Genomic DNA, 57,671 nt, shown 5'->3' on the forward strand with positions numbered 1-57,671 from the left:
TCATCATTTTAACAGAAAGCAGAAGGGTGTTGCTTTGCTTAAGCATTGAATCCCACCCGCATAGCGGGCGGTTTTTTGTTCTCCTGGCTAAAACCATGCCAGGAGAACTTACTGAAGTATAATAAATGAATAAGACGCCTAATGGCGTCTCAATAAAGAAAGTCAATTTGGTCTGGCGGCAGTAATGATGTCAACTATTATTTTTCTTCTGCAGACACAAATCATTGGTATTATCCGGACCGATACTTACAATGTTTTCTAAATTAATCTTTACGGTGTCTCCGACTTCATAAAACGGCAAGAAGGCCGCGGGCCCGGCGTTACCCGGTATCAGAAAAAGGGGTTCTGTGAGAGTCAGAAGGATAAATGGGTTGCAATCTACTTTTACTTCATTTCTAAGGATACTGCCTGTCAGAACCAGGTTATCTGACGTTATTACCGTCACGTTGCCAATACAGATTTTATTTAAATCAGACATGTTAATCATAATTTCTAACTCCTTCATATTTATTATAGTTTTACAGATTTCATTTTCAAAAAGAATCGAGTGGTTAAGGATTAGCCAGCGTTGTTAAATACATGAGACGGACCGATAGTTTCAATATTGTTCACACCTATTTTCACTGTATCCCCTGGAACATAAAACGGTTGAATCTGAGCCGGGTCACCGCTGCCGGGTTGCGCCAGCAGGGGAGCAGTGAGTGTAAGAGTGAGAAAATCTATTTCGTCTTTACGTTTAGAGCAGTCGTCAGTGTCTGCATCATTTACAAGGCGCCCTGTGAATACAAGGTTATTATTCGTAATAATCGTTACATTGCCAACACAGAAAAAATGCTTCTTCCAGTCTTTAAACCCGTCCTTCTTGTCATCTTTGTCATGATCTTTGCCGTGGTCCTTATCATTTTTTTTGTCGTCATCTTTGTCGTGGTCTTTGTCGAATTCTTTGTCGAGTTTCTTTTCGATATCCTTAATCTCCTTTTTAATCTCCTTAAGCCCGAATTTAGGGTCATCCAGTATGTCTTCAATTGCTTTGATATCACTCTTAATATCTCTGAGCGTATCTAAAATATTTTTTTCTTGATACATAAATAACATCCTCCCTGATTAAACAATATATTACTTCTCAAAATTACTATATGTTGGAAATTTATTTTTGCTACTCCTTGTAAATAAAAATGGTACGGACAAAAGTAAAACTATCCACAACCACACCTTGGTACCCATGCGGTTTGCATCAGAGGCAACGGGTTGCCAGGCCGGTTTGGATAGCCATGCCCACACCATTATCATAACAAGCCAGGGCTGCAATGGTTCCACATATAAATATAAATAGCGGATAAGCTAATAAAAAAATACAGTCGGAGGAAGTATTTGATGGACCAAACATATAACGAACTGGTAAAAACTGCTCCACCGGTGACCCACAACGCCCCACTAACATCTTCTGAGATCGGCAACCTGTCACGGACCTACGTGAACTACAGCATGCTGGGCTTGATAATGAAATTTTTCCTGCAGCATGTCCAGGATGTGGATATCCGAAGTGTAATAGAAGACACATTGAGCCTTTCTGAAGACCGGGTAAGGATATCGGCTGATTTCCTAAGCCGGGACGGGCGTCCGGTTCCATATGGTTTTACGGAACAGGATGTTGACTTAAAGGCCCCTGCCTTATTTGCTGATGTTTTTTACCTGCATTATGTAGGCAATATGATAAAGCTCGGTCTAAACATAAGCAGCATGGCTTTGACCATGGCCGCCAGGCTTGATGTCATAGACATTTACCATAAGGCAATAGACACAACAATGGATCTGTGGGAGAAAGCTGTCAGAATTATGCTTGAGAAAGGGGTCTACACAAGGCCGCCTTTCATTACTACGACCGATCAAGTTGAGTTTGTTAAAAGTAAGGATTTTTTGGCCGGTCACCGACCACTTTTGGCCATTGAAATAGAGCAGCTGTACTTTGGCATTATCACCAATGAGGTAGGCCGGACATTATTGACTGGCTTTCACCAGGTTGTCAGGTCGAAGGAAGCCCGTAAATACATAAAAAAAGGGTTGGACTTCTCTAGCCGTATTATAGATGAATTCAGTACGATTATGCGGTCTAACGGAATTACATCACCCATGCACTGGGATGCTTATTCCACGGTTACCAATTCCACCACCCCGCCTTTTTCCGACAAGATGATGATGTTCCATGTTTTAATGATGAATGCGGCCGGTATAGCAAACTACGCCATCTCCTTGGCCTCCAGCCCACGGCGGGACCTGGCCTCGGTATACGGCCGGCTGATCGCCAAGACAGCAGATTTTGCTAATGACGGTTTCAAAATCATGATAGAAAACGGCTGGTTGGAGGAGCCGCCCAGTTATATTGATCGCACAGAGTTAAGAAACACGGCAAAACATTAATGAGGGGCCAAATTGTTATATTCCAACCTAAAAAAATAAGCCCCCATGAGGAGGGCACTTAAAAACAAGGAAACGGGGTCAGGCTTGAATTATTCACTTATTAATTGTCTGATTATACAAGTGAACAATCTGTCGCAGGGGGCCTTATATATATGGTAAGGGATAACAGACACCCATGCCGCTAAAACGGTCCATCAAGATATGAAAATTCTTGTTTTCAGGATAAATCAAGATAAAAAATAGCCTGCTTGGAGGGGCTTGGAGTAAGGTATTGCGAATAATAATTCAATAATTCAAGCCTGACCCCCTCTATATTTATTTTTGTATTGGTCCAATTATCGGGCCGGGTTCAAATATAGCTCCGAAACAATGGCCGGGGGAAAAACCCGGTCCAAAGACAGGTCCGAAACATGGTCCTGGCGGAAAGAAACCGGGTCCAAAAAATGGACCGAAACACTGCCCGGGCGGAAAGAAGCCTGGTCCGAAAAATGGCCCGAAACATTGCCCGGGCGGGATGAAAATAGCTCCAAAACATGGGCCAAAACCAGGCCCAAAACCGTGGCCGAAACCTGGTCCAAAACCTGGTCCAAAACCTGGTCCAAAACCTGGTCCAAATACAGGCCGTTGCGGCGCGTTTGCTGAAACCCCTGGAGAGTATCCGGGCATTTCCTGGGAATGAACATTTTCAGTTCTCATCTGTCCCCTAAAAATATCATGTTCTGAAATATATCCGCAATACATTGAAATCACCCTTTTTTACCATTATATGGACTGAGTTATTATATGCTACTATGGCTAGTTATTTTTTCCAGGTTAGCATTGCTCGGGTAGCATTGCTCGGGGTCAGGCTTGAATTATTCACTTATTAATTGTCTGATTATACAAGTGAACAATCTGTCGCAGGGGGCCTTATATATATGGTAAGGGATAACAGACACCCATGCCGCTAAAACGGTCCATCAAGATATGAAAATTCTTGTTTTCAGGATAAATCAAGATAAAAAATAGCCTGCTTGGAGGGGCTTGGAGTAAGGTATTGCGAATAATAATTCAATAATTCAAGCCTGACCCCCTCTATACTGACCGAAGCGAGTTAAGAAACACGGCAAAACATTAAATAAGGGGCCGAATGTTGTCTTCCCACTCAATAAAAATAAGCCCCCCATGAGGAGGGCACTAAAGACAATGGCAAGTTAATTCCAACTGTGGAATACTTGCCATCAAAACTTTTCTGGCGTCCCAGGCAGGATTCGAACCTGCGACCTACGGATTAGAAGTCCGTTGCTCTATCCAGCTGAGCTACTGGGACAAATATGGAGCGGGTGAAGGGAATCGAACCCTCGTAATCGGCTTGGAAGGCCGACGCTCTACCATTGAGCTACACCCGCTTAAAATAATGCCGTCTTTTTTTAAAGCAATTAATATTATAACTAAAAATACGCGCGGCGTCAAAATATTTTAAATCGTCATGTAATCCTTTTTATGCCTTTTTATGCTAGTAGTGCACGATGGAAGGCACTATACCACCTTCGCCGATCTCAAGGATGCCGTAGCTGGGGCGGTCTTGATCCCTAGGCCTGGAAATGCTGCCCGGGTTAAAAAACAGGATTCCGTCCATTTTAACGCTCTGCGGCATGTGGGTATGGCCGAAGATCACAGCCTCGGCCTCATACTCCCTCGCCTTTTTCAGGAGGTTGCCCATGCGGTCGATACCGTTTAAATGGCCGTGGGTCATCAGGACACGGTGGCCGGCCAGGTCGAACAGCTCTTCTTCAGGCCCCCCGGCTTCCCCGTCACAGTTACCCTGGACCGCTTTTACCGGCAGAGAAAACTCATCTGCCAGGGCCAGTGCGTCCCGGTAAAAGTCGCCGGCATGCAGTATTAAATCCACCTGGCCGGCCCCCTTGAGCACCTTGCGGGCATAATCTATCTGGCCGTGGCTGTCGCTGAAAACAATTACCCGCAGGTTGGATCACTCCTCTTCCTCGTCCGCCATCATTATTTTAAGATCTGAAATGATGTCCAGCGCTCCGGTCAGAGCCCGGGCCCGGTGGCTGATTTTATTTTTTATTTCCAGGCCGAGCTCGGCAAAGGTTTTTCCGTACTCCGGCAGATAAAACAGGGGGTCATAGCCAAACCCTTCTTCACCCCGCGGCTTCTCGGCGATAACGCCCTCACAGACGCCTTCGGTAGTATATACAAAGCATTCGGTCGTGGCAACAGCCATAACACATTTAAAGCGGGCTGTGCGCTCCTCCGCCGGCACGCCTTTTAGAAGTTCCAGCAGCTTCTTGTTGTTTTCGCTGTCATTTTTGTCCTCTCCGGCAAAGCGGGCTGAATAAACACCCGGCAGCCCATCCAGGTAATCCACCTCCAGGCCGGAGTCGTCGGCCAGGGCCATCAGCCCGGTAAACATGCAGGCTTCAGAAGCTTTGATTATTGCATTGTCCTTGAATGTCTCCCCGCTCTCTTCAATTTCCGGGAAATCCGGAAATTCATTTAACGAGACAACCTCGATATCGTGCGGCGCCAGAAACTGTGCCACCTCTTTTACTTTGTTCTCATTTTTAGTTGCCAGGACCAATTTCAATTCGGATTACCCCCCAATGGTTGATGCTATATCCCCCAGCGCTTCTTTTTGAAAAGAGATCAGGTCACTTATACCCTGGGCAGCGAGATCAACCATGGAGTTCATTTCCTGCCTGGTAAAAGACGCTTCCTCACCTGTTCCCTGCACTTCCACAAAGCGCCCGGAACCTGTCATAACTATGTTCATATCTACTTCCGCGGCTGAATCCTCTTCGTAACAAAGGTCAAGTATTATCTCCCCGCCAAGCCGCCCCACACTGGTAGCCGCGATAAAATCTTTAATGGGCATGCGGCTTATAGCCCCCTGTTCTTTCAGCTTGTTCAGGGCGTCAGCCAAGGCGACGAAAGCGCCTGTTATTGAAGCGGTGCGGGTCCCGCCATCGGCCTGGATAACATCACAGTCGAGCCAGACGGTGCGCTCACCCAGGGCAGTCAGGTCGACCACCGCCCGCAACGAGCGCCCGATCAGGCGCTGGATCTCAAAAGTGCGGCCGCCGATCTTGCCCCTGGCGGCTTCTCTTTGGGTCCGCACGCCGGTGGCGCGGGGCAGCATCCCGTATTCCGCGGTGACCCAGCCCTTGCCCTCTCCTTTTAAGAACTGTGGCGGCCTGTCTTCCACCGAGGCGGTGCAGATTACCTTGGTATCTCCCACTTCTATTAAAACCGAACCTTCGGCGTGCCTGGTATAATTCCTGGTTATCCGGATTGGCCGCAGGTCAGCCGGCTGTCTCCCGTCCACTCTTTGCATTTGCTGTCTCCTCTCTTAATTTCCTTTAAACCAGGTACGTTTCTCCTTCTCTTGCCAGTTCAACAGTTTTTTTGAAGGCCTGCTCCGCCTGCCTGCCCAGCAAGGCAGGGTCGTATTCCGGCCAGAAATGGGTCAGTAAAAGCCTCTTGACCCCCGCGTCCCTGGCCAGCTCACCGGCCTGCCCGGCAGTCAGGTGGATATCCCGCATGGCCTCGGCGTCACTGTCCAGCCCGCTGGCCTCACAGAGGAAAAGGCCCGCGTTTTGGGCCAGGTATTCGATAGCTCTGGTACGGGTGGTATCGCTGGAAAAAACCAGCCCGCCGGGTTCGCCGGCGGCAACTGAATATCCCGGCAGGGGGTGTTTGATGGGCGCAAAGCGAAAACTCAATCCTCCAATGGTAAGGCTGTAGACCTCAAAACCCTCATCGTGAGGCTCCCGGGGCAGGCTTTCAATGGGCTTTGTAATGAAAGCCTTGTTATACCCGGCCAGGAGGTTGTAATCTACCGCTGGCTCGCCGGGGAGAAAGAGTTTCAAAGGCTCACCGCGGCTGCCGTCGCGCCTGGCTCCTTCTATCGCGTAGCGGAGCACAAAGAGATCCGAGTAATGGTCATGGTGCAGGTGGGTGACGATAACAGCGTCAAGGCTGCGAAAGTCAATAATGTTCATCAGCCTGCTCAGGCTGCCGTTTCCGGCCTCCAGAAGAATATTTAAGCCGGCGTCCTGGAGCAGGTAGCCCGAACATGCTCCTGCCGCCCTGGGATAAGGGGCCCAGCAGCCCAGTACAGTCAGTTTCACAGGTTTTCCTCCCCTTAAGGTTTTAACAGGTTTCCAGCATCAACGCAGCACCCCACCGCGCCGGCATAGTCCGGGTTTTCGGGAACGATCACCGAGGCGCCGGTCTCCTCCCTTATAATCTGCCTCAGGGCCTCATTATATGCCACACCGCCGGTGAAAATAATAGTCTTGCTGCGCAGTTTGGCCAGCATCGGCATAATGCGCCTGAAGATACTGTGGTTGACGCCGGCGGCCAGGTCGGAAACGGAATAACCTTCCGCTATTTTGCCGATCAGCTCGCTTTCACCAAAGACGGCGCAGGTAGAGGTCAGCTCAGCCGGGTTCCGGCAGTAACGGGACAGTTCTTCCAGGCTGATACTCAGGGCGGCGGCCATGTTTTCCAGGTAGCGCCCGGTACTCGCGGCGCACTTGTCATTGGTCAGAAAATCGGCGATCCGCCCCTTCCTGACCAGGGCGACCTTGCTGTCCTGGCCACCCAGGTCCAGCAGGGTAAATTCGGTCAACCCGGTCTGGTATACTGCTCCCAGCACATGCGCTTTGATCTCCGGGATAATTCCGGCCCCTTGCACCGGCACGGCCTGCCGCCCGTAACCGGTTGCTGTCACGGCAGCACCGGCCGGCAGTGCCAGGTTATTAATGTTTATCATAAAACGGCCGTTTTCAATTTTCCCGTATTCACGGTAAAACTTCATCGTGTCGTACTTTTGCAGGTCCAGCGACCGGTCTTCTTTCATAACGGCGATCTTGGTACTGCGGCTTCCGAGGTCGAGTCCTACAAACACCTATCGTCACCTCAACATATCCAGAAAAACATCCAAACGCATCCTGGTGCGGGCGTCCAGCCTGTTGGGCACGTCCCCTTCCAGGGTCAGCACCGGCAATTCAAGCCGGTCCCTAATAATCAGGTCTTCGATCTGCCGAAAGCAAAAACTCTGGGCATAGTGGATGATCCCGTCCAGTTTCCTCCTCGCGATTTCCCGCCGGATGTCCTCCAGGCGAAAAAAAATACCGTAAGGGTAGGTATAAAGGCGGTATTGTTCCACCAGGTCAGCGGTCCTGCAGGGCATGGTAAACTGCCTCTGGGTTTCGTTGAACACCACCCGCGCTCCCCGCTCTTCCAGGTACTGATACAGATCTCCCATAATCGGCGGAACGCCGATGTAACCCAGGCGTATTTCACCTGTCCTGGGCTTGGCCGACCTTGCCTGATCAAGGCATTGTTCTACCTCTTGGGCGAATTTTTCCGGGCTGCCGATAAAATCACTGCAGCTTACCTGGTAGTAATGGTTCTCCCAGCCGCCGACCAGGTCTTCTTCCCAGGTCAGGCGGTCCAGTTCCCACGCCCTGCTCCTGACGCGGTCCAGCCGTTCCTTTTCGGCCAGTACCTGATCCCAGGTTACATCAAAATATCCCATCATTTTTTCCACCTGCAGGCGGAGCAGGTCGTAATCACGGTCGTACGGAAAGGCGAATGGGATGACCTCTAAACCAGCCAGCTGCAGGGTTTCCATCAGGGCGTGGGTATTGCTGCAGTCGCCCTGGGTGACCGCTATAATATGCCGGATCTCGCTATGTTTCAAAGCAGTGCTGTAAATGCCCTTGATCCAGGCGCACAGGTTGCGGGGATAGCCGGCCATTTCAGCCTCTTCCACCAGTGACCGGGGGTTTTCATCTGAAATAAAGACGTTGTTTAAATCCACGGGTACCCAGCCGGCGGCGTAGATGACTTCCACCGGCACGGTGGTAGTAATGCCTGCTTTTGCCAATCCATCATCTCTCCCGGGTCTATTTTACTCCAATATACAAGGTGTCAGACAAGCGCGTTTCTCCTGTTATTATTCCCGCACACTGCGAAAAGTTGCTTGCGGAAACTTTCTACAAATCATGCAACCTGCGCTGAAAGATAACCCTGACATGGTTAACAGCTGATAATGCCTGATCTGGCAATTATTTTTATATTCCCCGGATTGACAAGGGTTCCTGCTTTTTTGCGGCAAAAAAAATCCCGGCTGCCGTGACAGCCGGGACCTGTTTCGATATTATACCTAATTTTACGCATTCCTTTTTTCAGAGAAGTAAATGCCTATACCTTTCACGATAGCTTCAGCGGAACTGTTCTTAAAACCATCTGTATTCATGTACTTTTCTTCAGGGATGTTGGATATGAATGCCAACTCGCACAAAACCGCCGGCATGCTGGAAGTCCTCAGCACCACGAAGTCTGCATATTTTACTCCAATATTGCGCAGCCCCAGGACCTTAACCAGCTCGCTCTGGATATACCTGGCCAGCCTGTCGCTTTCCTGCACCCTGGCAGTTTTGGCGCCTGAATGAACGTAAGTGCTGGTGCCGCCCAGCGCGGCATTTTCGTTGGCGTTAATGTGGATGCTGACGAAAAGGTTCGCCTTGGCGGAATTAGCCTTGCTTGTCCTCTGATACAGCCCGACTTCCGATTCGCCGGTCCGGGTCATGATCACTTTTGCGCCTTTGGCCTCCAGGAGCTTGGCCACCCTTTTGGCAATATCCAGGGTGATATCTTTTTCCTTGGTGCCCAGTTTCCCGGTGGCGCCGGGGTCAGGATTTCCGTGACCGGCGTCGATTGCTATGATCTTACCCGCATAAGAACCTTGAATATCAGGAATATAGGTCTCTACAGTCAGGGTTTTACGGTCGCCGGAAACTGAAACGTCATACTGGGCCCCGCCTTTCAGGTCAAAAACAACCCGTGTAACATCGGGGTTCTTTTGAAAATGACCGGTCCGGACCTGGCTTACTGTCTTAGAATTGACATTGGTGGCCGCCGGCAGGTCTCCCGGTACGATTCCTTTCAAGTCAACAACCAGGCGGTCAGGATTCGCTAAAAATGATTGGGTGTAGTCAAACGGTGCGCTTGAAGTTATGACGGTGCTGGTCTTATCACCCGCGCCGCTAGCCTTCAGGGAAAGCCCCCTGGCAGCCTGGCTGCCGGTATTGCCGCTGTTGCCCTGCGTCGCTCCCCCGCTGCCGCCCTGGCCTGACGGCGGGTTTGCCGGGGCTGTCTGCATGCTCAGCAGCCACCCTGCCACCCATCCGCTGCTGCCGTTTGGCAGCGTTACACGGTACCAGTCACCGGACTGCTCCAGGACCGGCAGGCTGTTCCCCTGGAAAACCTGCCCGACCACACTGTTCGTTGTCCCCGGGCCGCCCCTTACGTTGACGATACTGCCTGTGACCACGGCATTTCTGGCGCCCGTTGTGTCTGACCTGCTGGGCGTAGTGGACGGAGAGTTGACGACAGATACAAGCCACCCGGCAATCCATCCCGACCCGCCGGGATTAACGCTGACATTGTACCAGTCACCCGAACTGCCGAGTATGGGGAGGCTGCTGCCGTAACCAACCTGCGTTACGATATTATACCCGGTGCCGGGGCCGCTCCTGATATTCACGGAACTGCCGTTTACCTTGGCGGTCCGGCTAACGTTTTGGGGTGCCTGCGCCTGGGATTTTTCAATGCTAACCAGCCATCCGGCCAACCATCCTTTTTGGCCTGTGGCCAGGCTTACACAATACCAGTCGCCGGATTTCTCCAGGACCGAAAGACGGTCGCCCGCTCCTGCCTGTGTTATTACGCTGTAGCCAGTGCCAGGACCTGCCCGGATATTTAGTATATCTGTTGACACAACTGCAGTGTCTGCAAAAGCACTGTTGGCAGATGACATCAGGACTCCAAGGAACAGGGCCATAGCCAGCATAAGCAAGAAAATGCTGGGTACTCGGTATCTTAAGTGCATTCTCAACCCCCCTCCGTCCTTTGACGGATTAATACTTAAGAAACTTAAGCTTTAATTTTCTACAAGATACCCGACAATTCCTCTTATTTCATTAAAAAGTATCGCAGGAAAAATGTTGAATTGGTTTAAATACCAGGTGTTAATAATCCTGCCAGGTGCAATGTTTGTATTATTTTGTAGAATTGTCCCTTTTTCAGTTAGACGGCCAGTAATGCCAAATGGTTCCCCGTTTTTACCTGCAAAACAATGGTTTTATTGAAAAAAATATGGAGGCTTAGCGATTGGGTTTTACTAAAGGATGGTCTATTATATATATCGGTAATATACCAGGTAAATAAAGAGGCTTTCCGGGGGAAAGGCAATAAAAAAGAGGGCTCTCTTATTTGCCCTCCTCGCTTCCGGCGGCGGCCCGCCCAGGACGCCGCCTGGCGGCCGGCCTGCGGGCTTCGTGTTTCTTTTTGAGGCGGGGCACGGCTGTTTTAACATAAGCCAGTACCACCACAAAACAGCCTGCCATGTACAACAGCGCCGTCAAATCTGACGCCAGGACAGCGACTGCCAGCAGGGTGAAAACAAGGGCGGTTACAACCGGGACCAGGTAGCCGCCCTTGATCAGGTAAGGGCGTTCTTTTTCCGGCTCCCTGCGGCGCAGGCTGATCACAGCCAGCCCTGCCATTGTGTATACTATGGACTCCATGGCGGCGGCCAGCCCCACCAGCACCTGGTAGTTTTCGGTCAAAAGAGTCAGCGCGGCCGCAATCAGACCTATAAAAAAGAGAGTGATGATGGACACCCAAGGGGTAAAATATCGCATGCTGACCTTACTGAAAACAGACGGCAGGACATGCTCCCTGGCAGAGGCGTACATGAATCGGGAAACGCTGATAATGCCGGCGTTAAATGTTTTCATGGATGTGGCCAGGATAACCACTATCATCAGGGAGGCGCCGAAATCACCCAGGACTGTCCGGGCGAATACCAACTGGGGAGCCGGTGTGGCCAGCAGGACTTCCTTTGGCACCACGGCGGTCATGGCCGTGGTAAATATGGCGTAAACCACGCTCAGGATACCCAGCGCGATCATCATGCCCCTGTAGATCTGTTTGACCTGGGTAACCTCTTCCACCAGCGGCGTCACCCACTCAAACCCCACAAAAAGAAACACTCCCAGGGCAACCGCGTTAATTATCCCCGCCGCACCCCCGGGTGACAGGGGAGCGTTTAGTTTAAAGCCCGCCTTATACAGCGCGAAAAGGCCGATGAATATAATCACGGCGATCAGGCCGTAGGTAACCACGTCCTGGAACACCCCGGCCATTTTGAGCCCCCTTAGGTTCATTACGGTCACCAGCAGGAGCATCACCACGATCCAGATGTAGGGCGGTATGGAGGGGATGGCCTCATTCAGTACCCTGGAAATGATATAGCTTTCCACACCCACCACACCGACTACCACGATAAGCATATACAACAGGGACACAACCAGGGATACCTGGTCGTTGAAGGCCCGGCTGAAATAAAGGCGAATACCCGCGGCGGTGGGCAACTGGCCGTTCAGCTCGGAAAAACAGGCCGCCGCCAGAAAGCAGAGCGCCCCCCCGATTAAGATGGCAATCCAGGCGGTGTCACCCAGAACATAATTGGCCACCATCACAGCCGCCACAAAAGACGAACTGGCCAATGTCAGGCCAGCGCTGGTAGCAACAACTGTACGCAGGGTGAGGACCCTTTTAAGCTGCAACTTTATTCACCCCAGATCATCAGGCAGATAAAGTCAAGCCTGGTAATATCGTCTTCCGTGCCGATAATGCGCAGCGTACCGTTATTATACGGCTCTATCGGAGTTACGTCGCCGTAAAAGATATCAGTCAGCGTTTCGCTGTCGGAAATCACGGTTAAATCCGGGTCGGCGGTTAATCCTTCTTTAAGTGTGAGGAAACCGTTTTTTATAGTCCAGGTATGAACTGATTCGGTATCGGTGGCTTTTACGACCACCACCCGGTTCCAGTCTTTGTTCATTAACCTTAAACGGTCGTTTTTATTGAAGTTTTCCGTAAAGTCCTGCAGGCTTTCATTTATCTCGGCATGCGTGGCCATTTTTACCCTCCTTGGCAAGTCCGTCGTATTATATTAATGGGAACCCGTCAGCATAAACATATCCGCTTAAACACTTAGCTTTACAATACGCGGGCGGAAATCCAGCCTGTGCAGAAGATCCAGGTAGTCCTGCGCCGTGATCTGCTCCAGCTTTTTATTGAATATAGCCACCAGGGCGGCCTCCATGACGTTGGTGCCGAAAGATCTCCCCTCGTATTCCGGCGTGGTGGTCACCAGGGTGCCCACCCCCTTTTCTTTCAGGAACTCGACGTCGGCGCTGGTGGTGGTATTGGTTAAAATGGTCTGCCCGCTCATGCCCGCGGGCATAAACCGCCTGATCAGGTGGAAGTCTCCCGCGATAACATCCGCGTCGTGATAGTAGCGGGCGAATTTCTGAACCTTGGCCTCGTCCTGGCTTTCTTGCTTTTTGCCGGTTGGATAGATCATGTGAAAGGGCATTTTTGTTATTTCCGGCAACAGCCGGCCCGCTATTTCTTCAAGTTCGTCCATGGTCTTAATCGCATAGGGGATGCCCGCCGTGAATATAAGGTCGCCAAATGTCATGTCACAGCCTATTTCAGACAGCGCCTCGGCCATGCCGAAGCGGTCCACTGAACTGACCATCATGACGCGTGTGCCCGCTTTGAGCAGGTCTGTTTCCCTTGCCAGGATCTTGACCACTTCCCTCTCAAGGGTGTTTTTCAGTCCGCTGCCGTCCACCACGGGCGTTACTTTGACTGACTCCATCAGCTTCAAGCCGTCCTGGATGGCGTAACGTTTCTGTTTGACAAAAAGATAAACGTCGATGCCTCCCAGCCCGATGGCGTCAACCTTGCCGTCCAGTTCCCCCAGCAGTTCAAGCGCCCGGTTAAAATCGCCGTCTGTGCCCATGCGGGCAATTTCCACTTTTTCACCCAGCAGTTCTGTAATTACCTTATGGTCACGCCTGGAAGAGCCCAGGCTGACGCTGACCACCCTTTTCAAAAAAAAACCTCCACTCCAAGAGCAGCCTTATGCGAAGGCTGCTTCGTTTACCATTGTATCCAGAAAAAGCTAGAATTAAAAGTCCTATACTGCAAGGCCAAACCCTAGCAGATGATCTATTTTGTTCGACACAGTATTGGTATTATCCTCCTGAAGGGTCTGCCCGGAGCAAAAAAACCGCCCTGTCCACCGCTGAACAGGGCGAACCTGGGGTCAGGCTTGAATTGTTGAATTACTCGTTTATTTAGTAATCAAACAATAAAAACAATGCATAAGTAAATATCTCAAGCCTGACCCCTTTTATTTTATTCCTTAATTTCGGGAGAGGCATCCGGGTCAAAAGGATTGGTCCTCACGGCGAGCGAATAAAGATATGGGTAGTCGCTTTTTAAATGGCTCATATAAGACAGCCACTCGGTTAACAGCAGCGTGTAAGCTCTTTTTATGTCATTTGAAATGTGGTTGTAGTCGGCATTATGCAGGCCTGTTAAGCTTTTCCTGTGGGCAAGCTCGTCGTTTAAGTGAAACACCGCCCATAAAAGATCGGTGAATGTCTCATGTTCCAGTAGGTTTGGATTTTCCAGCAGGCGCAGCAGAAAGTCCCTTTTTTCGCCCAGAAATACCTTTAAATCAGTTAGATCTCCCGCCCTGCTTTCAATCTTGTAATCATAGTTTTTGACTATATTAACAGCGTTATCGTATTCACGCCTGGTCCATCCGCTGTTGAAGTCTAAATCCCCGCCGGACTGGAGGCTGTTCGTATTATACGGAGTCAGCAGCTTCAATAAAACGGTGCCGACTTCGCTGTAAAAAACCCCTATTACCATGTTGAGTTTCTTCAGCATTAACCGTTTATCTCTCGCGCTTATTATGCCTTCAATGATAAAAGTAACGATTAAAATATTAATAGGCAGGAAAGCGGCGGACAAAAGAAACCATGTCATAATGCTGTGGACGTCCGTATATATGACATAATAAAGAAGATATAAAAAACCGGAGAGCGTTATTAAGGATACTGACAAAATCAGGCGCCACCTGGAGCTGCTCATAATACCACTTCTCTTAAAGGTAATTTTATGAATTATTATACCTGGAATGCTATTTCTGATACTTGAGTAATATAACCGCTACCTCTTATTAAAGATCACATTTTAAGAATTATAACAAGAACTGCTGGTTTATGAGAATACTTAAAAACGTATATGTGTTATAATTTATTAAAAGCAATGTTTAAAAATGCATGGGGGGTTAGAGTTATGAATGAAACTGTCAATGGGCTGAGCGAAGGGAAAATTGTTTACACTGATAAAGAATTTAATGTGCCGGAGCTTGAATGGAACCCGCATCCAAGTTTCACGGGTGTCTTTTTGAAACACCTGGTAAAGGGGGATTCGTCTGACGGCAAATTTAGCTGCCATTTGATCAGGATCAAAGACGGCTTTGAGATAGGCGAGCACGTTCACGACGGCAGATGGGAATTCATCAATATTGTCGGCGGCACGGGAAAAGGCGAAATAGCCGGCAAAGAGTTCGTCTGTGAGCTCGGCGTTTCCATGGTTGTACCCGAAAATGTGAAACACCGGATTGTAGCCGGCAGCGGAGATGTTTACCTGCTGGCAAAATTCATCCCGGCGCTCATATAAAGCACACACGTTAAGCACACGGTTCTCGTGTGCTTTTTTTATTTCCTTAATTGCCATACCCGGTTTGTGTTTGTATTTCGCCGCCCACAACCGGCGAGGCATTCTCATCGAACGGGTTCACCCTCATGGCGAAGGAGAAAAGATACGGGTAGTTTTTCTTCAAATACTGCATATACCCGAGCCATTGGATAACCAGGTTGCTGTATACTCTGTTGACGTCGCCGGTCAGGTGCCGGATGTCCGACTCGGGCAGGTTTGTAAATTCTTTTCTGCGGCTTAATTCATCTATCAGGTGTGATACAGCGCGCAGCAGTTCTGTAAAGGACCCATGCTCCAATAAAGCCGGGTTTTCTAATAACCTTAATATAAAATCCCTTTTGCTCTGCAGCCAGGCATGCATCATGGCAAAGTCAATTTTACCAGCGTCAGTTTTATAATGATGGGAGTTGAGGATTTCTTTTACAGAATTGAATTTTTCATCGGACCAGTTGTCACCCACCAGGAGGTTGCCTTTAATTTTACTGATGCCGGAGTCGTAATCTGAAAAGTATGTCAGCAGCTGAGTGCCGATCTCACTGAAAAACATACCAATAACCATGTTTATCTTTTCCAGCCTGTCGCGCTGCGCCCTTATAGAAAGCAGCTTATTGATGACCAGGGTGACAAACAGTACGTTAATAGGCAGAAATCCAAGGGCGTTAAACACAAACATATAGGTATTCAGAGCGTCCCCCAGGATTAAATATTTAACCAGATAAATAATCACGGATGATATTACGAGGACTACTCCAAGCTTTGTCTCCCAACTGATGGGTTTCAAAATATTCCACCCCTTATCATATATCAGCCTAAAATTTTTAACTTTTAAGCTTCCACAGCTGACTTCATTATCCTCTTCCTTTCTAATATTTTTTGATAACTTTAATCATGTATTCTTTTTATATTATCAATTTGGTTAATTGATCATTCCAATTATTTTTTGCTATAATGGGAAAAATCATTTAGTGCGCCAGCCGCTGGAAAAGTATAAAGAAAACAGGTATAACTTATGGCAAAAAAATTAAACAAGCTAATCTTAATAATTACTATGTTGCTTTCTTTACTCACATTGATGAGTACTGCCGCTTTCTGTGCTTCTGATAATCCGGTAAAGAATTTTACTGATTCTGTCAAAGATGCTTTTAGCGGCCAGGCGGCCGCCGGCCAGAGCTACCTCGGGCCTTTCATCGCTGTGACCGCGGTCCTGCTGGCAGTGATCGCATTCCTGCTCAGGAACCAGGCCAGGTTAATAAAAAACAAGTCAGTTATATGGCATATAAACTTAAATGAACCTGACGGATCGGGCAGACAGCGGAGAGCATGGTTCAGGCTCCCGGTAAATCAATATTTTTTGTACGCACAGGACAACAGCGACTTTTATGAAAGGACAAAAGCCATAAACATCAGCGGCGGGGGACTTTTATTCGCCACTAATGAAAAACCAAACCTGGATGAAAAATTAAAAATCTATATTAATGTCGCCCCAGGTAAAAAACTTATCCTTAACGGTAAGGTAGCCTGGATTTCGGAAAATCCTGAAGAGAACCAGGGCAACAGGTTTTTAGTGGGAATAGAGTTTATAGATATCAAGGCCGGTGAGCGTGACAGCATCGTTGGCAAAATTCTGGAGAAACAACAAGCGCTTATCGTTGAAAGCAAAAGGAAGGCCAACCATGAATGCCTCACATGCGGACTGCCGCTGCCGGATGATGACCGGCGCGCGGATCAATCTCAGTGTTCCAAATGCGGGGCGCCCGCGGAAAAAATGGAAGTCCATTCAGCCTGATATAACATGAATAGAAGAGGCAGACCAGAAGCTTAAAAAAGCGGTCTGCCTTATTATTTTGCAGAAATGAAACAAAAAAAGCCTTAATTTTTTTCAAGGCTTTTTCAGATACTAGCTGGTGCGCCTGGCAGGAATCGAACCTGCGCACCCGGCTCCGGAGGCCGGCGCTCTATCCCCTGAGCTACAGGCGCGTTTATTTTATTCTGGCAGGGTTACTACTCTATTATATCTAAATCAGTTATTATTGCAAGGGTGTTTATCAGTCAGATTATTGCAATACTACAAAAACGCCTATTATAGATTTAATTCTGCTATTGCAGCTTTTAATATATCTGAAGACCTGCGCAAGGCCTCCTCTTCAACGTTTGACAAAGGCAGTTCCAGCGGCTTTCCCCGTCCTTCCGAGCTGATCACGGAGGGCAGGCTGAGGCAGCAGCCGCTGATCCCGTACTGTCCTTCAATCAGCCCGCTGACACTGAGCAGGCTGTTTTCATCCCTTAAAATGCTTTCACAAATGCGCTTTATGGCCAGGCTGACAGCGTAATAGGACGCTCCCTTCCTGGAAATGATTTCGTATGCCGCGTTTCTGACCTGGCTGTCCACCTCCTGGCGGTTTACCGGTGGAATACCGGCCAGCTCGCAGTAACGGTCAATACCGGTGCCGGCAATATTGGCCAGGCTCCAGAGCAGCACCTCGCTGTCACCGTGCTCCCCTACAACATAAGCGTGGACATTCCTCGGAGCTACTGAGCAATGGTAGCTCAGGCGGTGACGGAAGCGGGAACTGTCCAGAACTGTCCCTGAGCTAAAAACTCTCTCCGGAGGCAGCCCTGATATTTTCAGCGCGGCGTAAGTCAGGACGTCGACCGGGTTGCTCACAATGATAAGGATGCTGTCGGCGCCTCCTAAAAGTTTGGGCAGGCTTTCCTTTAAAATGCCGTAGTTCTTAAGCAGCAGGTCCATCCTTGTCTCACCAGATTTTTGATTTGCCCCTGCTGCAAATATGATGATCGAAGCGTCGCGGCAGTCCTCAAAGTCACCGGCGTAGATCCTGATTGGCTTAATAAAAGCCGCCGCGTGCGCCAGGTCCATGGCCTCACCCTCGGCCTTGGCCTTATTAATATCGACAAGCACCAGCTCGGACGCCAGCCCGCTTACGGCCAGCGCGTAAGCAGTGGAAGCCCCCACCGCTCCCACACCCGCCACCGCTATTTTCCGCTCATCTGTTTTATGCAATTTTTGTATCCCCTTTACAATTCATCAGCCTTCACAAATACAGCACTATTATTCCCCTTTCAGATAATAAAAAGCCCCGGTATGACTAAACCAGGGCAGGCGTTTTAAGGGTTCTGGAATTACAAGGTGACAGAGAAGGTCCCCGTGTGTTAGATGTCTTTACGGGAAAAAATGGATGTGGCCATGGCCAGGAAAAATACTATATAAAAGCCAGTGTACAGCAGCATCCAGACGCTTGGCTCGGAGTAACTGCCGAAGGGGCCAAGCATCAGGTGCGACATAGAGGTGCCCGGCGCTGACAGGAGAGTAAAGACTATTTTCCTGTATATTGAATCGGCCGGCATCATCAGGCTCGAAACGATGCCTATATTGACCAGCATCTGGCTCTGGAGAAGGGTCCCGATCTGCTCGAGCATGCCCCCTACAACCCCTACGGCATAGAGCATAAAGCAGGCGATACCGTTGGCCAGGGTAGATAGGAAGGTGGTGCCAAACATGGTCACTGCCAGGAGGACTACGGGCTGCAGGCAAAAAAGAGCTATCGCCCCGGCTTTCACAGGCGCGTTCAGGCCCGTGTTATAGTGGACGATCAACAGCACGGCCGCGTGAAACAGCGATGCGAAAACAGAAAGCATCAGGCTGTACCCAATAAACTTACCCAGGATAATATCCACGCGCCTCACCGGGCTGGGTACGACAGCGTAAATGATCCCGTTTTCAATTTCACTTGATACAGAGCCGACAGCGGCCATAATGGCCAGAAATGCGATAATAAAACTCCCGAAATACAGCCCCAGGGACAGGAACATCGGCGCTATCAGCGTATTCATAAGGCCGTTGTTGTTGCTATCAGTTATGTCCTTATAGCCGTAATGGACTCCGATACCGTATAACGACAGAAAAATCACGGCCAGGACTATCGTGACCAGGAGGATGCGGCGGCGCACCACCTCCCTGAAGGTTAAAGCGGCTATGGTGAGCATTTACCCGCGCCTCCTTCTTTAACGAGGTCAACAAACAGGTCTTCCAGCGAATTTTGTCTCGTGTTAAGGCTGAACAGCCTGCCGCCGCTGTTCACAACAACTTCGGCTGCAACGGGGATATCCACGGTTTCCCTGAGGCAAAGCCTGATCAGACTGCCTTCAACTTTAACCGGACTGCCCAGGACGGAAAGCCCGTCGACCATTTTCTGTGTTATGCCTTCAACTCGCATATCGACCTCGATAGCTCCCGCCAGCAGATTTCCCATGGCGCCCTCTTTGACAATGCTCCCTTTGTTAATAATAGCTACCCGGTCACAGATCATCTCGACCTCGCTTAAAAGGTGGCTGTTTAAAAAAATGGTCTTACCCTTTTGACGCAGGTCGAGCATTATTTCCCGCACCTCGCGCCTGCCCAGGGGGTCAAGGGCGGAGGTGGGCTCGTCCAGGAAAATCAGGTCGGGATCGGGCAGCAGGGCGCAGGCAAGCCCCACCCGCTGCTGCATGCCCTTGCTGTAGGACCCTACCTTTTGTCTCCCCTTATCACCCAGGCCCACCTGTTCTAGTACCTCCGGAATGCGCCGCGCCTTTTCCTCCCGTCCCATTCCGTATAGGGAACCGTGAAAGGAGAGCAGCTCTATCCCGGTGAGCCATTCCTGATAGCGAAAATTCTCCGGCAGGAAACCTGTTTTACGCCGTACGCTACGGTCGCCCAGCGGTTTCCCCAGGATACGGGCGCTGCCGGCAGTGGGGAAAAGGAGTCCCACCAGGATCTTTACCAGGGTGCTTTTACCGGCTCCGTTGGGACCGAGAAAACCGAAGATCTGCCCTTCACCAACGGTGAGGCAGATCTCCGAGCACCCGACCTTTCTGCCGTACATTTTAGTCAGGCCATCGGTTTCAATTATCATTTGTTACCCCGTATTTTGTCTATTTCATTAAGTTTGCTATATCCAGAGCCTGCCGCTGGGTAAGGTCACCGCTGATCCCGTAAACGACGCCGTCTTTTTGCCAGATCAGGCAGGAGTCACTGCCGGCTTCAGACCCTTGCGGCGGGCTGATGAAGACGCCCTCTGCGCCTGCCACCATGACCTCCTGCGATGAGCCCTCGATATTCGGCACTATGAAGGTGTGCTGCCAGTCATTAATCGACGCCAGCTGGCTGCGCAGGTTTTCCGGCAGGAAGGGTATCGCCAGCAGCGCGTCACGGATGGCCAGCACGTCAGCGCCGGGGGCAATCAGCTCAGGGCTTCTGCCCTGCCCGATAACTATTTCACTGTTAGCCCCAGGGTATTCGGCAGTAATAAGCGCCGGCATTTTAACTGTAAAAGTCTTTCCGTTAAGTTCATCAGGCAGAAGTTTCTCACTGCCCAGTGACTGCAGGAATTTGTTTGTATTGACCGTATCAAGTGTGAAGTTCAGAGTTCCACCGGTTTCCATGTATAATTCCGGTTCGCTGTAACCGGGCAGTCCCGCGGGCAGCTTAATTTGAAAATCAACGGCCTCGCTCGCCTCTTCCATGTTAGTTTTGACTGTCTGTTGTTTGCCGGTAAACTCTAATTTGCCGAAATTATCGATATCTACCTGTCCGGCTCCCTCACGCATCGTTTTTTCAAGGCTCGCCATGTCGGCCGGAGTGATGTTTATAGTCTTCACCTTTTCGACCCTGAATATGGTCAGCAGTTCACTTGCGGCAGTACGCACTGCCCCGAAGCTGAAGCTGACAGCTATGGCTAAGACCAACATCGCGGCGGTCGCGGCGGCCCGGTATCTTGACATCATCTTTAAAACCCCTTTCCACGCAAATGCGCTTTTTTGTTTGCTTTCCTGTCTATGGACGTATTCACCTTTGAACCGGTCCCAGGCCGCTTCGGTATCAAAATTTCCCCTTCCGAGCAGCTGCATGTAGCCGGCCAGCATGCCGTTGGCAAAAGCCTGGTTCTCCTTTATCTCCTCATATTTCTCCCTGCACAGCCTGCAGACGGCAAGGTGCTCCTCTATCTCAGCTTTTTGTCCTGCTGTGACTTCCCCCTCCAGGTACGCCTGCAGGCAGCCGGTGTTATAACACACCATGATCACTTCCCCCGAGCTTTAAATATTCAGACTTGAACCTTGCGCGCGCCCGTGCCAGCAGAGTGCCGACAGAAGACTCCTTAACGCCGATAACCCGCGCTATGGCAGCGTAATCCATCCCGGAATACTTCAACAGCAGACAGGCCCGGTCCCTTTCAGGCAGAAGCTCAAGCACCCGGCGGGTAAAAGCGACCACTTCGCTCCGCAATAACTCCTCGCCCGGCTCGGGCTCCGCTGCCGCCAGGGATCTGCCGGCGTCCGCCTCCCTGCGGCGGCGGCTTTTCTCACTGTAAAGGTGGTTGTAAGCCATATTGGTGGCTACTCTCGTCAGCCACCCGCCAAGGTTGGAGTTCTCCCTGGGCGGTGCTTCGTAGAGCTTGATAAACGCTTCCTGGGCAACGTCCTCCGCGGCGGCGCGGCTGCCCAGCAGTGATGTAAGCCTGCGGCAGACAGACGGATAATGGCTTTCAAAAATCTCTTTAAAACCAGCCAGGCTGTTGTTAAAACTGATGGTAGTTAACGGCACTGCCTTAGGACCTCCATGGACAGTTTCATTTATATAACAGGGTCAAAGCTGTTTTTATGACACTTACAATAAATTATATCATATAAAGAATATAGCCTTATCCGGCAAGCTGTGTTATTATATGTTATATGCAGCATATTACATATATTACCCTTGACAGAAGTGAAGAAATATTCAGGGCGTTGGCGGACCGGACCAGGATCCGCATCATTAAGCTTTTGCTGTACGCTAGCGACGCGACGGTAAGCGAGCTTATGGACGGGCTTCAACTGCCGCAATACAGCATTTCACGGCACCTTTCAATTCTGCGGCACGCAGGCATAGTGGCTGAGAGAAGGGAAGGAACCTGGAAATATTATTACCTGCCGCCGGGATCGCCCGGCTTCTTAGACCAGGTGATGGGATCGATTAAAACCGGGATAAATGACAGCCTCCTGGCAGCTGATATGGATTTATTTATGAAGCGGCTGAAGCTGAGGGTTGACGGTAAGTGCGTGGTGGGCAACGAAAGTGTGTGAATAAAATTTAGAGGTGTTTCTTATGCCGAGAGTTTTAGATAAAAAAATTCGCCAGCTTATCGCCATAGCCGCGAGCACAGCTGCCAACTGCCAGGTATGACTGGAATACCATTACATTAAAGCCCGTGAGGCTGGCGCCGTCGAGGATGAAATAAAGGAAGCCATAGACATAGGGGAAATGGTTAAAGAAACTGCCATTATGAAGAACCGGGAGCTGATTGATTTTCTCTTAAATGAAAACACACCCGCTAAATAGCCTTAACCTCATAAAATAACCCTGAGCATCCCTGCGTTGTACCATCATAAAAACGTGAAAATTTTTACAGCCTTAATGCTTATATGCGCATATATACTTGTGTCAGATTTAAAGGCCCTTACCACGCCTGCAGACGATTAGTTTTTGATTAGAATAAAAAGGAGGCTCTATATTATGGCGGAGGGAATTGTGATTTACGGCAAGGCGGGCTGTCCGTTCACAGACAAGGCGTTGTCGGCCTATGGCAAAAGTGCTGCTTACTTCGACGTCCAGTCTGATGCCGAAAAGCTGCAGGAGATGCTGAAACTCTCAGGCGGCGTGCGCAAAGTCCCGGTGATTGTGGATGGAGGAAAAGTGACAGTTGGTTACGGCGGCACCTGAGGTGTTTAAATTAATCCGATCGTTTGATCGGATATCACGTCGCAAACTTGACAAATAAAAATGCCGGGAGGAGTTAATATGGTAACTGCCCAGCAGAAGGACCGGACCTACCACTACATACTGGAAACTTTTATTAAGAGGGGTTATGCCCCCCACTATACTGAGATTGCCGGAGAGTTCTCCGTACACCCGGAAGAGGGGAAAAAACTTCTCCATGAACTGATGTCCTGCAACCTGCCGGTCTGGTTATACCCCGGCACCGACTTAATCGCCTCGTTCGCGCCGTTCAACAACCAGCCCACCCAATACCGCATTACTGTTGACGGGCAGCAAAAGTGGTTTGCGCAATGAGGTTTTGAAGCCCTGGCGGTCTGCTGGGTCTTCCCCGGAAAGGCGGTCCGGATTGACGCTCCGTGCCTGGACTGCGGTGAGCAGATGCGCATCGTTGTCCGTGACGGAATCATACTGGAAAACAGCCCGGAGGACATAAAAGGCTATGTTGACATCCCAATTAAAAAATGGGCAAAAGACTGGCCCTACACCTGAAGCCGGATCCATCTCTTCCGGTCGGAAGAACATGTGAGAAACTGGTCGGGATTTCTTGCCGGGACGGACGAGGCCATAGTCCCGCTGCCCGATGTTATGAGAATTGTAAGCACGCCCCGCCACAGCGCGCGTCTAAACGGAAAATATGTATCATCCGCGCCCGGTTACGGCCCGCTGTTTTTTGAAAACCTAAAAAAGGTAACCAATAACGCGTCATTCTGGGATCCTAAAGCAATTTAGCCAAGTATACATGTTATATTAACAAACACTCTGACACCGCCTAAAAAGCCGGTGTATTGCTTATATTGCCCTTGACAGGCAAAACAAGGCACGTGATATACTATTCCCAGCTATAATGTATTTTTATCTGCCGGGTTTAATTAGTATTTTAGGGTTTAGCAGGGGGTAAAATGAAGAAACTTGGACTGAAGGGAAGATCATGGTTAAAGGGATTCCATATCTTTTTTGCCTGTGCCTGGGTTGGCACCGGTATTTCGATGATGCTGATGTCACTCATAGACGGGCATATCCAAAGCGGGGATGAAATTTACGCCGTTAATGCTTCAATAAAACTTCTGGATGATTATATTATCATACCGGCGGCTTTAGGCTCACTTATAACAGGTCTATTTATATCCCTGTACACCAACTGGGGTTTCTTCAAGTTCAACTGGGTGATTTTCAAATGGGTAGCCACGCTGGCCCAAATCATATTCGGCACTTTCTGGCTGGGGCCGTGGACAAACAGCGCCACAGCTATCGCAGACCTGGAACGTGGCCTGGCGCTGCAAAACAACACGTATTTATACGACAAGCAGATGGGCGCCATCTTTGGAGGCATCCAGGTGCTGCTCCTTATTGCCCAGGTATTAATATCCGCGTATAAGCCCTGGGGTAAAAGAGGGACTCCGGATTAATCAGGTTAACCCTTCCTATTAAAGCATGTACCTGCCGCCGGGATAGACCTTGAAACCCCGCGCCGGCAGGTTTTCTTTCCACATAATTATGGCGTCCTCATTGGTATCGGAATAGTAGCGCTTCCTGAGCCCTCTTTCAATGAAGCCCAAGCCCTGGTAAAGCTTCCTCGCTGCGTTATTTGACGGGCGGACCTCCAGGGTCATACTGTTGGCGCCCATCATAACAGCCTGCCTGATAATCTCCAGCATTAAGACTTTGCCGATACTCTTCCCGCGCAGGTCAGGCCTCACAGCCACATTGGTGATATGCGCCTCGTCAAGGATTATCCACATGCCGCCGTAACCGATCACCGCACTGTCATAAATTGCCACAATATAGCGGGCGAAATCATTTTGCAATATTTCGCCCTTAAAAGCATCCCGGGACCATGGTGTCGGGAAAGATGCTTTTTCGATCTCCAAAACCTGGTCCAGGTGTTCTAATCTCATTTCTTCAAAGGTAACTGACACTTTTTCAACTCCCGGCATTATTCTTTTTAAGCCAGACCACTTCCGCTTCCGAAGGCCTGATATATTCCGGGCACAGGTCCGCGGGGGCCACTCCCCCTCCCTCCCTGAACGCGGCCAGGCCCAGTTCCGCTACTGCGGCGCCCCGGGGGTAATTTAACATGGAGGGAGCAAATCCGGCCAGATTGCCCAGGCCGGCTTTAAAAAAGTCCATGTACTGGGAAACACCGTCTCCGGCAAAAATAACCGGTCCGCCTAAATCCAACAGGATTTCCACCAGTCTACCGGGGCGAACCGCCATGGGTCCTACCAAGCGGTTCAGCACTTCTTTATTATCAAATACAGATGTATACACTTCGTTTTTACGGGCGTTTAAAACCGGGCAGACATAACAGCCGCGCCCGGCCAGCGGGTAGGCCAGGGATGTCAAGGTGGATATTCCCACTACCTTCAGGCCCAGTACCTGCGCCAGGGATTTGGCTGTGCTCATGCCGATACGCAGGCCGGTAAATGAACCCGGCCCCCCTGATACCGCGATTCCACCCAGGCCTTTCTTCCCCACCCCTGATTCTTCAAGCACGGACTTGATCATTGGGAGCAGGTTAACGGAGTGAGTCCGCTGGTTCAAAACCATACGCTCGGCCAGAATTACCCCGTCGCCGGCAACCGCCACCGCGGCAACCGGTGTTGCAGACTCAATTCCCAGAACGTACAACGGCCATCAGCTCCTTAATCAAAATCCTGTATCTTTCGCCCCTGGGTGATAGGGTAACCTGCCTCAAGTCTTCTCCTTCCGGAGTCCTGTCAATTGAAATATCAAGCCTTTCCTCCGGCAGCAGTTCACCAATCTTTTCAGCCCACTCGACCAGGGTGACGCCGCCGCCATAAAAAAATTCCTCGTAACCCAGGTCATCCATCTCCGCGGCTGAATCCAGGCGGTAGACATCCATATGAAAAAGAGGCAGCCTGCCGTAATGCTCATTAATCAAGGTAAAGGTGGGGCTTGTTACAGCGCCTTCTATACCCAGGCCGCGGGCCACGCCCTGGGCAAAACAAGTTTTACCGGCGCCAAGCCCGCCGTAAAGGCAGATTAAATCGCCCGCGCCCAGTAGTAAGCCCAGTTTTTCACCCAGTATGCCGGTCTCTTCCGCAGATGAAGTTTTAATCACAGTCAAAAAAGCTCACCCCGTGTATATTATAACCCTTAGCCGGTCAGCTGTAACATTTAAGTGTAATATCAGCCTCCCCAAAAGCAATCCTTTAGAGACCCCGGGAACCCACACTTAATTGTATTTACGACTCGGGTAAATTATCAATACAGAATTATTATATCAAAGGCAGGAACCTACGGACATAAAAAAACCCCCTCAAGGGGGTGAAAGTAATCAATTTATAAACAGCCGACTGCCTTTGGTTTCTCATTATCACCGTATTCGTTTACGAACTTGATTAAAAGTTCTTTAATTTCGTTAACATCAAATGGCTTGGCGATATAACACCATGCTCCTTTTTTCAACGCGTCGGAGACTGTCTGCTCTGAACCGTAAGCAGTCATAATGATCACCTGGATTTCCGGGTTTGTCGCCTTGATTTTTCCCAGGGCCTCCAGGCCCCCGATCAAAGGCATGCGCACATCCATAAAAATGAGGTCGGGTTGTATCGAGCGTGCCATTTCAATCGCTTCCAGCCCGTTTTGGGCCATAAAGGTCTCGTGCCCCGACTCCCTTACTACAATTTCCAACAGAAAACGTACTCCGGCCTGGTCATCCACAATCAATACTTTCAGTTTCTCGCGATTCATTCCGACACCTCTCGACAAATTTCAACATAATGGCATATTAGTATATGTTAACCAATATGGTATTCGACCTGTTTTTTTTAATTCCTCTTATTTTTCTAAAATAATATTAAAATAAATATAAAATTTTTCTTTTTTTGGCAAACTTGCTAAATTTACGTCAATGATTTTTCACCGTTAATGAATACCTGTACAACGCGGGAAGAAATATCCAAAGGGTGACGGTCCAGGATAACTATATCAGCGTCTTTACCCGTTTCGATACTGCCGATTTGCTTTTCCAGCCCCAATATTCTGGCCGCGTTTATAGTAATTGCCCTGAGGGCGTGTTCTTCGGGCAGTCCCCCCTTAACAGCGAGGGCGGCTGACGCGGCAAGGTACTGGACAGGGACAACGGGGTGGTCAGTCATAATGGCGAACAGGACTCCGCAATCAGCCAGGACCCTGGCTGTTTCAAGGGTCAGGCCCTGCATTTCCACCTTTGCCCTGTTCGTAATCACAGGCCCTACTACCGCCGGTATCTTCTTCTCAGCCAGACGTCCGGCTATAATGTGTCCCTCGGTGCAGTGTTCAATGACGAGATTTATATCAAACTCCCGGGCAATCCGCACTGCTGTCATGATATCGTCCGCACGGTGGGCGTGCACCCGCAGTGGCACTTCCCTCCTTAACACCCTCCCGAGCGACTCCATCTTTAGATCTCTTTCCGGGGATTCCTTTTTCAGGTATTCGCCGCCCTGGACCAGGGCTTCTCTAATAATTGCCGCTGACGCCATCCGCGTGGCGGGGGACTTTTTATCCCTGCCGTAACTGCGCTTTGGGTTTTCTCCCAGCGCGGCCTTCAGGCCGACAGGAAATTTTAGAATCATATCGTCCACGACCGTTCCACGGGTTTTCATGGCCACCATTTCACCGCCGATGATATTGGCGCTGCCCGGCCCGGTTACCACGGTGGTAACACCTCCCGCCAGCGCGTCACGGAACCCCAGGTCGGCCGGGTTCACGGCGTCTATCGCCCGCAGGTGAGGGGTAACGGGGCCGGTCGTCTCGTTGCTGTCGTCCCCTTCCTCCCGGTAGATCTCCTCCACAATCCCAACATGGCTGTGGCAATCAATCATCCCCGGCATCACTATCATCCCGGCCGCGTCAAATATCTCCGCGCCTGGAGGCGTCAGGACGCCTTCATGCACGCCGACGATTTTGCCCCCGTCCGCAACCACTGTCCCTTTTTCTAAATGGCGCCCCGCCATGGTGATGATTTTTCCGCCTGTAATGGCAAGCATAAAGTCCTTCCTCTCTGATATTATTCAACGCCTGGCGCCGGCGCCGGAAGAGGCCGCCCGGCTGCAATATGTGACATATTCCTTTACTCTCTCTTTGTTGACGATGAATACTCCTCGGCCGCTTCCACCAGCGACTTGAAGATGTTTAAAAATTTCCTGTCCCTTTCCCACATTTCCTCGGGATGAAACTGGACACCGACGGCATAGCTGCTGCCGATTGATTCGATCCCCTCTATCACCCCGTCCGTCGAGTGGGCGGTAACGATAAAGCCGTCGGCCACCCGGTTCACCGCCTGGTGATGAAAACTGTTTACGCGGGTCGCAGCCCCGCCCAGCAAGCCCGACAACAGGCTGCCGGGAAATATCTCCAGCCCGTGGGTGGGATACCACCTGGGCGCCTGCTGGGCATGTTTCAGAGGTGCGTTTGTAACCATGGTGATGTCCTGGCAAATGCTGCCCCCGGCGGCTATGTTGAGGATCTGGATCCCCCGGCATATACCCAGGACGGGGAGGCCGTTAACCAGTGCCAGGCGCGCCAGCCCTATTTCAAAAGCGTCTCTTTCCGGGCTTATATCTCCCGTCCCGGGGAGCGGTTCCTCACCGCAGAAAAAAGGATCGACGTCCCCTCCCCCGGAGAGAAGGACCCCGTCCAGGCCGTTGATTAAATCGGCCTCCAATCCCGGCAGCGCCGGCAGCAGCACCGGCATCCCGCCAGACTCCACGACTGCTGCCGCATACTGTTTATTTAAAATGAACCTGTTGCCGTCTTCCGAACATGTAATACCAATCAGCGGCTTCATGAGGACCTCCCGGTATCCGTCTATTTATTAATAGTTTATGGTGGCGCCGCAGACTTATTTACCAGTAATTTTGCTGAGCAGTATGACCACACTCTGCGGCGCTGCCTCATAAAAACGCCCGGGCAGCGGCGCCGCTTCTTCATCTGCAAGCAGGTCCCGGCCGTATGGCAGGGAAGTGTCCAAAATCCTGCTGAAAACAGCGCCCGGCCTGGTCCTGGGGAGGTTAAAAACCTTTCCTGATTTAAGGGCGTTTAAAACAACCAGGATATCGCATTCCTTTTCCCCGCCAGTTGCCCCGGTTAATTCACTGCCCTGGATCAGGAAGGCCAGAAAACCTTTTTCCGGGCTGCCCCAATCCGGTGAGGCCAGGTCCTCCGAATACCAGTTGATATCTTTCATAGCGTCAAGGTCCAGGTCCCGGCCGGTGAAAAAGCCCTCCTGCCGGAAATGGGGGTGGCGTTTTCTAAACGCGATCATTTTGCGGACATATTCGATCAAGTCCTGGTTGATATCTGCCAGGGACCAGTCAAAATAACTTATCCCGTTGTCCTGGCAGTACGCGTTGTTGTTACCCCTCTGGGTCCTTAAAAATTCGTCCCCGCCCAGGATCATGGGTACCCCCTGGGATATCAGCAGGAGGGCGAAAAAATTTTTAATATTTTTTTTCCTTAGTTCTTTGATCACCTGGTTAAAGGTTTCGCCCTCATGGCCGCAGTTAAAGGAATGGTTTTCGTCGACTCCGTCCTTGTTTCCCTCCAGGTTAACACCGTTATGCTTTTTTTCGTACGAGACCAGGTCGTTCAAGGTAAATCCGTCGTGGCAGGTTACGTAATTAATGCTGTTGAACGGAGACCGCCCGTCATCAGCAAAGAGATCGGAACTGCCGGTCAAACGGTACCCCATTTCCGGTAGCATCCCCGGGACTCCTTTTATAAATTTTCTGACGCAGTCACGGTAACTGCCGTTCCATTCAGCCCAGTCCAGGGGAAAATTCCCCACCTGGTTGGAGTCACAACAGGCGTCCCAGGGCTCGGCTATCAGCTTTACACCCGCTAAAACAGGGTCCTGCCGGACCGCCGCAAAAAACCCCGCATCACGTGAAAAACATCCTTTTTCACGCCCGAGCACCGTCGCCAGGTCAAACCTGAAACCGTCCACGTGCATCTCTTTCACCCAGTAGCGAAGTGAATCCATGACCATCTGCACGACCTGGAATTCATCAAAGTTCAGGGTATTGCCGCAGCCGCTGTAGTCTTTATAGTACCTTTTGTCATCCTGCAGCTTGTAGTACGTGGGGTTGTCGATCCCCCTGAAACAAAGGGTTGGCCCGCGCTCGTCACCTTCGCAGGTATGGTTGTAAACCACGTCCAGGATAATTTCGATACCTTCTTTATGCAGGGATTTGACCATCTGTTTAAACTCCTGCACCTGGCAGCCCGGGAACCAGCCGGTGCTGAACCTGCTGTCAGGGGCGAAGTAGCCCAGGGTATTGTAACCCCAATAATTGGTCAGGCCTCTTTTAACCAGGGCATCTTCCGAGTGACAATGGTGGAGCGGCAGAAACTCAACCGCAGTTATGCCCAGGCTTTTTAAATACGGTATTTTTTCAACGACTCCCAGGTAAGTGCCGGGATACTTCACGCCGGACGAAACATGCGCCGTCAGGCCCTTCAGGTGGACCTCATAAATTACTGTTTCCCTCAGCGGCACCCGCGGCGAGACATCCCCTTCCCAGTCAAACCGGTCATCGATAACAATACATTTCGGCGCCCCGCCGGCATTTCCGCGCTTGTTGAATGAGAAATCGGCCAGCGTTGAAGCAGGGTCATAACCCAGATGGCATACACCCGGGACAAACTTGCCTGTGATGGCCCTGGCGTAGGGGTCAATCAGCAGCCGGTTGGGGTTGAAGCGCAGTCCGTTTTGCGGCTGGTAGGGCCCCCGCACACGGTAAGCGTAAAGCTGCCCGGCGGTAACTCCCTCGACAAAGCAGTGCCAGACAAAACGGGTCCTGTTAATTATTTGGATGATCTCCGCGGGTGATGAATCCTGGGGACGGTCAAAAAGCAAAAGGTCAACACCTTCGGCGTGTCTTGAAAAAAGGGCGAAATTAACCCCGCCTTCAGCCGGCGTCGCCCCCTGCGGAAAACAACTGCCCTCCCTGACGCGCTTTACCATGTCAAACCTTCCTCACTGATAGATCCGATTTAAATACATAAAAAACCTTGCTCGGATAATAACACCGGTTAAGGTTTTTTAAAAGGCGATATTTTTTTGCCCGGGCTTACAGTTCCACCAGGCCCAGGCTTATTTCCGCAGCCTGTTTTACTTTTACCATTGTGTCATGGTCCAGGGAATATATTTTTTCCAAAAGCCTGCTCTTATCGATTGTCCTGATCTGTTCCAGCAGTATTACCGAGCATTTTTCAAGACCGCCCTGAGTCAGCGGCAATGCGACGTGTGTCGGCAGCCTTGGTTTGTCTATCTGCGATGTTATGGCGGCGACTATAGTGGTCGGGCTGTACTGGTTGCCGATATCGTTCTGGATAATAAGCACCGGCCTTGTGCCCCCCTGTTCGGAACCGACAACCGGGCTCAGGTCGGCATAGTAAATATCTCCCCGGTGGATCAGCATATATTATTTAACCTCCGGCACGGGAAGCTCATAAACTTCTTTAACTTCCGATTCCAGGCGATAGTGCTCGACAACCAGGGCCAGGTTTATTTTAGCCATCTCAAGGTAGCCTTTTTTCATCTGCTCTCTCAAAAGCCGCCGTTTGCATTCAGTAATATAAAAATTCATCGCTTTTCTTATAAACTCGCTGCGGTTAAGCTGGTCTGCCGCCGCTATTCCGTCCACTTCAGCTAAAAGTGAATCCGGCAAGCTGATCATTATCCTTTTGACGCTGGACATAAGCGGGCCTCCCCAGGGTAAAGCCGGTCGTATATACTATAATATATATACCATTGATATAATAATGTCAATGATGTCAGCCGTACTATAACAGGTTAAGATTTTCCAGTATGGTCCCGAAGGACAATAATTTTTAAGCGCCTGTTCGCAACCGCCCCTGCCTTATTGTTTAACGGCTATAGGTTTCCTGGATAGAGCGATTTTCCCGGTCCGGACCAGCTCTACAATACCGTAGTCCTCAAGCACGGCGCAGAAAGCGCTGATTTTCCGCTCGTCACCCAGGGTTTCTATGATCATCGTTTCTTTATTCACGTCAATGATATTCGCCCTGAATACCGAAACAAGGTTGACAATATCGGACCTGCGGTTGTTTTCCGCTTTAACTTTGATCAGCGCCAGTTCGCGCTCAACTGATTCCTCCGATTTCAACTCAACAATTTTGATCACTTCCACTAATTTTGAAAGCTGTTTGATCACCTGCTCGAGCGCCTGTTCATCACCCTTCACGTCGAGTGTGATGCGGGTCACGTCCGGCTCCTCGGTATAGCCGGCAGCGATGCTTTCAATGTTTACCACCCTCCGGCTCAGGAGACCGGATATGCGCGCCAGGACTCCAGGCTTATTGACTACCAGTACGGCAAGCGTATTTTTCAAAACCAACCACCCTTCCTTTTTGCACCTAATAAAAATTCTATCACATATTCAATATCTGTCTATCATTTTTGCAATAACCTTTGCTATGCCGGCATGGCTATAATAAATTTTCGGATTTTTCCGTAAAAATTATTTCCACATTACACTTATTTTAAAGGAATTAAATAGCAAAATGACGAAAAGACCTGTAATTATTTCAAACAACCCGGACAGATTTGGAGGCTTATAATAATGCTGGTTATTCAGGTATGTGTCGGCAGCTCTTGTTTTTTGCGCGGGTCCAAAAACGTCATAGCGGAAATTGAAAACCTGATCGAGCATTACCAGCTGGACGATATAGTCACTCTCAAGGGGAACTTCTGCTTCGAGCGCTGCTCCGACGGCGTAACGGTAAAGATAGGTGAAAAGGTTTTTACAAAAGTAACCGGGGAGAGCATTGTCGATCTGTTTGAAAACGAAGTGTTCCCCGCCATTTACGGGGTGAAATAATTTGAAATTAATCAGCACCAACGAGGCCAAGTGCCGCGATTGCTACAAGTGTATCCGCTCATGCCCGGTGAAGTCAATCTGTATCAAGTCGGGCCATTCAAAAGCTCAGCTGTATGCAAAAGTAATTGAAGAAAGCTGCATCCAGGACGGCCTGTGCACCACGGTATGCCCCCAGAAAGCCAAGGTCGTGGTCAACCACGTAGATGACGTAAAACAACTGCTGTTTGAAAACGTTGTACCGGTATTGGCCAGCGTGGCGCCTTCCTTTCCAGCCATGCTGCCGCTGTCCAACCCCGCTGTGTTCCCCTCTCTCCTCAAGCAGCTTGGCTTTTCCCACATCGGGCAGACGTCTGTCGGAGCCGAGCTGATCTGTGATGAGCACCGCCGGGTATCCCCCCGGGGGCCGCTTATATCGAGCGCCTGTCCCGTCGTGGTCAACCTTGTGGAGCGCCATTACCCGCACCTGATCCCTTACCTGTCACCCCTTGTTTCTCCCATGGTCGCCCACGGCCGGCTTCTGAAAAGCCAGTTCCCGGGCAGCGCTGTGGTTTTTATCGGCCCCTGTATAGCCAAAAAAGGGGAAGCGCTGGGCGGAGCTGTCGACTATGTCCTGGGTTTTAAAGAAGTCTGGGAATGGATCGGGCAGGAAAAAATTGACGTGAACAAATTTTCACCGTCGAAATTTGACGGTTACCAGCCCGGCCCGGCCCGCCTTTTCCCCATTGAAGGCGGGCAGCTGCGGGCGACCTCCCTCAGCACTGACCTGACCGACAAAGAAGTCCAAACCGTTACCGGTATCAGTAATTGCATAAAGCTGTTTGAAAACTTTGCCACGGCAGTCCCCAGCCGCAGGCCTTTATTCATGGAGCTGATGGCCTGCAACGGCGGCTGTCTGGGAGGCCCCTACGGGGTTTCGGACAAAGACATATACGCGAAGAAGACAGTACTGCTGGACTATTATTCGCTGCAGGATACAGGGACCCGGGACAGCATGCCGCAGCCCCCTTTACCTGCTGCGGATTTGTACCGCTCCTACCTGGACAGGAAGGCTGTAGTCCCGCAGCCAACGGAGGAACAAATAAAAGCAATACTGGCCCTGACCGATAAGTTTTCACCTGGAGATGAGCTTAACTGCGGGGCCTGCGGCTTCAACTCCTGCCGGGAAAAAGCCGTCGCGGTATTCCAGGGCAACGCCGAGTCGCAGATGTGCATACCGTACATGAGGAAAAGGGCGGAATCAATCTCCAACCTGGTACTCCGCGCTCTCCCGGACGGGGTAATTATCTTTGACGAAGACCTCATTATCCAGGAAATAAATCTCGCGGCCAAAAAGATGTTTGACTGCACCAGGCAAGTAATCGGAGAAAAAATCGACGTCCTGGTAAATCCGTCTGAATTTGCGCGTGTTTTTCAAGAGATGAAAACAATTAAAGTGGACGCCAGTAAACTTTTTAACGGAAAGATAACCCGCCAGATTCTTTTCCCGCTGGAAAACAGCGCGGTGGCGATTTTTACAGACATAACAAACGAATTGAAGCAGCAGGAAGAACTTTTACTGGTAAAGACGGAGACAATTGACCGGGCGCAGGAGGTTATTAAAAAACAAATGACCGTTGCCCAGGTCATTGCCGGGCTTTTGGGTGAAACGACAGCAGAGACCAAAGTGCAGTTGAGCCGGCTGATCAAGCTGATGAAGGATTAGGGAAGGAAGCATGGTATGTCTCTCCACCTTGATATTGGCATATCACAATTGAACAAGAAAGACGAAGAGCTTTGCGGCGACTCTATTGAAGTCCTCCAATCCGCAGACTCCACGGTTATCGTCCTGGCTGACGGCCTGGCCAGCGGGGTTAAGGCCAATATCCTCTCCCGTATTACCGCTAAAACTGCCGCCACCATGTTGGAGATGGGCAGCCATATCGACGAGGTCATTGAGACCATGGCGGAAACTCTGCCTGTCGATAAAGTGAGGAACCTGGCCTACAGCACATTTTCCATATTACAGGTATTCAGGGACGGGCGTTCTTACCTGGTGGAGTTCGATAATCCCCAGTCCTATTTCGGATACGGGGAATCGCTGCGGCGCCTGCAAAGGAACTCCCGGAAAATTGGCGAAAAAAAAATTCAAGAAGCGCACTTTAAACTGCAGGAAGGCAACTGGGTGGTAATGCTGAGCGACGGCGTGCTGCATGCCGGCATCGGCGGCATATGGAACCTCGGCTGGGGAGAACAGCAGGTCGGGCGGTTCATAAGCAGGCTGGCGTCCTCTGATTACGAGGCCGCGGACTGGGCTGGCGAGATAACCGCGCAGTGCAATCTGCTATACGGGGGTCTGCCTGGCGATGACGTGAGCATTGTTGTGGTCAGGGCAAGGAAAGCAAGGAAACTGACAGCTCTGATCGGCCCACCCCGCGATCCGGCCAAAGACACCCCGGCAGTTGAAAAACTTGCCGGCGCTGAAGGGACCAAAGTGGTATGCGGAGGCTCAACCAGCCTGATGGCAAGCCGGATACTGAACAGGGAGGTAGAAGTTGACCTGGGCTCTGACAGTGATACAGTACCGCCTCCCGGCTTGATCGAGGGAATAGACCTGGTCACGGAGGGCGCCATAACCCTATATTATGCGCTGCAGCATTTGAGAGAGGGGCGCCGGCTGAGAAATCTGGAAGGCGCCAGCGACGGCGCCAGCAGGCTCGCCGCGGCGCTCCTCAGGGCGGACGAGGCGCACTTCATGGTCGGGCTGGCCATCAACCAGGCAGACCACTACCCTGGATTTCCTGTATCGTGCGTAATGAAAAACCAGACGGTTAGAGATATTGCCGAGATATTGTCATCATTAGGCAAGAAAATAACCATTGAATATCTCTAAGGAGGGATGATCCAAGTTGTTGGTAATGGACTATATGAAAAGGTCCCTGATCACCGCCAGTAAGGAAACCACCGTTTTCGAAGCGCTGGAAACGCTTAAGAAAAATAAAATCAGGCAATTGCCGGTAGTTACCGGAGACAGGCTGATCGGTCTGGTAACAGAAAAGCAGCTGCTGGCAGTATCCCCCTCGCCGGCAACCTCCCTCGGCACTTTTGAAAAGAAGTTCTTCATGGACAAAATTTTAGTCTCGGACGTGATGGTGAAATTCCCCCTGACTGTTTCTCCGGACACCACTATTGAGGAAGCCGCCCTGTATCTGAGAGAACACAAAGTAGGCAGTGTCCCTGTGGTTGAAGGGGATGTGCTGGTGGGCATCATTACAGTAACCGATATCTTTGACGCTATGACCCGGCTCTTTGGCTACGGCAAGCCGGGCATAAGAATACTGATTGAGTCCGAAGACAGAATCGGCCTGCTCACAGAGGTAACCAGGACGATCAAGGAATTTGATTTCCCGGTAAAGGCGATCATCTACTATGTAAAAGACGACTCAAAGGTTAAGATGAAAATGAGGCTTGACACCATCGACGCCGAACCGGTGGTTAAGGCCATGAAAAACAGGGGCTTGAAGGTTTCGCGAATTATATAACCTTTATTTTGATATATATCAATAATATGTATAAAATTTAAAGCGCACCCTCCTCCCATTCTCAGGCAATATATGATATAATATCTTAATATAAAAAATAGTGCGTGCGAAGGCGCACAGCGGAGCAACGGAGTTCCTCAACAGGTGTCCACCATCTGTTAGGAACTTTTTTGTTTTTAACGATTTTCTCAACTTTTCCCTGTACAGGTGATGGAAGGAGAGAGTATGACATGATAGCCGCGGACCGCGTATCCACCGGCCTGCCCGGACTGGACAGGGTTGTAGACGGACTGCGCATTGGCGATAACGTTGTCTTGCAGGTTGACAGAATAGATGACTACCGTCATTTTGTAAAGCCTTTCGTTACCCGCGCGGCGGCGGAGAACCGGAAGGTCGTTTACCTGCGTTTCGGGCTGCACCCTGCTGTTGTGGAAAAAGGAGAAGGTATCAAAATTTACCATCTCAATCCCAACAGCGGTTTTGAGGCCTTTTCCGGCGAGGTGCATACAATTGCCTCTATGGAAGGAGAGGGAGTTTTTTATGTCTTTGACTGCCTCTCAGACCTGCTTTCGGCCTGGGCTACAGACCTTATGATCGGCAATTTCTTCAAAGTAATCTGCCCTTATCTCTATGAACAGAATACCATAGCCTATTTCGCGGTGCTGAGAAACAGCAATTCTTACCATACAATAGCCAGCATACGGGAAACGACCCAGCTGCTGCTGGATGTCTACCACCATGAAAACAAATACTATATCCACCCCTTAAAAGTCTGGAACCGTTACTCACCCACCATGTTTCTGCCGCATGTGATCTGCGGTGAGGAGTTCGCGCCTGTCACCAGCAGCGCCGATATTGCCCGGCTGTTTTCAAAACTGAACCTCTTTAAACTTGGTGATGCCAGCCGCCGTCTAGACCACTGGGACCGTATATTAATCAAAGCGCAGGAATTAATGGACAGGTTGGACCAGGGAGACCAGGACGCTGTTTCCGGCCAAAGGAAAATGATCGACCAGTTGTGCAGGATGATGATCAGCCGTGACGAGCGCATTTTATTCCTGGCCAGAAATTACTTCTCCCTGCGTGACCTGCTGGAGATCAAGAACAGGCTTGTCGGCTCCGGTTTTATAGGCGGGAAATCGGTAGGTATGCTGCTGGCGCGCAGCATTTTAAAAAAGGATGAAAAAACCGACTGGGAACGGCGCCTTGAACACCACGATTCATTTTATGTGGGTTCTGACGTGTACTACACTTATTTAGTAGATAACGGGTGCTGGAAAATGCGCCTGGAACAAAAGAAAAAGGAAAACTATTTTACCACTGCCAGAGAGCTGAAGCAAAAAATATTGGGGGGGGCTTTCCCCAATACCATCCGGGACCAGTTCGAACAGATCCTGGAGTATTTCGGCCAGTCCCCCATTGTCGTCCGTTCCAGCAGCCTGCTTGAAGACGCTTTCGGCAACGCTTTTGCCGGTAAGTACCTCAGTATCTTCTGTGTTAACCAGGGGAGCCCGCGGGAACGCTGCCACGCTTTTGAAAAAGCAGTCCAAGAAGTCTTTGCCAGCGCCATGGGCGAGGAAGCGCTGACTTACCGCCTGAAGAGGGGCCTTGACCGGAGAGATGAACAAATGGCGCTCCTGGTGCAGCGTGTTTCCGGTTCCACCCGCTCCAAATATTTCTTTCCCGACCTGTCGGGGGTGGCTTTGTCCCACAACGCCTATGTATGGAACGACGACCTGGATCCGGACGCCGGCATGATGAGGCTCGTGGCCGGGTTGGGCACCAGGGCTGTTAACCGCGTGGAAGACGATTACCCCCGCCTGGTCGCCCTGGATAAACCGCTGCTGCGGCCGGATATGAGGTTTGAAGATATGTGCAGGTTTTCCCAGCACAAGGTCGACGTACTGGACACCTCCTTAAATAAAAATGCCACAGTAAATTTAAACGATCTGTACAACCCTGAAACAGAAAATATTCAGGGGTGGGATTTACTGGCGGTGCGCGACCATGAGGCCGACCGCAAAATGAAGGAACTGGGCTATCAAGCTCCGGCAGCCTGTGTCCTGACCTTTGACAAACTTATGGCCGCAACGGATTTTCCCCAGGTTATCCGCCGCATGCTTAAAAAACTGGAAGCAGCATATAATTATCCGGTGGATATTGAATTTACCGCTAATTTCTCACCGGGAGGCGGCTTTGAGATTAATCTCCTGCAGTGCCGGCCCCTGCAAAAATTCGGAAAGCCCGTTAAACACTCGGCAGCGATGGATTATACCCCGGACAATGTCCTGCTTGCCAACAAAGACAGCTTTATGGGAAGCGAAACCCTGCAGGCCATAAACACTATCGTCTATATAATCGGCGAAGAATACAGTAAAATGCCCTTAACCGGCAAATACGAAATTGCGCGGCTGGTTGGCCGCATAAACAAGCTGTTCAGCGACCGTGAGAATGAACCCTTGATGCTGATCGGGCCCGGCCGGTGGGGAACCAGCACTCCCTCGCTGGGAGTACCGGTTTCTTTTGCGGAAATAAACAATACGGCGGTACTGGTGGAAGTCGCCTCTCAAAAGGAAGGTTTTATGCCGGAGCTATCATACGGCACCCACTTTTTCCAGGACCTGGTGGAAACCAGTATCTTTTATATAGCCCTGTTTCCGGGTAGTGAGGATACGGAATTTAACCCGTCTCTGTTTAACCGGTTCAGCAATATTCTGCCGGGGATCCTGCCTGAATACAGCAGGCTGCAGCATGTGGTCAAAATTTTCCGCCCCGCTGAGCTGAATAAAAAACTGTGGCTTCAAGCAAATTTGAAGCCACGGCGTTTGACATCGTTTTTCTCCGGCTCTGAAGAGGTAAGCTAAACCAGGTTTGTGCCGCCCATCAGGTAGCGGTCGCACTCACGCGCGGCGCCGCGCCCCTCGTTTATGGCCCAGACCACGAGGCTTTGTCCGCGGCGCGTATCGCCCGCGGCAAATACGCCCCTGACATTTGTGGCAAAATCTCCGTAATCAGCCCTGGCATTGGAACGCTCATCCCTCTCCACGCCGAGCTGCTCCAGTATGCCGTTCTCCGGCCCGGTAAATCCCATGGCCAGCAGCACCAACTGAGCGGGCCGGACCTTTTCAGAACCCGGTATTTCTCTTGGCGTAAAGCGGCCCTGATTATCCGCTGTCCATTCAACGTCCACCGTATAGACCTCTTTTACCCGGCCGCTGTCATCGCCTGCAAACCTCCTGGCTGTGACACAGTAGCGGCGGGGGTCATTGCCAAAAAGGACAGCCGCCTCTTCCTGGCCGTAGTCAATTTTAAATATCCTCGGGTACTGCGGCCAGGGGTTATCTTCCCTCCGTTCAAAAGGAAGCCTGGGCATGATCTCAAGCTGGTTTATACTTCTGCACCCATGCCGGAGAGCGGTGCCGACACAGTCAGTGCCGGTGTCGCCTCCGCCGATTACGATCACGTCTTTGCCTGCCGCGGAAATGTATTTTTTGTCAGACAGGCTGGAGTCAAGCAGGCTTTTGGTATTCGCGCTCAAAAATTCGACCGCGAAATAAATACCTTTCAAATCCCGCCCTTCTACCGGCAGGTCGCGCGGTTTGGTTGCCCCGGTACAGAGCACCACCGCGTCAAAATCCTTATGCAAACTGCCGGCGGGATAATCCCTTCCGACTTCCGTGCCAGTTACAAAGTTTACTCCTTCAGCCGCCATTAAGTTTATCCTGCGCTGCACAACCCATTTTTCCAGCTTCATATTGGGAATTCCGTACATCAACAGGCCGCCGATCCTGTCGGCGCGTTCAAAAACGGTGACCCGGTGGCCAGCCTTGTTAAGCTGGTCGGCACAGGCCAGGCCGGAAGGCCCGGAGCCGACCACCGCAACCTTTTTGCCGGTACGCCTGGCCGGCGTCCGGGGGACCATCCACCCTCTGTCATATGCTTTTTCAATCACAGCGCACTCTATATTCCTGGTGGTAACCGGCTCTGTAGCCAGCCCGGCGGTGCAGGCGCCTTCACAAAGGGCGGGACATACCCTGCAGGTAAACTCCGGGAAATTATTCGTTTTTAACAGCCGGGCCAGAGCTCCCTGCCACAGGCCCCTGTACACCAGGTCATTAACCTCCGGAATTAAGTTGTGGTTGGGGCAGCCGGAAATTGCACCGCCCAGTTCCATTCCGGTATGGCAAAACGGCGTGCCGCAGTCCATGCAGCGCCCCGCCTGTTTTTTTAATTCTTCCTCCGGCAGCTGCTTGTGAATTTCATTCCAGTCGTTTATGCGCTTCAACGGATCCCGGTCCGAAGGAAGTATGCGCCGGCATTCCATAAAACCGCTCGGCTTACCCATTTTTATCCCCCTCCTTGAAAAGGCTTGCCCTTGCCAAAAGACATTAAACAGATTAGTTGCCGCTGACCCGGGAGACGTCCTTAATATTTTCATCAAAGGCGGCCATAATTGCGTCGTCGCCGCTCAATCCCATTTGCTGGGCCTTCGTTATCGCCTGGACCATGCGCTTGTAATCTTTGGGAATAATTTTAACAAACTTCGGCGCCATTACTTCCCAGTTGTCCAGGACAGCGACAGCGCGTTCACTCCCGGTATAGCGCAGGTGCTTCGCGATCATATCCCTGACCCCATCTATCTCGCCGGCGTTTTCCAGCGCCTCGATATGGACCATCTCGCGGTTGCAGCGGTCTGTAAAGGTCCCGTCCACATCAAGCACGTAGGCTATGCCGCCCGACATGCCGGCGGCGAAATTTCTTCCGGTTAGGCCCAAAACAACTACCCGGCCGCCGGTCATATATTCACAGCCATGGTCACCGACACCCTCCACAACGGCGCTCGCGCCGCTGTTCCTGACACAGAACCTCTCGCCGGCCACACCACGGATGTAAGCTTCGCCGGACGTGGCGCCGTACAGTGACACGTTGCCGACTATTATATTTTCCTCAGGCACAAGCTCTGACTTCACCGGGGGAAAAGCGATCAGCTTACCGCCTGAAAGGCCTTTGCCGAAATAATCGTTGGCGTCGCCTTCCAGTGTCATGGTAATGCCTTTGGGGATAAAGGCGCCGAAACTCTGCCCGGCTGAGCCGTCAAAATACAGCTGGATTGTATCTTCAGGCAGCCCTTTCCCGCCGTACCGGCTGGTAACCTCGTATCCCAGGATAGTACCGACAACACGGTTGGTGTTTTTTACGGGCAGCCTGGCCGCGACCTTTTCGCCGCGATTCAGCGCGGGCTCGCACAATTCCAGCAGGACCCGCCGGTCCAGAGACTTCTCCAGGGCATGATATTGTTCTTTCCGGCGGTACCTGCCAACCGTGGCCGGGACGTCCGGCTGCCAGAGCAGCGCCGACAGATCCAGGCCTTTAGCCTTCCAGTGGCCGACGGCTTCTTTCTGTTCCAGCACATCGGTGCGGCCGACCATCTCGTTGACCGTCCGGAATCCCAGTTCAGCCATGATCTCGCGCAGCTCCCGGGCCACAAAACGCATGAAGTTGATCACGTGCTCAGGCTTTCCGGTAAATTTCTGGCGCAGTTCCGGGTTCTGGGTGGCCACACCGCACGGGCAGGTATCCAGGTTGCATACCCGCATCATCACACAGCCCATAACAACCAGCGGGGCTGTAGCGAAACCGAACTCTTCCGCGCCAAGGAGCGCCGCCATGGCTATATCCAGGCCGGTCATCAGCTTGCCGTCTGTCTCCACAACGATCCTGTCGCGCAGGTTATTGAGCACCAGGGTTTGGTGGGTTTCGGCCACTCCCAGTTCCCAGGGCAGACCGGCGTGCCTGATACTTGTGCGGGGTGAGGCGCCGGTGCCGCCGTCGTATCCGCTGATCAGCACGACATCGGCCCTTCCCTTGGCCACACCTGCCGCTATCGTTCCCACGCCCACCTCAGAAACCAGCTTGACGTTTATCCTGGCCTTTGGATTGGCGTTCTTTAAATCGTGGATCAGCTCGGCCAGGTCTTCAATTGAATATATGTCGTGGTGCGGCGGGGGCGAAATCAAACCCACCCCGGCCGTAGTATTCCTTACTCTGGCTATCCACGGGTAGACCTTCCGCCCAGGCAGCTGACCGCCCTCGCCGGGCTTTGCCCCCTGGGCCATTTTGATCTGAATTTCATCGGAGTTAGCCAGGTACTCGCTGGTAACGCCAAACCTGGCGGAAGCCACCTGCTTGATGGCGCTGCGCAGGGAATCCCCTCCGGGCAGGGGCTGATAGCGGGCCGGGTCCTCCCCTCCCTCGCCCGTGTTGCTTTTGCCCCCGAGGCGGTTCATGGCGATGGCCATACATTCATGGGCCTCTTTGCTGATCGAACCGAATGACATGGCCCCGGTTTTAAAGCGGCGGCAAATCGATTCCACCGGTTCCACTTCATCTATGGGCACCGGGTCGCGGCCCGGTTTAAAGCTCAAATACCTGCGCAGGGCGGTTTTCTGAGTGTTAACCAGCCGGGAGTATTTTTTAAACTTACTATAATCGCCGCTGCGGCAGGCTTCCTGCAGCAGCACTATCGTCTGCGGGTTGAACATGCGCTCATCCCCGTCATAACGCCACTGGAAGGCCGAACCCGAGTCTAGCGTGCTGTCTGCCCCTGGCGCGTACGCCCGCTGGTGCCTAAAAACAGCCTCCCCAGATATCTCCTCCAGGCCTATACCGCCGACGCGGGAGGCAGTCCAGGTAAAATACTTATCAATAACCTGACGGTGAATACCTATGGCTTCAAAGATTTGCGCCCCGCAGTAACTTTGAATGGTAGATATGCCCATCTTGGAGGCCACCTTGACAACGCCCTTAACTGCCGCCTTAATGTAATTTTGCATCGCCCTCATCGGTGTAACGCCGGTCATAATTCCCTGGAAGCACATGTTTTCCAGCGTTTCCAGCGCCAGGTAAGGATTTATCGCGCTGGCTCCATAACCCAGCAAGACTGCAAAATGATGTGTTTCACGGGGTTCTCCGGACTCCAGCAAAAGGCTGACTCTGGTCCTGGAGCCCTGGCGGATCAGGTGGTGGTGAAGTCCCGCTACGGCAAGCAGAGCGGGAATCGGCGCGTTTTCAGCGTCAACATCCCGGTCGGATAAAATTAACAGGTTAGCGCCGCCTGCTATTGCCCGGTCAGCCTCGCCGCAAAGGTCTCTCATCGCCGTCTCGAGGCCCCGGCTGTCTTCATCAGCCCTGAACAGGATCGGCAGGGTTTCAGCTTTAAAGCCTTCCCTTTTCAGGTGCCGCAGCCTGGCCAGTTCGCCGTTGGTCAGGATCGGCTTCTTAAGCCTGATCCTCCGGCAGCTCTCAGGCTCCGGCCTGATTAAATTTTTCTCTGAGCCGACCGTCGTTTCAACAGCAAAAATAATTTCTTCTCTTATCGAGTCAATCGGCGGGTTAGTCACCTGGGCGAATAACTGCTTGAAATAGCTGTACAATAGCTGCGGCTTATCCGACAGCGCGGCCAGCGAAGCGTCGTTACCCATTGACCCCACAGGCTCGACAGCGTCTTTAGCCATCGGCTCCAAAACTTTCACCAGGTCCTCATAGGTGTAGCCGAAGACCTGCTGCCGCCGCAGTATGGTTTCGTGATCAGTTTCAGGTAAATAAGGCGCTTTCGGCAGATCATCGAGATCGGCCAGGTATTGCCTCAGCCACTGCCGGTAGGGGTATGCGCCGGATATCTTTGACTTAAGTTCCTGGTCGCTGATTATACGCCCCTCTCCGGTATCAACGAGCAGCATCCGTCCAGGGCGCAGCCGTTCTTTCAAGACAATATCTTGCGGCGGAATATCAAGCACCCCCACCTCGGAGGCAAGGACAATCAGGTCGTCCTTGGTGACATAATAACGCGACGGGCGCAGTCCGTTCCGGTCCAATACCGCGCCGATTACGGTCCCGTCCGTAAAAGCGATGGAGGCAGGACCGTCCCACGGTTCCATCAAAGTGCTGTGATATTCATAGAAGGCTTTCTTTTCGTCGCTCATGCTTTCGTGGTTGGACCACGGTTCCGGGATCATCATCATCGCGGCGTGAGGCAGTGAACGGCCGGTAAGGGATAAAAACTCGAGGCAGTTGTCAAACATGGCCGAATCGCTGCCGTCCTGGTCGATCACCGGAAAAACCTTGGCCATATCCGGGCCAAAAAGCTCTGAGGAGCACAGCGACTGCCTGGTCAGCATAAAATTTATATTCCCCCGCAGGGTATTGATTTCACCGTTATGGATCAGGTAGCGGTAAGGGTGCGCCCTCTCCCAGCTGGGAAACGTATTGGTGCTGAAGCGGGAATGGACCAGGGCCAGGGCGGTCTCCACGCCAGGATCGTTCAAGTCCTGGTAATACTGCGCTATCTGTGCCGGGATCAGCATCCCTTTATATACAATGGTCCGGCAGGAAAAACTGGCGAAATAGAAGGCGCCGCCTTCCGGCAGGCAGCGGGAGCGGACTTCGCTTTCAGCCCTCTTGCGGATAACGTAAAGTTTGCGCTCGAAGGCCATTATATCTTCTATTTCGGGACTTCTGGCAATAAAAACCTGTCTTATGTAAGGCTGCTCCTTTTTAGCAGTCTCACCCAGCGTGCAGTCATCTGTGGGGACGTCACGCCACCCGAGCAGGACCTGGCCTTCTTCCCCGACAATCCCCGCCAGCTCCCGCTCGCATTTCTTCCTTAAGGCCGGGTCGTTCGGGAGGAAAAGCATACCGATGCCATAACCGCCGGCTGGAGGCAGGTCGATATTCTGGCTGGCGCACTCCTTTTTAAAGAACTCATGCGGGATCTGCATAAGGATTCCAGCGCCGTCCCCGGTATCGAGCTCCGCCCCCCTGGCTCCGCGGTGGTCAAGGTTATCCAGTACGGTAAGGGCTTTGCGCAATATGTCATTTGACTTCAATCCTTTAATATTAGCCACAAACCCCATGCCGCAGGCGTCATGCTCATAAACCGGGTCGTACAGACCTTGTCTGGGAGGTATTCCGCTGCTGTTCATAATACGAGACCTCACAATCATACATTGACAAAAAAGCCTTCACTTCAGGCCTGCGTAAATTACCGCAAGCTTGCAGCGAAGGCTTCATTGCCTAAAACTTTATCCGGGCACTTCATCGAGCCCGATAAATATACTCCAATATATGCTTTTCCCTTGATTGGGTATTAATTCTATAAATAATCCTGCTAATCATCTTTTAATCTTGTTAATCCTGTGAAATTGTTTTAAATTTGTTTGTTTTAACACTGTTTACTTAAAACTTGGACAGGTATTCAACAGTTTCCCAGGGATGGACCTGGATGCGGTAGCGATCCCACTCGATTCTCTTCGCCTCTATGAATCTGTCGAAAACATGTTCACCAAGGGTATCTCTGAGCACCTGGTCCTTTTCCAGTTCACATACAGCCTCCTTCAGGTTTTCCGGCAGGCTTTCTATTCCCAGCTGTGCTCTCTCGGCCGGGGACATCTCATAAATATTGCGGTTGCACTGCTCCGGCGGCAGGATTTTATTTTTTATCCCATCCAGACCCGCTCTTAGACATACCGCGAGGGTCAGGTAGGGATTGCAGGCCGGGTCGGGGCTGCGCAGTTCGATACGGGTGGACATGCCTCTCTTGGCCGGAATCCTGATTAGCGGGCTCCTGTTTCGTCCCGACCAGGCGATGTATACCGGCGCCTCAAAACCTGAAACAAGGCGTTTATACGAGTTGACCGTGGGGTTGGCGATGGCGGTGATCGCTTTAACGTGTTTCATCAGGCCGCCCACGTAGTACCTGCATTCCTCGCTCAGCCCATCCGGTTGGGTTGGGTCATAAAAGGCATTCTCCCCGTCCTTCACCAGCGACTGGTTTGTGTGCATGCCGGAACCGGCCATCCCGTATATCGGTTTAGGCATGAATGTCGCGTGCAGGCCGTGCCGCTGGGCAGTGGTGCGCACCACGAACTTGAAGGTGACAATTTTGTCCGCTATGTCCAAAGCATCCGAGTATTTAAAGTCAATCTCATGCTGACCGCTTCCGACCTCGTGGTGGGAAGCTTCTATTTCAAAGCCCATTTGCTCAAGTATCAAAACCATATCGCGGCGGGCATTTTCCCCCAGGTCAACCGGCGCCATATCGAAATAACCGGCGCGGTCCTGTGTGATAGTGGTGGGTTTTCCTTCGTTGTCAAGGTGGAAGAGGAAAAATTCCAGCTCAGGGCCGGCATTCATAACATAGCCCATCTCACCGGCTTCCTGCACTGCCCTGCGCAGGACATTGCGGGGGTCCCCCAGAAACGGAGTGCCGTCAGGAGTATAAACGTCACAAATCAGCCGGGCCACGCCGCCTTCACGCGGCCTCCAGGGGAAAATCGTAAATGTAGAGGGGTCCGGGCGCAGGTACATGTCAGATTCCTCAATGCGGACAAACCCGTCAATGGAAGAACCGTCAAACATCAATTCCCCTTCCAATGCCTTTTCCAGCTGCTCAACCGTGATGGCGACATTCTTAAGGATGCCGAAGATGTCGGTAAACTGGAGCCTTATAAATTTGACTCCCCATTCCTTGGCAAGGCTGCGCACGTCGTCGTTGGTAAACTTAGCCATCCTGATCACACCTTTCAGTATTTTTAAATATTTCGAGAGGAGGTCAATTACGAAAAAAAGGCCTATGCACACAGGTAAAAAAACCCGCTCGCTGGCCCCATCGCCCCTCATTAAGAGTACAACGCCGTACCCTCATCTTCACTTGTGAATAAAAATATATCACAAGTATATCATAGAAAATAGCAATTGAAATAGTTTTTTTTGATTTTCTTAAAAAAAGCCCTTTGTCCGTAAGTTGCGCTGAACAAAGGGAATAATGAGGATGGTACAATATACAAAGAATGCCCTTAACAGCAGAGAATTGAACTCTGCCATTAAGAGCACCATTGCCCCGTTCAGACACAACTGCGTATCCGAAAAAAATATTCTATTGATATTTAGACAAGCCCGCTGGCGGTATAAACTGTCTACAGATTATGAGCCAGGATTATGGCGTCGGCCACCGCCCGCATGGAAATCCGCCTGTTCATGCTTTGCTTCTGTATTCTTTTAAATGCTTCTGTTTCCGGTATGCCCATCGTTTCCATCAGGATACCCTTGGCCCTTTCAACAACTTTCCTGGTCTCCAGGGTATCCTGCAGGTCCTTGATCTGATTTTCAAGCTTGATGATCTCCTGATAATTTGTCAGGGCCAATTCTATCGCCGGAATCAGGTTATACTCCAGCTCCGGCTTGACCAGGAAGGCAAATACTTTGGCAGCCTTGGCTTTTTCCAATACATTTTGCTGCGTGGAGGACGCAATTAATATAACCGGCGCCAGTTTATCCTCATGTATAATCCTGGCTATTTCATAACCGTCCGTGCCGGGCAAAAAAGCTTCAGCTATGACAAGATCAGGTTGCCTGGCCCTGACCAGCTTTAAACCGGTTATGCCGTCCTCAGCCTCTCCTACCACCCAGTAGCCCATCTTGCCGATCAGGTTCTTGATAGTTTTTCTCCAGGCGGCATCGCTGTCGATTATGATTACTCTTTGTTCCCCCATGGCTTTGCCTCCCTTCAAAAGGTATAAGTAAAATGCCCTCGGGCAGGCCAAAAAAGGCCTTAAGAGGGCAACGTCGCCGGTAAACCAACAGATACATCATCGTATCCAAGCTATCATGTTCTTTAGATTATTCTATATATTATTTTCAAAGAGATCAATGATTATTTATTTAACTGGCTAAAGATCGTTTATTAACTGTTTAACAGTCTCTTGGCTTTCTCGTCTTGTACTTCTGTTATAAACGGTATGCCTGTTTCCCTCTCGGTTTCCCTGTTGCCCGACGTCAGGTCGAACCTGGAAATTTCCGAGATATCGAACCTGCGGGCGCCGGCGAGAAGCTGCTGCAGTCCTGCCGCCAGTTTGTCGCAAAGCGTCCAGATAGCGATTGCTCCGAAGGGAATGTTCTTCATTTCATTGGCGCCCACTTTTTTCTGGACGTCATAGTAACCGGCAAAGATTTCCTCGGGCTTGGCGCCTGTTTCCGCCACGGACTTGGCCAGTTCATTCCAGTTTCCATTCACAGCCGCCTTGCGCTCCGGTTTCAGTACGCCTTCAATATTAGCACCCAGGAACCCGGGGATCATCGTCGCCCTGCCGATACAGATCATCTTCGCGAAGGGAGCGCCCAGGGCCAGTGCCTTAAACATCTGGTCTTCCCTGGCAATGCCGCCGCCGAAGGCCAGGTCAACTACTTTTTTGCCTCTCTGAGCCAGGATGCTTGCATATTCATAGGCCTTGGAGTGGAGCAGAATGGAAGGCACGCCCCAGGTCTCCATCATGTTCCAGGGGCTCATGCCGGTACCGCCGCCGGAGCCGTCAATGGTCAGGAGGTCCAGCCTGGCGTCCGTGGCAAACTTGATGGACATGGCCAGCGCTTCCATACCATAGGAACCGGTCTTCAAGGTGATCCTCTTGTACCCCATTTTTCTCAGGTCATCAATTGCCGTCATGAAAGACTCCTGGACCTGGTCACTGCTGGAAAGATCAGTGTAGCCCAGGCGGCTGTGGCGGGCAAATGAACGGATGGCGCCTGATTTAAATGCCTGCTGGACTTCGGGCAGGGTCGGATCCGGGTCTACGATATAGCCCCTGTTTTTTAGGAAAACAGCGTAGTCGAGGTCGGTTACCTGGATTTCGCCGCCGATATCCTTGGCGCCCTGGCCCCACTTCAGCTCGATGATCGCTTTGTCGCCGTATTTCCTTAAGACATAATCAGCCACACCGTTACGGGTATCCTCAACGTTCATCTGGACAATAATGGCGCCGTACCCGTCATGATAACGCAGGTAAGTGTCCACCCTGCGGTCGAGTTCAGGCGATATCTCGATCCTGCCGTTTTTGATAACCGACTGTTTGTCAACGCCGACAACGTTTTCACCGACTACAATCGGGTAACCGACGAGGGCCGCGCCGACCGCGAAAGACTCCCAGTACTTGGCGGCGACAAAGGTTGAACCCAGGGCGCCGGACAGGATGGGGAGCCTGGATTTTGTCTTGACTTCATTGCCAAACTCCACTTCGATATTGACGTTCGGGAAAATGCAGTCGTCCGCTTCACTGGAAAGTCCTTTGGCCAGGCCATAGGCGCCGTAGTTGTAGCCCTGCACACGGAGGGAATTATAGGAAACTCCCACATGGGTGATATTGTCGCTGCCGGCAGTAATTGCTCCAAAGTCTCTGGGGTAAAGCATCTTACGCCCTTTCATGCAGGACATAAAGGTTTCACATTTGCCCTGGCAATCCGCCCGGCATAATGTACACAGCCCTGATTCGGCGGGGTTGCCGCGGTTCACCGTACCCAAAACATCGTTAGACTTCTGCTGTCCTATACTCACTTGTACCATCCTCCTCTTGCTTATCTCTAATGTGTAAAATCTATCTTTACCTGAAATTCTCCCACTGCTTAACTGAAATATTGCCTGCCAGCGCTGATGCCGTTACTAAACTGTCCCCGGCTTCATCCCTCCTGTCTGTCCAAATTTCTTTGCTGAGCAAAAAGTGGGAAAAACTTTATAATAACTTAATATTTTGGTACCCGGTACGCAAAATTAAGTTATTTCTAATAATTCAGCTGGTATTCGTCCAGTTCCCACTGGTGTACCTGGGCCTGGAACCTTTCCCACTCCGCTTCCTTGCTGTCCAGGAAACGGCGGGAAATATGTTCTCCCAGGGCGTCCTGGATAACCATGTCATCTGTCAGGGCGCGCAGCGCCTCGCTCAGGTTGCGCGGAAGGCCTTCCTTCCTGACGATCTTTATCAGGTCTCTAATTTCCGGGCTGTTCTCCGGAAATGGCGGCGGAGGCTCTGTCTTCCCTTCCATTCCGCTCAGACCGGCTTCCAACGAGGCCGCCAGGACCAGGTAAGGGTTGCAGGTAGGATCCGGGCTGCGCAAAATAATTCTGGCGTCGCTGCCACGCTGGGCGGGAACACGGAGCATGGTGCTGCGGTTCTCCTCCGACCACGCTACTAAAACAGGGCTCAGCCCGTTGGGCAAAAGGCGTTTATAAGAATTGACCAACGGGTTGGCCACAGCGGTAATGGAACCTGCGTGCCTCAGTATGCCGCCTATAAAATGATGGGCTTGTTGGCTGAGGCCAAGGTGACCGGCATCGTCGTTAAAAGCATTTTCACCGCCGCTCCAGAGGGACAGGTTCAGGTGCATGCCGGAGCCGCTCAGGCTGCTGACCGGCTTTGGCATAAACGAGGCATGCAGGGCGTGACGCTGCGCCACCGTGCGCACCACAAATTTAAATGTGGCGATTTTGTCGGCAATGGTCAGGGCGCTGTCTTCCCTGAGATATATTTCGTGCTGCCCGGGGGCCTTCTCGTGATGGGAGGAAGAGATATCAAGCCCCATCTCCTGCAGGGTCAGCACCATGTCACGGCGGGCGTTCTCACCCAAATCCACCGGTGAGAGGTCGCAGTATCCCGCCTGGTCATGAGTAACGGTGGTCGGTTTGCCCTCGCTGTCTGTCATGAACAGGAAAAATTCTATTTGCGCCCCCGCCCGCAGGTCAAATCCCATAGCGGCCGCTCTTTTTAAAACCCTTTTCAGGGCGGAGCGTGAACAGCCGGGAAAATGGCTGCCGTCCGGCAGACACACGTCGCAGATCAGCCGGGCTACGGAGCCGTCTCTTGGCCGCCAGGGAAATATTTCAAAAGTGTCCGGGTCGGGCAGAAGGCTTATGTCGCTCTCCCTGTTGCGGACAAACCCCTCTATGGCCGAACTGTCAAACAGGACCTTCCCGTCCAGGGCTCTTTCCAGCTCTTCGATAGTAATAGCGATATTCTTAAAAGAACCAAGAATATCGGTAAACTGCAGGCGGATAAATTTGACATTGGACTCTCTTGCTTTTTCCAGCACTTCTTCTCTGCTGTCAGTGCTCATAGCCATTACCTCCAAAACAAAAAGCGCCCCGAGAAAACCTTAAAAATAAGGTTTCTCCAGGACGCCGTTGCCCTAGTTATGTTTTTTAGTTTTTCCTTAATATAAGAAGTATAAGCATTTTATCTAAAAATTTCAATCATTATTTTTAAAAATTTGATAATTTTTTTAAATACAAATATATCAATTATATTATTTATCAGCCAGGTAGGCGTTGATGGCCCTGGCTGCCGTCCGTCCCGCCCCCATGGCCAGGATAACTGTAGCAGCCCCGGTTACCACATCGCCGCCGGCAAATATGCCCGGCAGGGAAGTGGCTCCTGTCTCAGGGTCAGCTGTGATATTGCCTTTCCGGTTGCAGGCCAGCCCTTTGGTGGTCCTCGGCACCAGGGGGTTCGGCCCCTGCCCGATAGCGACCACCACAGTATCCACATCAATGGTAAACTCTGAACCTTTTATCGGCACCGGGCTGCGCCTTCCGGACTCGTCCGGCTCGCCAAGCTCATACTGCAGGCACTCCATCCCGGTCACCCAGTAGTCGTCATTATATAATATCCTGGTGGGGCTGGTCAGGAAGGCGAACCTGACTCCCTCTTCCTCCGCGTGCTCCACTTCCTCGTGGCGCGCCGGCAGCTCGTTCCTGGAACGCCGGTAGACAATCCAGGATTCCTCCGCACCCAGCCGCAGGGCCGTACGCGCCGCGTCCATAGCCACGTTGCCGCCGCCCAGCACCGCCACTTTCCTGCCGATCCGGATCGGCGTGTCATAGCCGGGGAAAAGGTACGCTTTCATTAAATTGGTGCGGGTTAAAAATTCGTTGGCGGAGTATACCCCGCACGCGTTTTCGCCGGGTATTCTCATAAAATGGGGCAGGCCGGCGCCGGTCCCGATAAAGGCGGCGTCAAAGCCATACTCGCCTGTCAATTCGTCAACTGTGGCGAACTTGCCCACCACAGCGTTTACCTGTATATCCACACCAAGCTTTTTCAGGTTTTGCACTTCGGCCTGGACCACCGACTTGGGCAGGCGGAATTCCGGAATGCCGTACATCAGCACGCCGCCCGGTATATGCAGCGCCTCAAATACGGTAACTTGATAGCCCATTTTGGCCAGGTCTGCCGCACAGGTCAGCCCGGCCGGGCCGGATCCCACGATCGCCACCTTCTTTCCGTTGGAGGGGCTGGTTTCCTGGGGCAGCACGCCGTTGGCCAGCTCCCAGTCAGCGCAGTAGCGTTCGATGCGGCCGATAGCGACCGGCTCATGTTTCTTTCCGAGAGTGCAGTATTTTTCACACTGGTTTTCCTGGGGGCAAACCCGGCCGCAAACGGCAGGCAGGGCGTTTTTTTCCTTCAGTTTCTTAATGGCGCCTTTGAAATCCCTCTGGGCGGCCAGCTTGATAAAGGCGGGGATGTCGACTTCCACCGGGCAGCCCTGGCTGCAGGGCTCGTTCTTACACTGCAGGCAGCGGCCGGCTTCAGCTACGGCCTCCTCTTCGCTGTAGCCCAGGGCCACTTCATTGAAGTTCCTGGCCCGCTCAAACGGATCCTGGGCAGGCATCGGATTCTTGTTTGGTATAATTTTGTTCTTTTCAGCCATTTTATTCACCCCCGCAGCCGCATTCACACTTTTGGGCGCCCTTTTCAATGTACAGATCCAAAGCTGTCTTTTCCTGCGGTTTGTATATTACAGCGCGTCGGGCCATCTCGTCAAAGTCCACCTGGTGGCCGTCAAATTCCGGCCCGTCCACGCAGGTAAATTTTGTTTCGCCGCCAACGGTAACCCGGCAGCAACCGCACATGCCCGTGCCGTCCACCATCAGCGAGTTCAAACTTACGACGGTTTTAAGGTTATATTTTCTGGTCAGGTCTGCCACCGCCCTCATCATGGGCGGCGGGCCGATAGCTATGCAAAGAGCGATATCGCCTTTCTCTTCAATCACCTCACGCAGCACATCGGTGACAAACCCCCGGCGCACATAAGACCCGTCATCGGTAGTTACCCGCAGCTCGCTGCAGGCGTCTCTCATCTTGTCCTCCCAGAAGACAAGCTCACGCGTCCGCGCACCCATAATGCCGATAACTTCGTTCCCAGCTTCTTTCAAGGCTCTGGCTATCGGATAAACTGGTGCGACGCCCACACCGCCGCCGACACAGACAACCCGGCCATACGTATCGATATGGGAAGGGACGCCAAGGGGCCCCACGAAGTCCCTGACACAGTCTCCTTCATCCAGCGTGCCCAGTTCCCTGGTAGTCTTGCCCACCTCCTGAAAAACACAGGTGACGGTGCCCTTGCCGCGGTCAAAATCAGCAATTGTCAGGGGGATCCGCTCACCTTCACCATGGACCCGGAGAATGATAAACTGCCCGGCCCTGGCCTTCCTGGCTACCAGCGGCGCTTCAATTTCAAAGAGCTTTAAAGACGGCGCCAGGATTTCTTTTTTTAAAACCTTGTACATAAGAATTTGAACATCTCCTCCACCGTAAATTATATAAACTTTCCACAGTTATAGTCATTTTTTCCTCAGCTGAGTTATAATACGGCTGGCGACCACCGCTATAGGGATACAGTTGTCCATACTCAGCTTCTGCAAATATTTATACGCTTCTCCTTCAGAAAGCCCCTTGGCCTGTATCAGGAGCCCCTTGGCTTTTTCAACAAGCTTCCTTTCCTCCAGGGCCTTTTTCAGCCTTTTATTCTCTTCCATCAATTTTATGTATTTCCTGAAATTATAAATGGCAAGCTCAACAGCGTTAAGCAGCTGAACATCACTTAAAGTTTTGGGAAGGCAGCCAAAAACCATGATGCCTTTTACTTCCTCAGGCAGGCCTTGTTCATGAGACTCGGTCAGAAGGATTACCGGGGCGGCCCTGTGTTCTTCAATAATTTTAATAATATCCATTCCGTGGGCCCCGGGGAGTTTCGGGTCCATGATCACAAGGTCCGGCTCGGTGCGGGAAATCACCTTCAGGACGCTCCGGCTGTCTCCCACCTCGCCGGTAACCAGGTAACCGGCCTGAACGAGCATTTCTTTTATTTTTTTGCGATAACCTGCGTCAGCATCGGCTATCACAATCCGGGTCCCGAACATAGGGACGCGCACCTTTCAACAGCAATTTTAAAATGTCAAACAATTTATAACATGTATTTTAACACGGCCTTTTTAAAAAAGATACATAAAAATTGCAGAATAATCAGATTAAATATGCTGTACGGTACCGCGTCGCGCCTGGTTGTAACCACGCTCCCATAGGGGCTCCTAACCCTTGATTTTATAAACACTATCAAACACCGTAATGTGTTTTATTGCTTTTTAATGTATATAAATATGTACAATACAACCTTTAGAGAATTATACCAAAAACCTATTTCCATACTATAAAATTATCAATATTTTTATAAAAATATTATATTTGAGATAAATGATACATAAATGGAAGTTAAAAGCATCAGAAGATTTTAAATTAAGGGTAGGAAGAAATCCCTTGCTTTCGAATTTTAGCTTAATGTTTTTGCATTATGGTTAACTGAACAGGATCGGGAATAGTACCATTTTATAGTAATAGAGGTTATATATTACAAGGACAGTATTTTAGCCTTGTTTTTTTTAAAAGTATCATTATTTAACTTAAGTTAACATAATTTTTTATGTAGTAATTAAGGCACAACCTTATTTGAAAGATTCATAAAATAATTTCTCAAAACAAGGGGGTTATGAAGTGTCGAAGGGCAGACTGAGCAAGGTTTTCCCTGGTGGAAATACAGCATATGGTTTTTATTCATTCTACGATTATATTATTGAGCCTGATGCAACACGTATTTTTGTAATCAAGGGCGGGCCAGGGGTAGGCAAGTCCACTTTCATGCGCAAAATTGGTGAAGATATGCTGGTAAGGGGTTATGACGTAGAGTACCACTGTTGCTCTTCCGACAACGGTTCTCTGGATGGGATAGTTATACCTGCAATCCGTGTTGCTTTCCTGGATGGAACAAGTCCGCACATAGTTGACCCGAAACACCCCGGAGCGGTAGATGAAATTATACATTTGGGAGACCATTGGAATGTGGAAGGATTACAGAACAACAAAAAAGAGATCCTTGCTACAAACAAAGAGATTGGAAGACTTTTCAGGAGGGCGTATGTCCATTTGGCCGGCGCAAAACTCTTTCTTGATGAGGTGGAAACATACTACACAGAGAGTAATGCTTTTAATGTAGGGGCTTTTGACAGAATGGTGTTAGATCTAACACACGATATTTTTGAAGGAAAAATTAATTATACAGACAGCCCAAAATCACGCCACCTCTTTGCCACGGCAATTACGCCCGATGGTCCTGTAAGCCATCTGGAAACTGTAGTTGGGCATCTTAGCAAACGGTATATCATTAATGGCGATGACGGTACCGGCAAAACTACTCTTGTCCGACGCTTAATGGAGGCTTCTCTGGCAAGGGGTTATAACGTTACAGCATTTCACTGCGCTCTTAATCCTAAGGTAATTGATCACCTTGTAATACACGATCTTAGTATAGCAATTATAAACAATGTTGAGCCGCATATATATAATCCTAAAAAAGATGACGTTATTATCGACACTATGACTTGCGTTGATCCAGTTATTAATGAAGCATACCTGGCGGAAAAGGGGACGGCGCGTGGGATGTACCGGCAGTGTATGGAACAGGCGATCTCTTTTATCGGCAGGGCTAAAAAGATGCATGACGAAATGGAAAAGTATTACATCCCTCATATGGATTTTAATGCTATAAACCTTCGCAGGGAAGTGATATTATCCAGGATCTTGGAATTGGCAAACCAATAAAATATGATAACTATTTCCAGAAAACCGCCAGCAGGCGGTTTTTTTATTTAATTAAAGGCATAATTTAAAGCAAATGATTTTGTTTATGTTAATAAAATGGAGGATATTGCAGATTGGTTCACGAATAATAAAAAACTCTGTTATTCGAATTATATATTATACAACCCCATATTTTTGAATTAATCACGAGTCTTGCTATTATATTAATCGGGCAAAAGGCTTATGCCTTGTCGTGTTATGCCGTCTTATAAGGAGTCAGGTATAATATGAATAAAATTTCAAAAATTGATTACCCTTTTGATATTTCAATTAAAATGCTTTACCTGGCCGGTAAAATTCTGCAAGAGCAGGGCAATTTTGAACGTATTCCCAACTGGCTTGTGGAAACCATGGGTATTAACAATGCAGCCATGGGAATCAGGATGGAAAAGCACTTTATAGTTTACTTTTCCCAGGCAAACCGGGAAAAAGAAAAAGGATCTATGGAAGTGCCCGTGGAAACACTCTGGTGCTCACGCCAGGATTCATTTGCCCACAGGGACGTGCCGTGCCTTATTTTGGATTGCCCGGTGCGGCAGGAGATGGTCTGCAGGAGCAAACTCCCCGGCCTTGATATAATGTGTTTCCCCATGTCCGGCAGGAAAGGCTTTTTAATGGTATGCGGCGAGGCCCTGCTGCTCAATTCCTTCCCCGTTTCAGAAATACTCAAGGCGATAACCCATATCGTTGCCTGCAGCCTGGATACTATTAACAAAAACAAGAAATCCGCCTCATACTTTCTTCCTTCCGAGGATATGGCTCAAATGTGGTCGGAAATGCTGGCGGGATTGTCCCACGATCTAAGAACACCCCTTTCCTGTATCAAGGGCTATATCACAACCCTGATGCGGGAAGACGTTGCCTGGGATCCTGCAGCGGAAAAAGAATTCATGAACATTATTGTTGAGGAAACTGACCACATTGAAAGTCTGATCGATAATTTGCTGGATTCCTCCACCTTTAGCTGGAAAGGTGAAATGGAACTAAAAAAAGAACTCATTTCGATACCCCAAATAGTAAACAAGGTACTCAAGGATCAATCCTACCGCAATAAAAACCATGATTTCATCGTTAATTTCCCGAAAGATTTCCCGCTGGTAGAAGCAGACTCAAACAGAGTTGAGCAGGTGCTGCGCAACCTGGTGGATAACTCTGTTAAATATTCCAAAGAAGAGACTAAAATTGAAATCAAGGGCAAAGTGACAGCTATTGAGGTTGTTGTCTCGGTCTCTGACCAGGGCATCGGCATTAACAGCGAGCATTTGAAATGGCTGTTTGAAAAATTTTTCCGGACAACTGACGGCATCCTGGAAAACAAAAAGGGTATTGGCCTGGGTCTGCCTTTGGCCCGTCAAATAATCCTCAGCCATGGCGGCAGGATCTGGGCTAAAAGCAAGGTCAACCATGGTACAACTCTTTACTTCACACTGCCCACAGGCAAACACACAGATGAACCTGATGACTATCCACAGGGCGGTGGGGAGGTTCAATATGAAACGTAAAACAATCCTGATCGTGGATGACGAACCCCGCCTGGTGCGATTGGTTAAAGTAAACCTTCTGGCCAGCGGTTATAACGTCAGCACCGCCTCTGACGGGAAAACCG

55 protein-coding genes and 3 tRNA genes (1 of these 58 running past the window's edge) are annotated in these 57,671 nt (G+C 50.7%); 16 read left to right on the forward strand and 42 right to left on the reverse strand.

Annotated features, from left to right (window positions below; genetic code table 11):
- Positions 1-190: 190 nt before the first annotated feature.
- Both ACOBQJ_RS07770 and ACOBQJ_RS07775 read right to left on the reverse strand, forming a co-directional pair.
- Positions 191-487, reverse strand: a complete 297-nt coding sequence (locus ACOBQJ_RS07770) for a hypothetical protein (protein ID WP_421071181.1) — start codon at positions 485-487, stop codon at positions 191-193.
- 71 nt (positions 488-558) lie between these two features.
- On the reverse strand, positions 559-1,086 hold the full coding sequence (locus ACOBQJ_RS07775) for a hypothetical protein (protein ID WP_421071182.1): 528 nt from the start codon (positions 1,084-1,086) through the stop codon (positions 559-561).
- A 288-nt stretch (positions 1,087-1,374) separates the two neighbouring features.
- On the opposite strand from ACOBQJ_RS07775, the gene ACOBQJ_RS07780 reads away from it, so the two are divergent.
- Positions 1,375-2,418, forward strand: a complete 1,044-nt coding sequence (locus ACOBQJ_RS07780; protein ID WP_421071183.1) for a DUF3231 family protein — start codon at positions 1,375-1,377, stop codon at positions 2,416-2,418.
- 335 nt (positions 2,419-2,753) lie between these two features.
- Here the strand turns inward: ACOBQJ_RS07780 and ACOBQJ_RS07785 are convergent, their stop codons facing one another.
- From ACOBQJ_RS07785 to ACOBQJ_RS07850, 14 genes are all read right to left on the reverse strand, one after another.
- Positions 2,754-3,101, reverse strand: coding sequence for a hypothetical protein (locus ACOBQJ_RS07785; protein ID WP_421071184.1), 348 nt, complete (start codon positions 3,099-3,101; stop codon positions 2,754-2,756).
- A gap of 549 nt (positions 3,102-3,650) precedes the next feature.
- Positions 3,651-3,727: transfer RNA gene (locus ACOBQJ_RS07790), tRNA-Arg, on the reverse strand.
- 5 nt (positions 3,728-3,732) lie between these two features.
- Positions 3,733-3,806 (reverse strand) — tRNA-Gly (locus tag ACOBQJ_RS07795).
- A gap of 107 nt (positions 3,807-3,913) precedes the next feature.
- Entirely contained in the window at positions 3,914-4,384 is a 471-nt protein-coding gene (locus tag ACOBQJ_RS07800; protein WP_421071388.1) for a metallophosphoesterase family protein, read from the reverse strand.
- 6 nt (positions 4,385-4,390) lie between these two features.
- Positions 4,391-5,008, reverse strand: a complete 618-nt coding sequence (locus ACOBQJ_RS07805) for an XTP/dITP diphosphatase (protein WP_421071185.1) — start codon at positions 5,006-5,008, stop codon at positions 4,391-4,393.
- 6 nt (positions 5,009-5,014) lie between these two features.
- Positions 5,015-5,755, reverse strand: a complete 741-nt coding sequence (rph, locus tag ACOBQJ_RS07810; protein WP_421071186.1) for a ribonuclease PH — start codon at positions 5,753-5,755, stop codon at positions 5,015-5,017.
- A 25-nt stretch (positions 5,756-5,780) separates the two neighbouring features.
- Positions 5,781-6,551, reverse strand: a complete 771-nt coding sequence (locus ACOBQJ_RS07815) for an MBL fold metallo-hydrolase (protein WP_421071187.1) — start codon at positions 6,549-6,551, stop codon at positions 5,781-5,783.
- A 14-nt stretch (positions 6,552-6,565) separates the two neighbouring features.
- On the reverse strand, positions 6,566-7,333 hold the full coding sequence (locus ACOBQJ_RS07820) for an acyl-CoA dehydratase activase (RefSeq protein WP_421071188.1): 768 nt from the start codon (positions 7,331-7,333) through the stop codon (positions 6,566-6,568).
- Between the two features lie 6 nt (positions 7,334-7,339).
- Positions 7,340-8,317 (reverse strand): 2-hydroxyacyl-CoA dehydratase family protein, encoded by a 978-nt coding sequence (locus tag ACOBQJ_RS07825; RefSeq protein WP_421071189.1) that lies wholly within the window; start codon positions 8,315-8,317, stop codon positions 7,340-7,342.
- A 285-nt stretch (positions 8,318-8,602) separates the two neighbouring features.
- Positions 8,603-10,324, reverse strand: a complete 1,722-nt coding sequence (locus ACOBQJ_RS07830; protein ID WP_421071190.1) for an N-acetylmuramoyl-L-alanine amidase — start codon at positions 10,322-10,324, stop codon at positions 8,603-8,605.
- A gap of 379 nt (positions 10,325-10,703) precedes the next feature.
- A complete protein-coding gene (locus tag ACOBQJ_RS07835) occupies positions 10,704-12,065 on the reverse strand; it encodes an APC family permease (RefSeq protein WP_421071191.1) in 1,362 nt (453 codons plus the stop codon).
- A 2-nt stretch (positions 12,066-12,067) separates the two neighbouring features.
- Complete coding sequence (locus tag ACOBQJ_RS07840) at positions 12,068-12,421, reverse strand: SCP2 sterol-binding domain-containing protein (RefSeq protein WP_421071192.1); 354 nt, start codon at positions 12,419-12,421, stop codon at positions 12,068-12,070.
- Positions 12,422-12,487: 66 nt separating this feature from the next.
- Positions 12,488-13,405, reverse strand: coding sequence for a quinate 5-dehydrogenase (locus ACOBQJ_RS07845; protein ID WP_421071193.1), 918 nt, complete (start codon positions 13,403-13,405; stop codon positions 12,488-12,490).
- Between the two features lie 305 nt (positions 13,406-13,710).
- A complete protein-coding gene (locus ACOBQJ_RS07850) occupies positions 13,711-14,427 on the reverse strand; it encodes a hypothetical protein (RefSeq protein ID WP_421071194.1) in 717 nt (238 codons plus the stop codon).
- A gap of 234 nt (positions 14,428-14,661) precedes the next feature.
- Between ACOBQJ_RS07850 and ACOBQJ_RS07855 the strand changes: the two genes are divergently transcribed.
- Positions 14,662-15,048 (forward strand): cupin domain-containing protein, encoded by a 387-nt coding sequence (locus ACOBQJ_RS07855; protein WP_421071195.1) that lies wholly within the window; start codon positions 14,662-14,664, stop codon positions 15,046-15,048.
- Between the two features lie 46 nt (positions 15,049-15,094).
- Here the strand turns inward: ACOBQJ_RS07855 and ACOBQJ_RS07860 are convergent, their stop codons facing one another.
- On the reverse strand, positions 15,095-15,868 hold the full coding sequence (locus ACOBQJ_RS07860) for a hypothetical protein (RefSeq protein ID WP_421071196.1): 774 nt from the start codon (positions 15,866-15,868) through the stop codon (positions 15,095-15,097).
- Positions 15,869-16,096: 228 nt separating this feature from the next.
- Here ACOBQJ_RS07860 and ACOBQJ_RS07865 point away from each other — a divergent pair, with 228 nt between their 5' ends.
- Positions 16,097-16,873, forward strand: a complete 777-nt coding sequence (locus ACOBQJ_RS07865) for a PilZ domain-containing protein (RefSeq protein WP_421071197.1) — start codon at positions 16,097-16,099, stop codon at positions 16,871-16,873.
- A gap of 116 nt (positions 16,874-16,989) precedes the next feature.
- On the opposite strand, the gene ACOBQJ_RS07870 is transcribed toward ACOBQJ_RS07865, so the two are convergent.
- The 6 genes from ACOBQJ_RS07870 to ACOBQJ_RS07895 all read right to left on the reverse strand — a co-directional run bounded on the left by ACOBQJ_RS07870 (position 16,990) and on the right by ACOBQJ_RS07895 (position 21,688).
- Positions 16,990-17,064 (reverse strand) — tRNA-Arg (locus tag ACOBQJ_RS07870).
- A gap of 103 nt (positions 17,065-17,167) precedes the next feature.
- Positions 17,168-18,109: an L-lactate dehydrogenase gene (locus ACOBQJ_RS07875; protein ID WP_421071198.1), complete on the reverse strand. Its 942-nt coding sequence runs from the start codon at positions 18,107-18,109 to the stop codon at positions 17,168-17,170.
- 149 nt (positions 18,110-18,258) lie between these two features.
- A complete protein-coding gene (locus tag ACOBQJ_RS07880; protein WP_421071199.1) occupies positions 18,259-19,092 on the reverse strand; it encodes an ABC transporter permease subunit in 834 nt (277 codons plus the stop codon).
- Positions 19,080-20,000, reverse strand: coding sequence for an ABC transporter ATP-binding protein (locus tag ACOBQJ_RS07885; protein ID WP_421071200.1), 921 nt, complete (start codon positions 19,998-20,000; stop codon positions 19,080-19,082). The genes ACOBQJ_RS07880 and ACOBQJ_RS07885 overlap by 13 nt, the downstream gene beginning before the upstream one ends.
- Before the next feature lie 19 nt (positions 20,001-20,019).
- Positions 20,020-21,162: an anti-sigma factor family protein gene (locus ACOBQJ_RS07890; protein ID WP_421071201.1), complete on the reverse strand. Its 1,143-nt coding sequence runs from the start codon at positions 21,160-21,162 to the stop codon at positions 20,020-20,022.
- Positions 21,149-21,688 (reverse strand): RNA polymerase sigma factor SigX, encoded by a 540-nt coding sequence (locus ACOBQJ_RS07895; protein ID WP_421071202.1) that lies wholly within the window; start codon positions 21,686-21,688, stop codon positions 21,149-21,151. The genes ACOBQJ_RS07890 and ACOBQJ_RS07895 overlap by 14 nt, the downstream gene beginning before the upstream one ends.
- Before the next feature lie 128 nt (positions 21,689-21,816).
- Between ACOBQJ_RS07895 and ACOBQJ_RS07900 the strand changes: the two genes are divergently transcribed.
- The 5 genes from ACOBQJ_RS07900 (at position 21,817) to ACOBQJ_RS07920 (ending at position 24,306) form a co-directional block, all read left to right on the forward strand.
- Positions 21,817-22,206 carry an ArsR/SmtB family transcription factor gene (locus ACOBQJ_RS07900; protein ID WP_421071203.1) on the forward strand — a complete coding sequence of 130 codons (390 nt, stop codon included), beginning with the start codon at positions 21,817-21,819 and terminating at the stop codon, positions 22,204-22,206.
- Between the two features lie 430 nt (positions 22,207-22,636).
- On the forward strand, positions 22,637-22,843 hold the full coding sequence (gene uxx1 / locus ACOBQJ_RS07905) for a UXX-star selenoprotein family 1 (protein ID WP_421071389.1): 207 nt from the start codon (positions 22,637-22,639) through the stop codon (positions 22,841-22,843).
- Between the two features lie 78 nt (positions 22,844-22,921).
- The gene (locus ACOBQJ_RS07910) at positions 22,922-23,194 is read left to right on the forward strand and encodes a hypothetical protein (RefSeq protein WP_421071204.1); all 273 of its coding nucleotides are present in this window, start codon (positions 22,922-22,924) and stop codon (positions 23,192-23,194) included.
- A 228-nt stretch (positions 23,195-23,422) separates the two neighbouring features.
- Positions 23,423-23,629 (forward strand): hypothetical protein, encoded by a 207-nt coding sequence (locus tag ACOBQJ_RS07915; RefSeq protein ID WP_421071205.1) that lies wholly within the window; start codon positions 23,423-23,425, stop codon positions 23,627-23,629.
- A gap of 170 nt (positions 23,630-23,799) precedes the next feature.
- Positions 23,800-24,306, forward strand: a complete 507-nt coding sequence (locus ACOBQJ_RS07920; RefSeq protein ID WP_421071206.1) for a hypothetical protein — start codon at positions 23,800-23,802, stop codon at positions 24,304-24,306.
- An 18-nt stretch (positions 24,307-24,324) separates the two neighbouring features.
- Here the strand turns inward: ACOBQJ_RS07920 and rimI are convergent, their stop codons facing one another.
- The 10 genes from rimI to ilvN all read right to left on the reverse strand — a co-directional run bounded on the left by rimI (position 24,325) and on the right by ilvN (position 32,262).
- Positions 24,325-24,816, reverse strand: a complete 492-nt coding sequence (gene rimI, locus ACOBQJ_RS07925) for a ribosomal protein S18-alanine N-acetyltransferase (RefSeq protein WP_421071207.1) — start codon at positions 24,814-24,816, stop codon at positions 24,325-24,327.
- 4 nt (positions 24,817-24,820) lie between these two features.
- On the reverse strand, positions 24,821-25,528 hold the full coding sequence (gene tsaB / locus ACOBQJ_RS07930) for a tRNA (adenosine(37)-N6)-threonylcarbamoyltransferase complex dimerization subunit type 1 TsaB (RefSeq protein WP_421071208.1): 708 nt from the start codon (positions 25,526-25,528) through the stop codon (positions 24,821-24,823).
- Positions 25,509-25,988: a tRNA (adenosine(37)-N6)-threonylcarbamoyltransferase complex ATPase subunit type 1 TsaE gene (gene tsaE / locus ACOBQJ_RS07935; RefSeq protein WP_421071209.1), complete on the reverse strand. Its 480-nt coding sequence runs from the start codon at positions 25,986-25,988 to the stop codon at positions 25,509-25,511. The genes tsaB and tsaE overlap by 20 nt, the downstream gene beginning before the upstream one ends.
- 215 nt (positions 25,989-26,203) lie before the next feature.
- Complete coding sequence (locus tag ACOBQJ_RS07940; RefSeq protein WP_421071210.1) at positions 26,204-26,614, reverse strand: response regulator; 411 nt, start codon at positions 26,612-26,614, stop codon at positions 26,204-26,206.
- A gap of 152 nt (positions 26,615-26,766) precedes the next feature.
- Positions 26,767-27,894: an amidohydrolase gene (locus ACOBQJ_RS07945; protein ID WP_421071211.1), complete on the reverse strand. Its 1,128-nt coding sequence runs from the start codon at positions 27,892-27,894 to the stop codon at positions 26,767-26,769.
- Positions 27,895-27,977: 83 nt separating this feature from the next.
- Positions 27,978-28,694: a gamma-glutamyl-gamma-aminobutyrate hydrolase family protein gene (locus ACOBQJ_RS07950; protein ID WP_421071212.1), complete on the reverse strand. Its 717-nt coding sequence runs from the start codon at positions 28,692-28,694 to the stop codon at positions 27,978-27,980.
- A gap of 54 nt (positions 28,695-28,748) precedes the next feature.
- Complete coding sequence (gene glgX, locus ACOBQJ_RS07955) at positions 28,749-30,872, reverse strand: glycogen debranching protein GlgX (protein ID WP_421071213.1); 2,124 nt, start codon at positions 30,870-30,872, stop codon at positions 28,749-28,751.
- Between the two features lie 106 nt (positions 30,873-30,978).
- A complete protein-coding gene (locus ACOBQJ_RS07960; RefSeq protein WP_421071214.1) occupies positions 30,979-31,329 on the reverse strand; it encodes a type II toxin-antitoxin system PemK/MazF family toxin in 351 nt (116 codons plus the stop codon).
- Positions 31,330-31,332: 3 nt separating this feature from the next.
- Positions 31,333-31,608: a CopG family ribbon-helix-helix protein gene (locus ACOBQJ_RS07965; protein ID WP_421071215.1), complete on the reverse strand. Its 276-nt coding sequence runs from the start codon at positions 31,606-31,608 to the stop codon at positions 31,333-31,335.
- A 162-nt stretch (positions 31,609-31,770) separates the two neighbouring features.
- Complete coding sequence (gene ilvN / locus ACOBQJ_RS07970; protein ID WP_421071216.1) at positions 31,771-32,262, reverse strand: acetolactate synthase small subunit; 492 nt, start codon at positions 32,260-32,262, stop codon at positions 31,771-31,773.
- 231 nt (positions 32,263-32,493) lie between these two features.
- Here ilvN and ACOBQJ_RS07975 point away from each other — a divergent pair, with 231 nt between their 5' ends.
- The 5 genes from ACOBQJ_RS07975 to ACOBQJ_RS07995 all read left to right on the forward strand — a co-directional run bounded on the left by ACOBQJ_RS07975 (position 32,494) and on the right by ACOBQJ_RS07995 (position 39,133).
- Positions 32,494-32,751 (forward strand): (2Fe-2S) ferredoxin domain-containing protein, encoded by a 258-nt coding sequence (locus ACOBQJ_RS07975; protein WP_421071217.1) that lies wholly within the window; start codon positions 32,494-32,496, stop codon positions 32,749-32,751.
- Between the two features lies 1 nt (position 32,752).
- The gene (locus ACOBQJ_RS07980; protein ID WP_421071218.1) at positions 32,753-34,453 is read left to right on the forward strand and encodes a [Fe-Fe] hydrogenase large subunit C-terminal domain-containing protein; all 1,701 of its coding nucleotides are present in this window, start codon (positions 32,753-32,755) and stop codon (positions 34,451-34,453) included.
- Positions 34,454-34,468: 15 nt separating this feature from the next.
- Positions 34,469-35,620 (forward strand): SpoIIE family protein phosphatase, encoded by a 1,152-nt coding sequence (locus ACOBQJ_RS07985; protein ID WP_421071219.1) that lies wholly within the window; start codon positions 34,469-34,471, stop codon positions 35,618-35,620.
- Positions 35,621-35,645: 25 nt separating this feature from the next.
- Complete coding sequence (locus ACOBQJ_RS07990) at positions 35,646-36,269, forward strand: CBS and ACT domain-containing protein (protein WP_421071390.1); 624 nt, start codon at positions 35,646-35,648, stop codon at positions 36,267-36,269.
- Between the two features lie 230 nt (positions 36,270-36,499).
- Positions 36,500-39,133 carry a PEP/pyruvate-binding domain-containing protein gene (locus tag ACOBQJ_RS07995; protein ID WP_421071220.1) on the forward strand — a complete coding sequence of 878 codons (2,634 nt, stop codon included), beginning with the start codon at positions 36,500-36,502 and terminating at the stop codon, positions 39,131-39,133.
- Here the strand turns inward: ACOBQJ_RS07995 and ACOBQJ_RS08000 are convergent.
- From ACOBQJ_RS08000 to ACOBQJ_RS08040, 9 genes are all read right to left on the reverse strand, one after another.
- Positions 39,130-40,614, reverse strand: coding sequence for a glutamate synthase subunit beta (locus ACOBQJ_RS08000; protein WP_421071221.1), 1,485 nt, complete (start codon positions 40,612-40,614; stop codon positions 39,130-39,132). The two genes, ACOBQJ_RS07995 and ACOBQJ_RS08000, sit on opposite strands and share 4 nt — an antisense overlap.
- Positions 40,615-40,666: 52 nt before the next feature.
- Entirely contained in the window at positions 40,667-45,250 is a 4,584-nt protein-coding gene (gltB, locus tag ACOBQJ_RS08005) for a glutamate synthase large subunit (RefSeq protein WP_421071222.1), read from the reverse strand.
- Between the two features lie 253 nt (positions 45,251-45,503).
- Complete coding sequence (gene glnA, locus ACOBQJ_RS08010) at positions 45,504-46,835, reverse strand: type I glutamate--ammonia ligase (RefSeq protein ID WP_421071223.1); 1,332 nt, start codon at positions 46,833-46,835, stop codon at positions 45,504-45,506.
- A gap of 407 nt (positions 46,836-47,242) precedes the next feature.
- Positions 47,243-47,818, reverse strand: a complete 576-nt coding sequence (locus ACOBQJ_RS08015; protein WP_421071224.1) for an ANTAR domain-containing response regulator — start codon at positions 47,816-47,818, stop codon at positions 47,243-47,245.
- Positions 47,819-48,009: 191 nt separating this feature from the next.
- The gene (locus tag ACOBQJ_RS08020; RefSeq protein ID WP_421071225.1) at positions 48,010-49,653 is read right to left on the reverse strand and encodes a glutamate synthase-related protein; all 1,644 of its coding nucleotides are present in this window, start codon (positions 49,651-49,653) and stop codon (positions 48,010-48,012) included.
- Positions 49,654-49,877: 224 nt separating this feature from the next.
- Positions 49,878-51,206, reverse strand: a complete 1,329-nt coding sequence (gene glnA, locus ACOBQJ_RS08025; protein ID WP_421071226.1) for a type I glutamate--ammonia ligase — start codon at positions 51,204-51,206, stop codon at positions 49,878-49,880.
- A gap of 189 nt (positions 51,207-51,395) precedes the next feature.
- Positions 51,396-52,799, reverse strand: coding sequence for an NADPH-dependent glutamate synthase (gltA, locus tag ACOBQJ_RS08030; protein WP_421071227.1), 1,404 nt, complete (start codon positions 52,797-52,799; stop codon positions 51,396-51,398).
- Position 52,800: 1 nt separating this feature from the next.
- Positions 52,801-53,661, reverse strand: coding sequence for a sulfide/dihydroorotate dehydrogenase-like FAD/NAD-binding protein (locus ACOBQJ_RS08035; protein WP_421071228.1), 861 nt, complete (start codon positions 53,659-53,661; stop codon positions 52,801-52,803).
- A 54-nt stretch (positions 53,662-53,715) separates the two neighbouring features.
- Entirely contained in the window at positions 53,716-54,294 is a 579-nt protein-coding gene (locus tag ACOBQJ_RS08040; protein WP_421071229.1) for an ANTAR domain-containing response regulator, read from the reverse strand.
- Between the two features lie 628 nt (positions 54,295-54,922).
- Between ACOBQJ_RS08040 and ACOBQJ_RS08045 the strand changes: the two genes are divergently transcribed.
- The 3 genes from ACOBQJ_RS08045 to ACOBQJ_RS08055 form a co-directional block, all read left to right on the forward strand.
- Positions 54,923-56,026, forward strand: coding sequence for a PRK06851 family protein (locus tag ACOBQJ_RS08045; RefSeq protein ID WP_421071230.1), 1,104 nt, complete (start codon positions 54,923-54,925; stop codon positions 56,024-56,026).
- Between the two features lie 266 nt (positions 56,027-56,292).
- Complete coding sequence (locus tag ACOBQJ_RS08050) at positions 56,293-57,567, forward strand: sensor histidine kinase (protein ID WP_421071231.1); 1,275 nt, start codon at positions 56,293-56,295, stop codon at positions 57,565-57,567.
- Positions 57,557-57,671: the start of a response regulator transcription factor gene (locus ACOBQJ_RS08055; RefSeq protein WP_421071232.1), read on the forward strand. It continues 581 nt past the right edge of the window; only the first 115 of its 696 coding nucleotides appear in the window; the start codon lies at positions 57,557-57,559; its stop codon lies beyond the right edge, outside the window. Before ACOBQJ_RS08050 ends, ACOBQJ_RS08055 begins: the two co-directional genes overlap by 11 nt.

This window comes from Pelotomaculum propionicicum (genome assembly GCF_048984525.1).
Classification (GTDB): domain Bacteria; phylum Bacillota; class Desulfotomaculia; order Desulfotomaculales; family Pelotomaculaceae; genus Syntrophopropionicum; species Syntrophopropionicum propionicicum_A.

Bases quoted from the DNA above. Each gene is read 5' to 3' on its own strand.
- ACOBQJ_RS08035 (WP_421071228.1), bottom strand. From the start codon at position 53,661: ATGTACAAGGTTTTAAAAAAAGAAATCCTGGCGCCGTCTTTAAAGCTC.
- ACOBQJ_RS07995 (WP_421071220.1), top strand. From the start codon at position 36,500: ATGATAGCCGCGGACCGCGTATCCACCGGCCTGCCCGGACTGGACAGG.
- uxx1 (WP_421071389.1), top strand. From the start codon at position 22,637: ATGGCGGAGGGAATTGTGATTTACGGCAAGGCGGGCTGTCCGTTCACA.
- ACOBQJ_RS08000 (WP_421071221.1), bottom strand. From the start codon at position 40,614: ATGGGTAAGCCGAGCGGTTTTATGGAATGCCGGCGCATACTTCCTTCG.
- ACOBQJ_RS07945 (WP_421071211.1), bottom strand. From the start codon at position 27,894: ATGCTTGCCATTACAGGCGGAAAAATCATCACCATGGCGGGGCGCCAT.
- ACOBQJ_RS07890 (WP_421071201.1), bottom strand. From the start codon at position 21,162: ATGGTGTGTTATAACACCGGCTGCCTGCAGGCGTACCTGGAGGGGGAA.
- ACOBQJ_RS07900 (WP_421071203.1), top strand. From the start codon at position 21,817: ATGCAGCATATTACATATATTACCCTTGACAGAAGTGAAGAAATATTC.
- ACOBQJ_RS07965 (WP_421071215.1), bottom strand. From the start codon at position 31,608: ATGTCCAGCGTCAAAAGGATAATGATCAGCTTGCCGGATTCACTTTTA.
- ACOBQJ_RS08040 (WP_421071229.1), bottom strand. From the start codon at position 54,294: ATGTTCGGGACCCGGATTGTGATAGCCGATGCTGACGCAGGTTATCGC.
- ACOBQJ_RS07940 (WP_421071210.1), bottom strand. From the start codon at position 26,614: ATGAATCGCGAGAAACTGAAAGTATTGATTGTGGATGACCAGGCCGGA.
- ACOBQJ_RS07910 (WP_421071204.1), top strand. From the start codon at position 22,922: ATGGTAACTGCCCAGCAGAAGGACCGGACCTACCACTACATACTGGAA.
- glgX (WP_421071213.1), bottom strand. From the start codon at position 30,872: ATGGTAAAGCGCGTCAGGGAGGGCAGTTGTTTTCCGCAGGGGGCGACG.
- gltB (WP_421071222.1), bottom strand. From the start codon at position 45,250: ATGAACAGCAGCGGAATACCTCCCAGACAAGGTCTGTACGACCCGGTT.
- ACOBQJ_RS07840 (WP_421071192.1), bottom strand. From the start codon at position 12,421: ATGGCCACGCATGCCGAGATAAATGAAAGCCTGCAGGACTTTACGGAA.
- glnA (WP_421071223.1), bottom strand. From the start codon at position 46,835: ATGGCTAAGTTTACCAACGACGACGTGCGCAGCCTTGCCAAGGAATGG.
- ACOBQJ_RS08050 (WP_421071231.1), top strand. From the start codon at position 56,293: ATGAATAAAATTTCAAAAATTGATTACCCTTTTGATATTTCAATTAAA.
- ACOBQJ_RS07880 (WP_421071199.1), bottom strand. From the start codon at position 19,092: ATGCTCACCATAGCCGCTTTAACCTTCAGGGAGGTGGTGCGCCGCCGC.
- gltA (WP_421071227.1), bottom strand. From the start codon at position 52,799: ATGGCTGAAAAGAACAAAATTATACCAAACAAGAATCCGATGCCTGCC.
- ACOBQJ_RS07830 (WP_421071190.1), bottom strand. From the start codon at position 10,324: ATGCACTTAAGATACCGAGTACCCAGCATTTTCTTGCTTATGCTGGCT.
- ACOBQJ_RS07950 (WP_421071212.1), bottom strand. From the start codon at position 28,694: ATGAAGCCGCTGATTGGTATTACATGTTCGGAAGACGGCAACAGGTTC.
- ACOBQJ_RS07770 (WP_421071181.1), bottom strand. From the start codon at position 487: ATGATTAACATGTCTGATTTAAATAAAATCTGTATTGGCAACGTGACG.
- ACOBQJ_RS07775 (WP_421071182.1), bottom strand. From the start codon at position 1,086: ATGTATCAAGAAAAAAATATTTTAGATACGCTCAGAGATATTAAGAGT.
- ACOBQJ_RS07785 (WP_421071184.1), bottom strand. From the start codon at position 3,101: ATGTTCATTCCCAGGAAATGCCCGGATACTCTCCAGGGGTTTCAGCAA.
- ACOBQJ_RS07975 (WP_421071217.1), top strand. From the start codon at position 32,494: ATGCTGGTTATTCAGGTATGTGTCGGCAGCTCTTGTTTTTTGCGCGGG.
- ACOBQJ_RS07990 (WP_421071390.1), top strand. From the start codon at position 35,646: ATGGACTATATGAAAAGGTCCCTGATCACCGCCAGTAAGGAAACCACC.
- ACOBQJ_RS07780 (WP_421071183.1), top strand. From the start codon at position 1,375: ATGGACCAAACATATAACGAACTGGTAAAAACTGCTCCACCGGTGACC.
- ACOBQJ_RS07885 (WP_421071200.1), bottom strand. From the start codon at position 20,000: ATGATAATTGAAACCGATGGCCTGACTAAAATGTACGGCAGAAAGGTC.
- ACOBQJ_RS07985 (WP_421071219.1), top strand. From the start codon at position 34,469: ATGTCTCTCCACCTTGATATTGGCATATCACAATTGAACAAGAAAGAC.
- glnA (WP_421071226.1), bottom strand. From the start codon at position 51,206: ATGAGCACTGACAGCAGAGAAGAAGTGCTGGAAAAAGCAAGAGAGTCC.
- ACOBQJ_RS07855 (WP_421071195.1), top strand. From the start codon at position 14,662: ATGAATGAAACTGTCAATGGGCTGAGCGAAGGGAAAATTGTTTACACT.
- ACOBQJ_RS08015 (WP_421071224.1), bottom strand. From the start codon at position 47,818: ATGGGGGAACAAAGAGTAATCATAATCGACAGCGATGCCGCCTGGAGA.
- ACOBQJ_RS07920 (WP_421071206.1), top strand. From the start codon at position 23,800: ATGAAGAAACTTGGACTGAAGGGAAGATCATGGTTAAAGGGATTCCAT.
- rph (WP_421071186.1), bottom strand. From the start codon at position 5,755: ATGCAAAGAGTGGACGGGAGACAGCCGGCTGACCTGCGGCCAATCCGG.
- ACOBQJ_RS07865 (WP_421071197.1), top strand. From the start codon at position 16,097: ATGGCAAAAAAATTAAACAAGCTAATCTTAATAATTACTATGTTGCTT.
- ACOBQJ_RS07960 (WP_421071214.1), bottom strand. From the start codon at position 31,329: ATGCTGATCCACCGGGGAGATATTTACTATGCCGACCTGAGCCCGGTT.